Source organism: Nonomuraea sp. NPDC001831 (assembly GCF_042892035.1).
Classification (GTDB): Bacteria; Actinomycetota; Actinomycetes; order Streptosporangiales; family Streptosporangiaceae; genus Nonomuraea.
Window position 1 is genome coordinate 948,904 of the sequence record NZ_JBIATU010000001.1, and the last position, 55,235, is coordinate 1,004,138.

The following is a 55,235-nucleotide window of genomic DNA, read 5'->3' on the forward strand; positions in this document are numbered from 1 at the left end:
ATGTACATCGTGGCGGCCGAGGAGCAGGGCGTCGCGCCGGAGGAGCTGGCCGGGACCATCCAGAACGACATCCTCAAGGAGTTCATGGTCCGCAACACCTACATCTATCCGCCGGCCCCTTCGATGCGCATAATCTCGGATATTTTCGCTTATACGAGCGAGAAGATGCCGAAGTTCAACTCGATCAGCATTTCTGGCTATCACATCCAGGAAGCCGGGGCGACCTGCGACCTCGAACTCGCCTACACCCTCGCCGACGGCGTCGAGTACCTGCGCGCCGGGATCGCCGCCGGCATGGACGTCGACCGGTTCGCCCCCCGGTTGTCGTTCTTCTGGTGCATCGGCATGAACTTCTTCATGGAGGTCGCCAAGCTGCGCGCCGCCCGGCTGTTGTGGGCCAAGCTGGTGTCGCGGTTCGGGGCGGCCAACCCCAAGTCGCTGAGCCTGCGCACGCACAGCCAGACCTCCGGCTGGTCGCTCACCGCCCAGGACGTCTTCAACAACGTCGCCCGCACCTGCGTCGAGGCCATGGCCGCCACCCAGGGCCACACCCAGTCGCTGCACACCAACGCCCTCGACGAGGCGCTAGCGCTGCCCACCGACTTCTCGGCCCGCATCGCCCGCAACACCCAGCTCCTCCTGCAGCAGGAGTCGGGCACCACCCAGGTCATCGACCCCTGGGGCGGCTCCTACTACGTCGAGCGGCTCACCCACGACCTCGCCGAGCGCGCCTGGGCCCACATCGAGGAGGTCGAGGCGGCCGGCGGCATGGCCAGGGCCATCGAGGCGGGCCTGCCCAAGCTGCGCATCGAGGAGGCCGCGGCCCGTACCCAGGCCCGCATCGACTCCGGCCGCCAGCCGGTCATCGGGGTCAACAAGTACCGCGCCGCCGACGACGAGCCCATCGAGGTGCTCAAGGTCGACAACAGCGCCGTACGCGCCCAGCAGCTCGACAAGCTGGCCCGCCTCAGGGCCGAACGCGACGGCGAGGCCGTGCAGCGCGCCCTCGACGCGCTCACCAAGGCCGCCGAGAACCCCGCGCCGGGCCTCGACGCCAACCTGCTCAAGCTCTCCGTGGACGCCGCCCGCGCCAAGGCCACCGTCGGCGAGATCTCCGACGCCCTGGAGCGGGTGTTCGGCCGGCACGCCGAGCAGGTGCGTACCATCTCCGGTGTGTACCGTGACGAGTCCGGGCCGGCCGAGGCCATCGAGCGCGTCCGCGAGGCCTGCGCCGACTTCGAGCGGGACGAGGGCCGCCGCCCGCGCATCCTGGTCGCCAAGATGGGCCAGGACGGCCACGACCGGGGCCAGAAGGTGATCGCCACCGCCTTCGCCGACCTGGGCTTCGACGTCGACGTCGGCCCGCTGTTCCAGACGCCGGAAGAGGTGGCCAGGCAGGCGGTCGAGGCCGACGTGCACATCGTGGGCGTCTCGTCGCTGGCGGCCGGGCACCTCACGCTGGTGCCCGCGCTGCGGCGCGCCCTGGCCGACCTCGACGCCGCGGACATCATGATCGTGGTGGGCGGCGTCATCCCGCCGGGCGACCACGACGAGCTGCGCGCCGCCGGCGCCGCCGCCATCTTCCCGCCGGGCACGGTGATCGCCGACGCCGCCCTCGACCTGCTCCGGACGCTCACCGGCCGCCCGTAGCCGGCGGGTCACCGGTCGGTCGTTGACCCGCCGGGCGGCTTGCCCGGAAGGTCACCGGCCGCCTGTGACCCGCCGGGCGGCTCGCCCGGAAGGTCGCCGGCCGCTCGTGACCCGCCGGGCGGCTTGCCCGGGTCAGAGGGTGTCGTCGCAGACGGTGACGGCGACGGTGCGCCGGCGGGCGACCGGCGCAGTGATCTGGAGCGTGACGCTGTGGGGGCCGGCGTCCGTCAGCGCGGTCGGCGAGGTCAGGTGCCGGGGGGCGTCCTCGGCGACCGTGGCCGAGGCGCGGGCGGTGACCGTGCCGTCGACGATCCAGGTGTAGCGGAGGGTGACCGGGGCACCGGTCCTGGTCACCGCCGCCTGGAGCCGTACCGCGCCGTCCCAGCAGTCGCCGTTCCTGGTGCCGCCGGACGGGCGCAGGGGGGCCAGGGTGAGGCGGTCGGGGGACGGGGTCGTGCCGGAGGTGCTCTCGTCCTGCGGGCCGGGGACCGGAGTGCGGGTGTGCCGGGGACGTCGCGTGGGGGAGGTCGCGGTGCCGGGGGTGGGGGCGGTGGTCACGTCGGCCACGTGGGTGGCCTTGGGCGTGGGCGTCGAGGGGGTGAGCCACACGATCGCGCCCGACAACACCAGCACGGACACCCCGGACACCCCGGCGACTACCGCCGTCTTCACCCGCCGCCGCACCCGCACCTTGGGCGCTGCCCCCGGCTTGGCGGCCTGCGCTGCCATGGCCGGGGTGGGGGCCGGGGTGGGGGTCTGCGGTCCGGGCGGCCCCCCTTGGGGAAAGGGCGGCGTGCCCGCCACCAGGCGCAGCCCGGTCGTCCCGGACGCGGCCTCCGACGCCCCCGAGGGGGCCGAACGGGCCGCCGCCGCGGCGGGCGCCGGACGAGCCGGCGTTCCAGACGGTGGGCCCGGCGTTCCAGAGGGTGCGGGGTGGGGCGCGGTTGCCGACGGGGGCGGGCCGGGGGCGGGGGTGGTGAGCAGGTGGCGGAGGACGTCGGCCATGGGCGGGCGGCGGGTGGGGTCCTTGGCCAGGCAGGCGAGGACCACGCCGAGCAGCGGTTGCGGCAGGTCGCCGGTGCGGGGTTCGTCGTGCAGGATGCGGTTGATCACCGCCGGCAGCGAGTCCTCGCCGAACGGCGGCATCCCCGTCGCCGCGAACACGATCACCGACGCCCACGCGAACACGTCCGCGGGCGCGCCCGCCTGCTGTCCCGAGAGCTGCTCGGGCGCCATGTACGCGGGCGTGCCCGTGATGGCGCCGGTCGGGCTCACCCCCGTCCCGAACGCCGCCGAGACGCCGAGGTCGGTCACCCGCGGACCGTCCGGCGCGAGCAGCACGTTGGACGGCTTGAAGTCGCGGTGCGCGACGCCCGCCCGGTGCGCCTCGGCCAGCGCCGTCGCGGTCGTCACCGCCAGCCGCCGCAGCTCGTCCGCGCCGCGCAGGGCGCCGGCCTCCTGGAGGGAGGGCCCGTCCACGTACTCGGTCACGACGTACGGGCGGCCCCTGACCGAGGCGTCCAGCACCCGCGCGACGCAGGACGGCTCCACGGCACGCGCGGCGGCGAGCTCCCTGGCGAACGGCTCACCGGCGGTGACGCCCTCGGCGAGCACCTTGACGGCCACCGGACCGCCGTCGCGCCCGCGTGCGAGGTAGACGACACCGTGGCCGCCCGCGCCGAGCCGCCCGGCCAGCCGGTAGGGTCCCACCGCCGCCGGGTCGCCCTCGCGGAGGGGTTCGACGTTGGGCATGAGGGGAGTGACTCCTGTGACGGCTGTAATCAGAACTCCAGCACCTTACTGGCAAATAACCGGACTTGTCAGAAGTTAGGCTGATCAATGAGAAGAAAGAGGTGAACCGGGTGCGCTCGCTGGAGGACTACGCCCAAGGCGTACGGGCAGGCTCCCGTACGTGGATCGCCCGCGCGATCACCCTGGTCGAGTCGACCAGACCGGACCACATGGCGCTGGCCCAGCGGCTGCTCGTCGAGCTCACCCCGCTGTCCGGCCGGGCCCGCCGGGTCGGCGTCTCGGGAGTGCCCGGCGTGGGCAAGTCCACGTTCATCGACGCGCTCGGCACGTACCTCACCGGCCAGGGGCACCAGGTGGCCGTGCTGGCCGTCGACCCCTCCTCGACGAGGACGGGCGGCAGCATCCTCGGCGACAAGACCCGGATGGCACGGTTGTCGACCGATCCGGCGGCGTTCATCCGCCCGTCGCCGACCTCCGGCACGCTCGGCGGCGTCACGAAGGCGACCAGGGAGGCCATGGTCGTGGTGGAGGCCGCCGGGTTCGACGTGGTGCTGGTCGAGACCGTCGGGGTCGGGCAGTCGGAGACCGCCGTGGCCGACATGGTGGACACGTTCCTGCTGCTCACCCTGGCCCGTACCGGCGACCAGCTCCAGGGGATCAAGAAGGGCGTGCTGGAGCTGGCCGACGTGATCGCGGTCAACAAGGCCGACGGCGAGTACGAGCTCGCGGCCAGGAAGGCGGCCAGGGAACTGGCCGGAGCGCTGCGCATGCTGCGGTCGGACGCCGGGCCGCCGCCCGTCCTGACCTGCAGCGGGCTCACCGGGGACGGCCTGGAGGAGTTGTGGCGGCGCATCCTGGCCCATCAGGGCTCGCTGGACCTGGCCGCCAAGCGCCGCCGCCAGCAGGTCCAGTGGACCTGGACGCTGGTCCGCGACCGCCTGCTCGCCGAGCTGCGTCACGACCCCGAGGTGGCGGCGATCACGGCGGAGGTCGAGCGGGAGGTGCTGGCGGGGGAGCTGACCCCGGCGCTCGCCGCCGACCGCCTGCTGTCGGTGTTCAAACGGCCCTGACGTCCGGCGGCCGGGGGCTCTCCACTCCCCGGAGGAACAGACTTGCGCCCGGGGGAGAAATATCCGTATCCGCAGCGTCATCTCCGATCCGACGGCTTGAGCGGGACATGTCACGATGTCGCGCAACCGACGTGGGGAGAAGCGCAGATGGGTGCGGAACCGATGCTGCCCGGAACGGTCGCGGCGGCCCTGGAGGAGTACGGCCGCCTGCTGGCCGGGCACGGCATCACGTGGGGCGAGCCGGAGATCCACTACGTGAAGTTCTTCGCCCGGCGCAGGGTGCTGCCGCCCTCGCTGTTCGGCACGTTCTGGCGGCTGGCCTTCGAGGAGGCCGCGCGGCTGCACCCGGGGCAGCCGATCGACCGGCTGGCCGCCCACCTCGCCGAGCCCGACTACGACCGGGTGCTGCGCGACACCCTGGCCGGCGAGCTGCCGCCGCACCTGGCCGCGCTGCGCGTCGGCCCGGACGGGATCGAGCTGCGGGGAGCGCCGGTCACCGTCCTGGCCCCGGGAGAGCCGCCCTCCGGGCGCGGCGCGGAGAAGATCTTCCTGCTCGTCGACTCCTCCCGCGACACCCCCTGCCCGGTCAGCGTGGACGACGCCCGCCGCGAGCTGGCCCCCCGCGGCGCCTGGCTGGTCGAGGCCGAGGCCGGCAGCGTGATCGTGGCCGACGGGCAGCGCGTCCGGCTCGATTCCCTGCTGCGCCCGGTCCCCGCCGCCCGGCTCACCCTGGTGGCGGGGCAGCCGTGCCGGTGGAGCGTCGCCTCCCGGGACGGCCGCGGCTGGTACCCGCCCGGCGTCCCGGCCCGCCACGACTACCACGGCAGGCCCTACTTCCACGGTGACGGCCGCACCCTCGACGTCCCGGCCGGACCGCTGACGATCACCGTCACCAGGGGCATGGAGTACGCCGAGTCCGCCCTGGACGTCACCCTGGCCCCGGGCGAGGAACGCGTGGTCCGGCTCACCCCGGAACGCCTCTACGACGCCGCCGCCCGCGGCTGGTACGGCGGCGACCTGCACGTCCACCTCAACTGGGCCGGCGACACGGTGGGCCTGCCCGCCGACGCGGCCGCCGCCCAGCTCGGCGAGGACCTGCACGTGCTCAACCTGCTCGCCGGGAACGTCTCCGGGCCGCGCGTCTACGACCGGGAGGCCCTCGACCACTGGGCGGGGGAGGACCTGCCCTGGTCCGACGCCACCCACCTGGCCCGCATGGGCGTCGAGTACCGCAACGACCTGCTCGGCCACGTCTACGCCTTCGCCCCCGAACGCGCGCCGGGGCGGTTCCACACCGGGTTCGCCGGCGACGCCGACTGGCCGCCGAACGCCGAGGGGCTGCGCGAGCTGCGCGGCCTCGGCGCGGTCCTCGGCTACAGCCACCCCTTCGCCACGCCGCTGGCCGACGGCGACCCGCCCAGGGCCGTCGTCTCCCCGGCGCCGCGCAACTGCGCCGCCCGCGAGCTGGTCGCCGACGCCGCGCTCGGCCTGGTGGACAGCCTCGACGTGCTCACCCACGCCTCGATCCCGTCCACGGCGGCCGTCTACCGGCGGCTGATCGGCGCCGGCAACCGGCTCGCCGTCACGGCGGGGACCGACTCGATGATCTCCTTCACGCGGGCGGACAACCAGTCCAGCCCGCCCGGCTGGGCCCGCGTCTACGCCCGGGTGGAGGGCGAGCTGACCGCCCGCGCGTTCGCCGACGCGATACGGGCGGGCCGCACGTTCGCCACCACCGGCCCCTGGCTGGAGCTGACGGTGGACGGGCACGGCCCCGGCCACGTCATCGACGCCCGTCCCGGCGACCACGTCCGCGTCACCGCCACCGCGATCGGCCCGGAGGTGGCCGCCGTGCGCGTCCGTACGGCCGAGGGCGTGCGCGCGGGCGCGGAGCGGCTCCCGGCCGGCGAGCGGCGCCCCGGCGGCGAGGAGCGGCTGACCGTGACGGCCGACCTGCGCGTGGACGAGCCGACGTACGTGCTGGCCGAGGTCGTGTGCGATCCGCACCCGCGCACCATGACCGGCACCGGCTACGCCCTGACCAGCCCCGTCCACGTGGACCTGGCCGGCCGCCGGGTGGCCAGGCGCGAGGACGTGCGCTGGTGCCTGGAGTGGCTGGACCTGCTGGAGGAGCTGATCAGGACGCACGCCCGCCTGACCAGCCCCGGCCAGCTCGCCGACCACGTCGCCCTGCTGGACCAGGCCAGAGAGGTCTACCGCGGCCGCCTGTCCTGACGGTTCCCGACCTCCGGCGGCCCCTGGCTCCTCCCCGCGTCCCTGGCTCCTCCCCGCGCCCCTTGCCTTCCCACGTCCCTTGCCTTCCCACGGCCCCTGAACTCCCACGGCCCCTGACCCTCCGTACGATCCCAGCCCTCTTACGATTCTGGCCGCCTGTGCTAGATTTTGGCCATGCGGTCAGAAAATCAGTCGGGCGGCCAGAAGGCGCGCTCGTTCATCGAGGAGGCCAGGCGGGCGCAGATCATCGCCTCGGCCGTGGAGGTGATCGCCGAGCTCGGGTTCGGTCAGGCGTCGCTGGCGCGCATCGCCCAGCACGCGGGCATCAGCAAGGGCGTCATCTCCTACCACTTCGCCGGCAAGGAAGAGCTGATGGAGGAGGTGGTCAACAGCGTCTACGGCGAGATCGCCGCACATGTCATGGCGCGGATCGAGGGCGTCGAAGGCCCCACCGCGATGGTGCGCACGCACATCCTCGCCGTCGCCGAGCACATGCGCGAGCACCGCACCCGGCTCAAGGCCCTCGGCGAGATCTTCTACAACCTGCGCACCGCCGACGGCGAGCCGCGCTACGGCGTCAACGCCAACGACGAGCTCTACCAGGCGATGGAGCAGATCTACGCCTACGGCCAGTCCACCGGCGAGTTCCGCGACTTCGACCGCCGCGTCATGGCCATCACCCACTTCTCCGCCATCGACGACATGTTCGCCTACTGGGTGGCGAACCCCGACCACGACCTCGACGCGCACGCCGCGGAGCTGGCCGACCTGTTCGAGAGGGCATGCAGACGATGAAGACCGAGACCGGCGCCAGACTTTTAGCCGTCGACAACCTGCGCGTGCTGCTGACCGTGCTGGTCGTCGCCCATCACGTCGCCGTCACCTACGGCAACATCCCGATGTGGTACTACACCGAGCCGGCCGCCGACCCCTCCGGGGTGGCGCTGGACATCCTGGTGGTCCTCAACCAGGCGTTCTTCATGGGGTTCTTCTTCCTCATCTCCGGCTTCTTCACCCCCGGCTCCCACGACCGCAAGGGCGGGCGCGCGTTCGTCCGCGACCGGCTGGTCAGGCTCGGGGTGCCGCTGCTGGTCTTCCTCCTGCTGCTGCGGCCGCTGCTGACGATCGGCGAGCACGGCATGCCGTTCTGGAAGTGGTACATCGTCTCGTGGGACCCGGGGCCGATGTGGTTCGTCGAGGTGCTGATCGTCTTCACCCTGCTCTACGCGTGGTGGCGGCGTGCCGGTGGACAGCGGGCCGAGGCGGAGCAGGCCGGGGCGCCGAGTCTCAAGGGGGTCGTGCTGTTCACCCTCGGGCTGGCGGCGGCCACGCTCCTGTGGCGGATCCCGGTGCCCCAGGGCACGTACGTGCCGGTGCTCGGGCTGCCCACGCCCTACTTCCTGCCGCAGTACGCGGCGATGTTCGCGGCCGGCGTGGTCGCCTTCCGGCGCGGCTGGTTCGAGGCGCTGCCCAGGCGGGCCGGGCGGGCCGGGTTCGTCGTCGCGGGCGTGGCGACCGTGTTGTTGCTGCCGCTCGCGGCGCTGACCACGGGCCTGGTCGCGGTCGCGGTCAACGCGCTGTGGGAGTCCGTGTTCGCCGTCGGCATGATCGTCGGACTGGTGGTGCTGTTCAGGGAGCGGTTCGCCCGGCAGGGGCCGCGCGGCGGGTTCCTGTCCGCCAACGCCTACGCGGTCTACGTCATCCACCCGCTGGTGCTGGTCGCCGTGGCCTGGGCGGTGCGGGGGCTGCACGCGGCGGCGGTCGTCAAGTTCGCCCTCGTGCTGGCGGTGTCGCTGCCGTTGTGCTGGGGGCTGGCGTACGCGGTCAGGTCGTTGCCGGGGGCCAGGCGCGTCCTTTGACCGCGGGCTTGACTTTGGGTCTTGCCGGGCCTTCGGCCGCGTGCCACCATCGCGCTAACTCTTAGGAAACTTTCTTAAGAGATACTGTGAAGGGAAGTGATCGGGGTGCGCCGGATCCTGACGCTGTTCGCCGCCGCGCTGCTGGTGGCGGGCGTCCTGTCGGCCGTCGTGCCGGCCCCGCCGGCCGGGGCGGCCACGTGCGCGACGCCGTGGAACGCCACGACGGCCTACAACGGCGGCGCGGTGGTGTCCCGCGGCGGGCACAACTGGTCGGCCAGGTGGTGGACGCAGAACGAGACCCCCGGCACCGCCGCCGTCTGGGCCGACCAGGGCGCCTGCGGCGGCGGCGGGACCCCGACGCCCGGCTGCGGCGACCACCCGAACTGGGTGGCCGGCCGGTACTACGCCACCGGCAGCATCGTGCGGTACACCGACGGCAACTACTACGTCGCTGTCCACGACAACCCCGGCTACGACCCCGTGATCAGCACCTGGTACTGGGACCCGTACGCGTGCGACGGCGGCGGCACGCCCACCGACCCGCCGGACCCGGGAGGCTTCGTGGTGAGTCAGGCGCAGTTCGACCAGATGTTCCCCGGCCGCAACTCCTTCTACAGCTACAGCGGCCTGACCACGGCGGTTGCCGCCTTCCCCGCCTTCGCCGGGACCGGCTCGGCCACCGTCAGGAAGCAGGAGGCCGCCGCCTTCCTGGCCAACGTCAGCCACGAGACCGGCGGGCTGGTCTACATCGTCGAGCAGAACACCGCGAACTACCCGCACTACTGCGACGCGACCCAGCCCTACGGCTGCCCGGCCGGGCAGGCCGCCTACTACGGCCGCGGGCCCATCCAGCTGAGCTGGAACTTCAACTACAAGGCCGCCGGCGACGCCCTCGGCATCAACCTGCTGAACGACCCCTGGCAGGTGGAACGGAACGCGTCCGTGGCCTGGAAGACCGCGCTGTGGTACTGGATGACCCAGAACGGCCCCGGCACCATGACCCCGCACGACGCCATGGTCAACAGCCGCGGCTTCGGCGAGACCATCCGCAGCATCAACGGCAGCCTGGAGTGCAACGGCGGCAACCCGGGCCAGGTGCAGAGCCGGGTCAACGCCTACCAGCGGTTCACCCAGATCCTCGGCGTCGCCCCCGGCGGCAACCTGTCCTGCTGACCGCCTCCCGGCGCCCGGTCAGGCCGGCCGCGCTCCCATGGGGGCCCGGCCGGCCTGATCGGCCGGCGCGCGCCGCTCGGTGGTCTCCAGGTAGCCGCGCAGGGCGTGCCGGGAGCGGGTGAGCGTGTCGATCTGCTCGTCGAGGCCGCGCAGCCGGGCACGGAGCGTGTCCAGCAGCTCCGGGCAGGGCACCAGATCGGGGTCGGGGCCGGTGACGCAGGGCAGCAGGTACGCGATCTCGTCGGTCGACAGCCCGGCGTCGAGCAGCTTCCTGATCTGGGCCACCGTCAGCACGGCCCCGTCGTCGTACTCGCGGTAGCCGCTGGCGCGGCGGCTGGGCTCCAGCAGGCCCTGGGCCTCGTAGTAGCGCAGCTGGTGCGGGCGGACCCCGGTCCGCCGGCTCAGGTCACCGATCAGCACGGACGTCCCCCTTGACCTTCATACCGGTCTGAACGTTGACGATTCTCCCATAGCTGCTGAATCACCTCTTTGGGAGAGCGACTGTGATGACGAAGGAAAGCCGTACCCCCGTGACCGTCCTGGGCCTGGGGCTGATGGGGGAGGCGCTGGCCGGGGCGTTCCTGCGGGACGGCCGGCCGACGACCGTCTGGAACCGCACGGCGGCCAAGGCCGAGCGGCTGGCCGGGCAGGGCGCCGTACCGGCCGGGTCGGCGCTGGAGGCCGTGGCCGCCGCGCCGCTCGTGGTCGTCTGCCTGACCGGGTACGACGCCGTGCGCGAGGTGCTCGACCCGCTGGGCGCCGCCCTGGACGGCCGGGTGCTGGTCAACCTCACCTCCGGCACCTCCGCCGAGGCCCGCGACACCGCCGCGCGGGTGGCCCGGCACGGCGGCGCCTACCTCGACGGCGCCATCATGACCACCCCCGCCGCCATCGGCACCCCTGCGGCCGCCCTGCTCTACAGCGGCCCGCGATCGGCCTTCGACCTGCACGAACCGGCCCTGCGCAGCCTCGGCGGCGCGACGACGTACCTCGGCGCGGACCACGGCCTGTCGGCGCTCTACGACGTCGGGGTGCTGAGCCTGATGTGGAACATCCTCAACGGCTTCCTCCAGGGCGCCGCGCTGCTCGGGGCCGCCGGGGTGGAGGCCGCGGCGTTCGCCCCGGTCGCGCGGAACGGCGTCGAGACCGTGGCCGGCTGGCTGGCCGACTACGCGCGGCAGATCGACGAGGGCGCGCACCCGGCCACCGACTCGACCCTCGACACGCACGTGGCGGCCATGGACCACCTCGTGCACGAGAGCGAGTCGCACGGCGTCGACGCCACGCTGCCGCGCTTCATCAGAGAGCTGGCCGGCCGGGCCGTCGCGGCGGGCCACGGCGGCGAGGGCTACACGGCGCTGATCGAGCAGTTCCGCAAGCCCTCCGTCCGGGACTGACGACGGCGGGCCCGCGCGCCAGGCCCGCCGGCCGGCGGCGGGTCCTCGCGCCCCCGCCGTCGGCCGGCGTCGTCGGTCACCGCCGTCAGTCGGCGTAGAAGCCGTCGAGGACGTCGGCGTGGCGTTCCTCGACGGCCTTGCGCCTGATCTTCAGACTGGGCGTCAGCTCGCCGGTCTCCACGGTGAAGTCACCGGCCAGGATCGCGAACTTCTTGACCGTGGCGTAACTGGCCTGGTCGGCGTTGACCTGCCGGATCGCCTTGTCGACCTCCTCGCGCATGCGCGGGTGCCCGCACAGCGCCTCGGGGTCGGCCGGCAGCGACTCGGCCTCGGCCCACGGGCGCACGACGTCCATGTCGAGGGTGACCAGCGCCGTCACGTAGTTGCGGCGGTCGCCGTGCACGAACACGTGCGAGGCGAACGGGCAGGCGGCCTTGATCCGGCCCTCCAGGTAGGTCGGGGCGACGTACTTGCCGCCCGAGGTCTTGATCAGCTCCTTCTTACGGTCGGTGATCAGCAGCCGGCCGGCCTGGTCCAGCTCGCCGATGTCGCCGGTGTGCAGCCAGCCGTCCGCCAGCGCCTCGGCCGTCTCCTCGGGCAGGCCGTGGTAGCCGCGCATGACGCCGCGCCCGCCGATGAGGATCTCGCCGTCGTCGGCGATGCGGACCTCGGTGCCCGGCAGCGGCGGGCCGACCGTGCCGAACCGCACCGACTCGGGACGGTTGAGGAAGCTGCCCGCCGACGACTCGGTCAGGCCGTACCCCTCCAGGATCGTCAGGCCGGCGCCGTCGAAGAACTCGGCCACGTCCCGCGACAGCGGCGCGGCCCCGGAGATGAAGAAGCGGATCCGGCCGCCGAAGCGCGCCCGCAGCTTGGCGAAGACCAGCCGGTCGGCCAGCGCGTGCTCGACCCGGGTGGTGAGCGGGACGGCCGCCTCGCGCTGCCGCGCCCTGCTGACCCGCAGGCCGGTCTCCCGCGCCCACTCGAAGATGCGCAGCTTGACCCCGCCCTCGCGGCGCACGGTGGCGACGACGGTGTTGTGGATCTTCTCGAAGATGCGCGGCGCGGCGGCCATCACGGTGGGGCGCAGCGCCCCCAGGTTGTCGGCGATGCGGTCGAGGCGGCCGTCGATCGCGGTCGGCACGCCGATGTCGATCATCACGACCTCCAGCAGCTTGCCGAACGAGTGGGACAGCGGCAGCCACAGGAAGTGCAGGTCGTCGGGGGACAGCAGGCCGATCTCGCGGACCGAGCCGGCCGCGAACAGCCAGTTGTCGTGGGTGAGCTCGACGCCCTTGGGACGTCCGGTGGTGCCGGAGGTGTAGATGAGCGTGGCCAGGTCGTCCTGGGCGATGGCGTCCACCATGGCGTCGTAGCCGTCCGGCGCGTCGTCCGGCGCGTCGCCCTCGCCGTGGCTGAGCGAGTCGAGGGTGACCACCCAGCCGTCGTCGCTCGCCGAGCCGTCGACGACCACCACGCGCGTGACGTCGGGCAGCTCCTTCTGCACGGACCTGAGCTTGGCCACCTGCTCGTCGTCCTCGGCGATGACGATCGTGCTGCCGGAGTCGGTGATGACGAAGGCGCACTCGGCGGCCGTGTTCGACGGGTAGATGGTGGTGGTGGCCGCGCCCGTGGAGAGCACGGCCAGGTCGGCGAGGATCCATTCGAGCCTGGTCGAGCAGAGGATCGACACGCGCCTGCCGGGCCCCGCGCCGAGCCCGGACAGCCCCAGCGCCAGTCCGCGGACGCGCCGGCCGACCTCGCTCCACGACAGGGAGGTCCACGCCTCGCCCGACGGCACCCGGTACGCCTCGGCGTCGGGGGTGGCCGCGATCCGGTCGCGCAGCAGGGAGGGAATGCTGGACATGCCTGACCTCCTGAGGGGTGTGCCGCCGACTCTAGGACGAGTGCGCCGGATCAGTCGATGGCCGTGATCGACCTGCCGCCGGCCGGGGGCGGTCCGGCGCACGCGACCGTCCTGGACGTGCGCACCTCCCACGCGCCGCAGGCGCAGCGCAGGTAGGAGACCACGCCCTCGGAGGTGCGGTGGGAGGAGACGAGGGTCAAGGCGAAGGGGTCGTGCGGCTCTCCGGGATGCATGACTCCAACCTGATGTAATGACCTTGTGCATTTCAACACTTACGGCGGCAACGGCGCCGAACTCGCCGCGGCCCTCGTCAACGCGAGGGACTTCAGCCCGGCCGCGGTGCGGGAGACGCTCACGGCCAACGCCATGCGGCGCACGGACGTCACGCCGGCCCAGGCGGCGGAGCTGGCGGCCTGGGCGCGCCGGCTGGCCCCCGTCTTCGGGGAGCCCGACCTCGACGTGCAGGTGCGGCTGATCAACGAGCTGCTGGAGATCACCGCGTCCAGGCCGCACATCAGCACCCACGACGGCCTCGAACCCCACCTGCACTTCTTCTCCGCCGAGGCCGACATCGTCTCCAGGGCCAAGGACACCACCGCGGGCGGGCTGGCCATGGCCGTGTGCTTCTCCGACGGACGGCGGCTCGGGCGGTGCGACCGGACGGGGTGCGAGACCGTCTATGTGGACACCTCGCGTAACGGGCGGCGCCGGTTCTGCTCGCTGACCTGCGCGAACCGGGTCAACGTGGCCGCCCATCGAGCCCGGGACGTTGCCCGTCGGTCGTCTTTCGGGTAATGTGTCCGGGTCGTATCGCCGACCCCTGGGGGCAGTTGACGTGAGGATCTGAGGCCGCGGGCACCGCGCCTACCGCCCGGTCACGGGCTCTGTCGCGCGCGCACCTCGACCTCGGCGACCTCTTCGCCCCGATGGCGACCTCTTCGCCCCGGTTCTTCCCAGCTCGGGCTGTCCGGTTGTCGCGCGCGCAGCGGTGTTCCCGCCAAGTCACGAAATTTCGATTTTTGTGATGGGAGCCGCCTGATGTCTTTTTCCATTGTCGTCGATCACGTGTCCTTCGCCTGGCCCGACGGGACCATGGTGCTCGACGGTCTCGACGCCGCCTTCCCCGCCGGGCGTACCGGGCTCATCGGGGCGAACGGGTCGGGCAAGTCCACCCTGCTCAGGATCATCGCCGGGGAGCTGACCCCGGGCTCGGGCTCGGTCTCGGTCACCGGCGAGGTGGGGTACCTGCCGCAGAACGTGCCGCTGGCGGGCAGCCGCACGGTGTCCGACCTGCTGGAGATCAGCGGGAAGCGGGCCGCGCTGAACGCCGTCGAGAACGGCGACGTCGCCGAGGAGCACTTCACCGCCATCGGGGACGACTGGGACGTCGAGGAACGCGCGCGGGCCGAGCTCGACCGGCTCGGGCTCGGCCACGTCGGGCTCGACCGCACGGTCGCGACGCTGTCGGGCGGCGAGGCCGTCATGGTCGCGCTGGCCGCGCAGCTCCTCAAGCGCCCCGCCGTGCTGCTGCTCGACGAGCCCACCAACAACCTCGACCTGGACGCCCGGCGGCGGCTCCACGCCGCGGTCTCGGCGTACCCGGGTGTGCTGGTCGTGGTCAGCCACGACCGGGCGCTGCTCGGCCTCGTGGACCAGGTCGCCGAGCTCCGCGACGCCGCCGTGCGCCTGTACGGCGGCAACCTGAGCGACTACGAGCGGCAGGCCGCCGCCGAGCAGGAGGCGGCCGAGCGCACGGTCAGGACCGCCGAGGGCGAGGTGCGTCGGCAGCGGCGCGAGCTGATCGAGGCCAGGACCAAGCTCGACCGGCGCGGCCGCAACGCGCGGAAGGCGTTCGAGAACAAGAAGGTGCCCAAGATCGTCGCCGGCGGGCTGAAGATGAAGGCCCAGGTGTCGGCGGGCAAGCACCGCGCGCTGCACGAGGAGCGCCTGGCCGAGGCCAGGGACAGGCTGACCGAGGCCGAGCTGGCGGTGCGCGACGACGCCGAGATCCGCGTCGAGCTGCCCGGCACCGCCGTCCCGGCCGGCCGGACCCTGCTGACGCTGCCCCTCGACCGCCCCGACCGTCCAGAGCGGCCTGATGGCGCGGCCGGCCGGGACGGGCTCAAGGCGCTCGACCGGCTGGTCGTCCGGGGCCCGGAACGCATCGCGCTGCTCGGGCCCAACGGGTCGGGCAAGACGACCCTGCTGCGCAGGATCGTCGAGCACGGCGCGCACGTCCCGGTGGGGTACCTGCCACAGCGGCTGGACGTGCTCGACGACGCGCTGAGCGTCGTGGACAACGTCCGGGCCGTGGCGCCGGCCGCCTCGGTCAACGAGGTGCGGGCGCGGCTGGCCCGCTTCCTGTTCCGCGGCGCGCGGGCCGACCAGCCCGTGGGCACGCTGTCGGGCGGCGAGCGGTTCCGCGCGGCCCTGGCCGCGCTGCTGTCGGCCGATCCGCCGCCGCAGCTGCTCCTGCTGGACGAGCCGACGAACAACCTGGACCTGTCCAGCGTCCGCCAGCTCTCCCAGGCGCTGGCGGCCTACCGGGGCGCGCTCGTCGTGGCCAGCCACGACGTGCCGTTCCTGGAGACGCTGGGCATCACCCGGTGGCTGCGACAGGATCGCGACGAGGGACTGGCCGAATCGTAATTGACGTCTGGGGATCAACCGGGCAATAGTGGGGCAGGTGGCTTCACCCCGGTTGATCTCCTGCGTTCTCGCCCTGGCGACGGTGACGCTCGCCGCCTGCTCCTCCCCGCCACCGCTGACCGGCGGTGAGCCGAAGGTCAGCGGCGTGGCGGACGGCAAGGGCGGAGCCTTCAGCGGCGATCCCAGTGGGGATCCCGGGGGGGACCCCACGTCCGGCTCCAGCCCCGCCGTCAGCGCCCTGACACCGGAGGCGTACAAGGGCGAGCTCGACAGCAGGCACAAGGCGATGACCGGCGCGATCAGCGGGCTGGCCGGCGCGCGCGGGGTCCAGGCGCTCAACCAGCGCGTGGACAAGGCCGAGCAGGCGCTGAGCGGCGCCGCCGACGCCCTGTCCGCGATCGCCCCGCCCGCCGAGATCCGCGCCCAGCACGACGCGTACGTCACCAGCCTGCGCGACGTCGCCGCCGAGCTCGGCTCCACGGCGGGCAAGGTCGGCAGCCGCGAGCTGTGCACCTCCTCGGCCGTGCTGAGCGACCTGAACACCAAGCTCACCGCCCTGAACAAGGCGGGCGAGGCCCTGCAGAGCGCCGGCGACTACCCGGCCGACGTCGTCACGGTCAAGGCCGGCGGCAAGCAGAACAGGCGGCTGAAGAACGGCGCGTTCATCCGCCGGACCTCCCTCGGCGGCCGCAGCTCCCTGGAGGTCGACAACGGCGGCAGCCGCGACGCCGTCGTCACGGCGATCAGGGGCGGCGGCAAGACGTTCAGCGTGTACGTGCGCAAGAGGGCCAAGTTCAAGGTCAGGGGCGTGCCCGACGGCACGTACAAGATCTACTTCACCCACGGCGTGGACTGGGACGGCAAGAGCCGGTCCTTCAGCCGCCAGTGCAGCTTCGAGCGGTTCCAGAAGTCGGTGAAGTTCAAGACCACGGTCACCGCCACCCAGATCCTCTGGCACGACTGGCGGGTCACCCTGCACGCCATCTCCGGCGGCAACGCCCGCACCGCGCCCGTCAACCCCGACGACTTCCCGAGCTGACCCGCCGGAGCCGGGCCCGCACACGCGAAAGGGCCGCGCGGACGCGCGGCCCTTTTCCGGCTGCCGGGGCGATCAGGTCGAGAACAGCATGCCCACCCAGCTGCGCTGGCGGTGGTGGCCGTAGTGGTGACCGCCGTGGTGGGGAGCGCCCCAGGCCGGCCCAGGGGCGGGGGGCGGCGGCGGAGCGGCGTGGTACTGCGACTCCATGCGGGTCAGGGTCTCCAGCTCGCCATAGTCGAGGAAGATCCCACGGCAGTTGTCGCACTGCTCGATGTGGACGCCGTTGCGCTCATATGTCCGCATGTTGCCGCGGCACTTCGGGCACTGCATCTAAGTCGCTCTCCTTGGATCCGGGGTCTCAGGCTGAAACCTACCGCGTGCGGCCCCCGTCACGCTCGGACGATTCTGCTGCACGATTCGATTAACGCGTGCTCCACCTCGTCGAGTTCCCGGTTCTCGCGCTCGGCGTTGAGCACGGCCACTGCGGCCAGTTGCACGGTCAGCGCCCGGGCCGGCAGGTCGAGCCGCTGCCAGGGATCGTCGCCCTGGCCGAGCGCGGGGCCGCCGGAGGCCAGGTAGGCGCCGAGGAACCGCTCCCAGACGGCCGGCTCCAGCAGGCCCGCCGCGTACCAGGCGGCCGGTCGCGCCAGGTCCCAGGCCGGGTCGCCGACGCCCAGGTCGTCGACGTCGATGAGCAGCCACCGGTCGCGGCAGACCAGCTGGCCCAGGTGCCAGTCGCCGTGGGTGAGCAGGCCCGGCACCGGGGCCGGCTCGGGCAGCTCCTTGAACGCGTGCCGGACGAGCTGCTCGACCGGGCCGTCGCCGCTCATCCTGGACACCGCGCGGGCGGCCCGCGCCGGGCCTCCGGCGGGCGGCATCGGCGGCACCACCGTCAGGGGGACAGCGTGCAGCCGGGCCAGCAGCCGCGCGCCCTCCTCCCAGGGAGCCGACCCCGGATCGTCGTGGGGGACCGGGCGGCCGGCCGGCCAGACGCTGACCGCGCGGCCCGCCGCCGTCAGCACCTCGGCCTCCAGCGGGGCCAGCAGCACGCCGTTGACCGCGGCCGCGGCGGCGGCCCTGAGGCGGGCGCGCAGCGGCTCCACCTCGTCGCGGGCGGAGTGGGCCTTGACCACCACCTCGCCCATCCGTAACACGACCACGTCGGTGCGTGTCTGGTGTCGCACGGGTTCGCCCGTGCCGCCGTACGCTGCGGCGATGCCCGCAAGCTCCTCCTCTAGACCCACTCGTACAGAGTATTGGGCAGTGTTGGGGGTAAATGCCGTCGTGATGGCGGAAGCGAAGGAGTGGGCGGCGCTGGCGCGCGAGTGGCTGAGGGCGAGCTCGCCGCGGGCCGCCCAGGCGCTGCGCGAGCATGATCAGGAGGCCGCCCGGCGCCGCCGGGAGCGGCGTCCGGCGGCGCGCCGGGGGAGGCCCGTGGACCAGGAGGCCGCCCGGGAGCCGGCGCGGTGGGCGGTCGAGCCCGAGGCGGCGGACGGTCCGGGCCAGGAGGAGATCGAGCGGGCGCGGGCGGCGCTGGCGCGGGCGACCTCGCTGGAGCGGGCGCGGGCCCGTGCGCGGCGGGAGCGTGGACACGGGTGACCTGACGATGAAGCCACCCGGCCCCTCGATGAGGGCCGCCGTCAGGCGCTGCCGAGCCTGACCGCGCCCGCCGCCGCTACTTCCGCAGCCAGAGCATGTAGTACGGGCTGTCCCAGCGGCACTCGTACTCCTTGTATCCCTTCGTGACCAGCAGGGTGGTGCCCGCCGACACGCAGTTCTGCAGGGTGCGGTACGCCTGGTACGGGGTCCAGCTCGTGGCCGAGGCGCCGGCCGGGGCGGCGACGGAGAGGGTGCCGACGGCGAGGGCCCCGGCCATGGCCAGGGCCACGCCGAGCCGTGCGGACATCTGTCGCATGCATCGTCCTTCCTCGTGGGCGGCGCGGACGCGCCGTGTTGATCATTTCCACGGTAGCGCTTCTTGATCATAAAGATGCCCTTTTTGTCGATCTTGCACCTTTCGTGTGGTTGGAGATCGCGAACCCCGGTCGGCCAGACTGGGAGCATGAGAATCGGTTTCGCCGTACCCCAGTCAGGGCCCTGGGCCACCCCCGAGAACATGCGCCGCGTCGCCGCGCGGGCCGAGGAGCTCGGCTACCACGAGTTGTGGACGTTCCAGCGGCTGCTGTACCCCGTCGGGCATCCCATGGGGCCGACCTACCGCGGCGTCCACGACCCGCTGGTCACGCTGGCGCACCTGTCCGGCATCACCGGGACGATCCGGCTGGGCGTGGCCGTGGTCAACGCGTACGTGCAGCCCGTCGTGCTGGCCAAGCAGCTCGCCACCCTGCAGACCCTCTCCGGCGGCCGGGTCAGCGCCGGCATCGGGCTCGGCTGGGTGCCGGAGGAGTTCGAGGCCGCCGGCGTCGGCATGGAGCGGCGCGGGCGCAGGGGCGAGGAGTTCGTCGAGCTGCTGCGCAAGGCGTGGACGGACGACGTCGTCGAGCACGACGGCGAGTTCTACCGGGTGCCGGCCGCCCACATCGACCCCAAGCCGGCGCCGGCGCCGCCGCAGATCCTGCTGGGCGGCACCGCCGAGGTCGCGCTGCGCCGGGCCGGCCGGCTGGCCGACGGCTGGATCAGCTCCAGCAGGGAGGACCTGTCGGCGGTCGAGGGCCGGATCGCTCTGATCAAGGAGGCGATCGCCGCCGCCGGGCGCGACGCGGCCTCGTTCCGCTACGTCTGCCGCGGCGTCACGCAGGTGCGGCCGGCCGGCGCCGAGGACGCCCGCCGGCCGCTGACCGGCACGTACGAGCAGATCAGGCAGGACGTCGCCGCCCTGGCCGCCGCGGGCGTCACGGACGTCTTCCACGACCTCAACTTCGACAAGGAGATCGTCACCGCCGACGCGGGGGAGGCGATGCGCCGGGCCGAGGAGGCCCTGGAGGCGCTGGCGCCCTAACCGCCGTAGGGCACCGTGATGATCTCCAGGTTGTGCCCGTCGGGGCCCGACCAGTAGAGGCCGCGGCCGCCGTCGTGGGTGTTGATCGCGCCGGGCCTGGTGTGCCCCGGATCGGCCCAGAACGTCAGGCCGCGGCTCCTGATCCGCCCCCAGATCTGGTCGAACTCCTCCTCGCCGACGAGGAAGGCGTAGTGCTGCGGCGTCACCTCGCCGTCGGCCTGCATCACGTCGAGCGAGACGTCGTTGGCCAGCGTCACGACCCGGAACGGGCCGTAGACCGGCGCGGGCTCCAGGCCGAGGACGTCGACCAGGAAGGCGGCCGTGGCGTCCCGGTCGGTGGCGGCGACGATGGTGTGGTTCAGCTGCACGGGCATGCGTTCACGCTACGTGCCGCAGCGCCTCGGCGGCCACCGCGCACCGCAGCTCGCGCATCCCCGGCCGCCCGCGCACCGGATGGACGGCGTTGGTCAGCAGCACCACGGTCAGCCCGCGCGCCGGATCGACCACCAGCGACGTCCCGGTGAACCCGGAGTGGCCGTAGGCGCCGCTCAGCGGGCCCACGATGCCGGGGTCGCCGATCCGCACGCCGAGCCCGTGCCGGAACGCCGCCCCCTCCACCCCCTGGTCGCGGGTCATCTCGGCCACGCTCGACGGGCTCAGCATCGCGCCCCCGCCCAGCCGCAGGGCCTCCCCGAAGGCCAGCAGGTCGTCCGCCGGGGCGAACAGGCCCGCGTGCCCGGCCACCCCGCCCAGGGCGTGGGCCGTCTCGTCGTGCACCTCGCCGCGCACGCAGCCGGGGCCGGGGCGTTCCGGCTTGAACTCGGTCGCGGCGACGCGCTCGGCCCGTCCGCCGCCGCCGACCGGGCGGTAGCCGGTGCCGGCGAGGCCGAGCACGTCCGTGATCCGGGCGCGGACCAGGACGTCGAGCGGGGCGGACCCGGCCAGCTCGGCGATCCGGCCGGCCATCACCATGCCGACGTCGCTGTAGAGGTAGGGGCCGCCGACCGGGCCGGTGACCGGCGTGGTGAGCATCGCGGCCATGCGCTCCTCCGGCCCGGCCTGCGGGAGCTCCAGGTCGATCCGGCGGGTCGGCGTCAGGCCCGCCGTGTGGGTGAGCAGGCGGCGCAGCGTGATCCGCGGGTCGGCCCCGGGGATCCACGCCCGGACCGGCTCGTCCAGGTCCAGCAGGCCCTCCTCGGTGAGCGAGAGCACCACCGACGTGGTGCACAGCTTGCTGACCGAGGCCAGGTCGAACACCGAGTCCCGGCGCGCGGGGGGCCGCTCGGCGGCGAGCGTCCCGGGGGCCCCCGGCCCGGCGTGCGATCCGGTGGTCGGCACGGCGTCGGTGTACCTGACCAGTTCGCCCACCGCCGCGGCGGCGGTCACCGTGCCGTGCGCGGCGATCAGCGCGACCGCCGCCGGGCACACCTCGGGCACCGCGGCGGCCAGCAGGCGCTCCAGCCGGTCCGACATCCCCGTTCCCCCCTCGTCAAGCCCCCGACAGTCCCCGGGGCGTCCCGTCCGGTACGTCAGCCGCTGAGCGCGTCGCTGAGCCGCTCTCCGTGCGACTCCAGCAGCGCGCGGGCCGCGTCCGGGTCCAGGCCGTGCTGGATCATCACCACGGCCGTCTTCGCCTGCCCGCCGGCCGCCTCCAGCGCCGCGCCCGCCGTCGCGGCGTCGGCCCCGGTGATCTCGCTCACCATGCGCAGCGCGCGGGAGGCGAGCTTGCTGTTCATGGCCGACATCTCGATCATCTTGTTGCCGTAGGTCCGGCCCAGCCGGACCATGGAGATCGTCGAGATCATGTTCAGCACGAGCTTCTGCGCCGTGCCCGCCTTCAGCCTGGTCGAGCCCGCCACCACCTCGGGCCCCACCACGACCTCGATCGCGTGCTCGGCGGCGGCCGACAGCGGCGCGCCCGTGTTGCACGACAGCGCCGCGGTCAGCGCCCCCCGGCCGGCGGCCTCGGCCAGCGCGCCCAGCACGAACGGGGCCCGCCCGCTGGCCGACACGCCCACCACCGAGTCGAGCGCGCCCACCTGCAGGTCCTTCATGGCCGCCGCGCCCGCCTCGGCGTCGTCCTCCGCGCCCTCGATGGACCGGGTCAGCGCCTCCGGCCCGCCCGCGATGACGCCCTGCACCAGCGAGGGGTCGGTGCCGAACGTCGGCGGGCACTCGCTGGCGTCGAGCACGGCCAGCCGTCCCGAGGTGCCGGCGCCGACGTACAGCAGCCTGCCTCCCTCGGCCATCCGGGCGGCGATCGCGTCGATGGCCGCCGAGATCGCCGGCACGGCCGCGGCCACGGCCACGGGCACCTCGGCGTCGGCCTGGTTCATCAGTCGGGCGATCTGCTCCGTCGGCAGCCGGTCGATCTGGCTGTAGCGGGGATCGCTCTGCTCGGTGGACAGCTCGGGCAGCGGATCAATCATGACGCTAATTTCCACCCTTTACTTCTCAGTTGTAAATATCTTTCAGAGAATGGATCCATGTCACACGTACGCACCGGAGCCGAACGGCTGGCCGCGGACCCCGCGCTGGCCGGCGGCGCCCGTCTCGGCCTGATCACCAATCCCACCGGCGTCCTGCCCGACCTGACCCCCACGACCGACGCCCTGCTGGCCGCGGGCCTGCCCCTGACCGCGCTGTTCGGCCCCGAGCACGGCCTGCGCGGCACGGCCCAGGCGGGATCGAGCGAGCGCGACGCGGTGGACCCCGCGACGGGACTGCCGGTCTTCGACACCCACGAGCTGTCGGGCGACGACCTCGACCGCGTGGTCGCCGCCTCCGGCGTGGACACGCTGGTCTTCGACATCGCCGACGTGGGCGCCCGCTTCTACACCTTCGTGTGGACCATGTACGACCTGCTGGCCTCGGCCGCCCGCCTGGGCCTGTCGTTCGTGGTGCTGGACCGGCCCAACCCGCTGGGCGGGACCGTCGAGGAGGGCCCCCTGCTGGACCCGGCGTTCGCCAGCTTCGTGGGCCGCTTCCCGCTGCCCGTGCGCCACGGCAGGACCGCGGGGGAGCTGGCGGCGCTGTTCGGCTTCGACGCCGACCTGCGGGTGGTGACGATGGAGGGCTGGCGGCGGGACATGAGCTGGGCGGAGACCGGCCTGCCCTGGGTGATGCCCTCGGTCAACATGCCGACCCCCGACACCGCGCTGGTCTACCCGGGCACCGGGCTGTTCGAGGGCACCAACTTCTCCGAGGGCCGCGGCACCACCCGGCCGTTCGAGCTGGTCGGGGCGCCGTACGCGGACGAGCGTTACGCGGCCGCCCTGAACGGGCTGGAGCTGCCCGGCGTGCGGTTCAGGGACACCTGGTTCACCCCGACGTTCCACAAGCACGCGGGCGTCCCCGTCCGCGGGGTGCAGCTGCACGTGCACGACCCGCGGGCCTTCCGGCCGGTGCTGACCGGGTTGTCGATGCTGCACACGGCCCGCGTCCTCTACCCGGACGACCTGGTCTGGAAGGGCGATGACCTGTTCCTCGACCTGCTGTGGGGCTCCGACACGCTCACGCGCTGCCTGGAGGCCGGGGACGACCCGCGCGAGCTGTGCCCGCCGCCCGGCCGTCCGGAAGGACATCTGCTCTACAGCTGACATCAGGCCAGATCGCGCCGGTAGAGCCAGAAGACGCGTTCGGCTCGCGCGCCCACGGCGCGCGAGTAGAACCGCAACGGCCCCACCCATCCGATCTCGGCGCTCTCCTGACCGGCGGCCCGCTGCTCGGCCAGGCAGCGGCGCAGCAGCACCCCGCCGAGGCCGAGCCCGCGGGCGTCCGGCGCGGTGCCCATCGGGCCGAACCAGGCCGGCCGCGCCCCCCAGGCGGCGAAGGCCAGGACCTGCCCGTCGCGCTCGGCGTAGTGCAGGCCGGTCGCGTTGGCCGCCTCCCAGGCCCACCGCTCGTTCCAGTGCTCCTCGACGAACGCGGCCACGGCCGAGCGGTCGGCGCCCGCCGCCCGCACCGTGACCCCCGCCTGCTCCAGCCGCGCCAGGTCGTCCTCGACGGACAGGTCGGCCCGCAGGTCGGCGGTCATGTTCCAGGCGACGTGGTAGCGCTCGTAGCCCAGGCTCTCGGCCAGGCAGGCGGCGGCGGTGTACCGCACGTCGATGCCGGGCCAGGCGTAGCAAGGCGGGTTCCCGGCGAAGCGCGCCTGCCGCACGCCGTGCCCCCGCAGCCACTCCTCGGCCGCCCGCACCAGCGCCCGCCCGTGCCCGCGGCCCTGGACCGAGGGGTGCACGGCCAGCAGGTCCAGGTGCCCGACCTCGGGGTCCTTGGAGGAGACCGACGTCATCACCACCCCGCCGTCGGTCGCCAGGGCCGTCCAGCGGCGCTCGGCGGGCGGCTCGGCCAGGCGCCGGACCAGGTCGGGGGCCTCGGGCGCGTCCAGCGTCAGCGCGGCGGCGGCCACCCGGGCGGCCTCGGCCAGGTCCGCGCCGCGGACGGTGGGCGACATCACACCTCGCTCATCGGGCGCGCGATCACGTCGCGCCGCTCGGGGTAGAAGCACGCGTGCTGCTGCGGCACGCCCTCGGTGATCTGCAGCAACGGCCGCTCGCTCGCGCACCGCTCGCCGCGGAAGGGGCAGCGGCGGGCGAACAGGCAGCCCTCGTCGGCCTTGCTCTCGTCCAGCGACTCCAGCGGCGTCACCGGCTGCGCGCCGGGCTCCTCCAGGCCGTGCAGCACGGGGATGGCCGACAGCAGCGACTGCGTGTACGGGTGCACCGGGTCGGCGATGACCGTGTCCACCGGGCCGCGCTCGACGACCTGGCCGCGGTAGATGACGTAGAGCTCGCCGTCGTCGCCGATGTAGCGGGCGGTGGCCACGTCGTGGGTGATGAACAGCACGCTCACCCCCAGCCGCTCGCGCAGGTCCTTCAGCAGCGCGAGGATGCCCAGCCGGAGCGAGACGTCGATCATCGAGACGGCCTCGTCGGCGACCAGCATCTCCGGGTCGACGGTCAGCGCGCGGGCGATGACCACCCGCTGCCGCATGCCGCCCGAGAGCTGGTGCGGGTAGCGCCCCAGCACCGAGCCCGGGTCGAGGCCCACCATCGACAGCACCTCGGCGGCCCGCTCCTCGATCCACTCCTTCGACCGCCCGGTCTGCCCGGCCCGCAGGCTGAGCGGCGCGTACAGCGTCTGGTGGATGGTCCGGGTGGGGTTGAGCGCCGAGTACGGGTCCTGGTGGATCATCTGGATCTTGCGGAAGTACGGCTGGCGCTTCTTCTGCTTGAGCCCCGACATGGACACGTCGCCGATGACGATCTCGCCCTCGTCGTAGGTCTCCAGCCCGGCGATGATCCGGCCCAGCGTGGTCTTGCCGCAGCCGGACTCGCCGATGAAGGAGGCCGCGCCGCCCTTGGGGATGGCGAAGTCCACCCCGCGCAGCGCCCGCACCTCCCGCCCGGCCAGCACGTTGCCGCGCTGCTTGTACGTCTTGACGATGCCGGTCCCGGTGATCACGCGTGCTCCTTCACGGTCACGGCGTGGCAGGCCACGATCCTCGATCCATGCGCCACGGCCAGCGGGTCGACGGTGTCGCACACGTCCATGCGCAGCGCGCAGCGCTCCCTGAACACGCAGCCCTCCTTCGGCACCGTGGCCAGCGTCGGCGGCCGGCCGGGCAGCGCCTGGGCCTCGGCGATGTCGCCCACGAGCCGGGGGATGGCCCTGATCAGGCCCCGGGTGTAGGGGTGGCTGGGGGAGCCGAGCACCTCGCGGGTGGGGCCCTGCTCGACCAGGCGGCCGCCGTACATGACGACCAGGCGGTCGGCGACCTCGGCCACGACGCCGATGTCGTGCGTGATGACCAGCGTGGTCAGGCCGCGCTCGGCGTGCACCTCGCGGACGATCTTCAGGATGTTCGCCTGCGTGATCATGTCCAGGGCGGTCGTCGGCTCGTCGAGCACCACCAGGTGGGCGTTGAGCACCAGCGCCAGCATGATGCCGACCCGCTGGCGCATGCCGCCGGACAGCTCGTGCTGGTGCGAGTCGAGCACGCGCGCGCCGTCCAGGCCCATCCGGCCCAGCAGCTCCTTGGCCTCGCGGACCAGGCCGCGCAGGTCCTCCACGCCGTGCGAGCGGCCCAGGTCGAGGAGCTGCTTGCCGACCGTCTTGAGCGGGTTGAGCGAGTTCTGGGCGGCCTGGAAGACGTACCCGATGTGCCGGCCGCGGGCCTTGCGCAGCTCCTCGCCGGCGAAACCGGTCACGTCGCCGAGACCGTCGATCTCGACGCTGCCCGCGGCGATCCTGCCCGGCGGCTGCACCGCGTTGAGCAGCGACAGCGCCAGCGTGGACTTGCCCGAGCCGGACTCGCCGACGATGCCGGTGATGGTGCCCGGCTCCAGCGTCAGCGTGACGTCCCGGACGGCGGGCAGTTCGCCCGCGGGGGTCTTGTAGACGACCGTCAGGCCGTCGATGCGCACTCCCGGCGCTTGTTCGGCCACTTGCTACTCCTCGCGCAGCCGGGGGTTGAAGATCTCGTCCATGGCGTCCACCACGAGCACGATGCCGAGCGTGAGCAGCAGGATCGCCAGCAGCGGCGCCAGCAGGTAGCCCAGCGCGTTCGGCGTGATCATCGCGCCCGCCTGGAACACGGCGAGGTTGAGCATCACACCCCAGTTGTCCGACTCGTACGGCAGAACGCCCAGGAAGAACAGGCCCACCTGCGAGTAGACCGCGCCGGTGACCGCGATGAGCATGTTCATCGCGATGTAGGGCGCCATGCTCGGCAGCAGCTCCTTGCCGATGATGTGCGTGGTGGACAGCCCGAGCCCGCGGGCGGCCTCGATGAACCCGCGCTCGCGCAGCGACAGCGTCTGCGCGCGCACCGCCCGCGCCACGCCGCCCCAGCCGAGCAGGCCGAGCACCAGGCCCATCTGGAAGGGGTTGCCGAACTTCCACACGGTCGCCAGCACCAGCAGCAGCGGCAGGCCGGGGATGGTGAGCTTCATGTCGGTCAGCCGCATGAGCACGGTGTCCCAGCGGCCCCGCTTGAAGCCGGAGAACAGGCCGATCGCGGTGCCGGCGACGACCGTGATGATCGCGGTGACCAGGGCGGTGAGCAGGACGTAACGCGAGCCCTTGATGACCAGCGCGGTCACGTCCCGGCCCTGCGGGTCGGTGCCGAACCAGTGGTCCCAGCTCGGCGGCTGGGTGATCGCGCCCGCGTTGCCCGGCAGGTGCTCGGGCAGCAGCATCGGCCCGAGCACCGCCATGACGATGAAGCCGGCGATGATGACGACCCCGGCCATGCGGCTGGGCTTGCGCTTCATCACCCGCCAGACGCCGTTCCAGAAGTTGCGGCGCATGGCCGAGGCGGCCGGCGCGGCCTCAGGGATGAGCGTGGCGCTCACGAGCCCTCCTCTCCGCTGCGCACCCGCGGGTCGATGACCGTGTAGAACAGGTCCGCGACGATGTTGGCGATGATCGTGCCGACCGTGATCAGCAGGAACGCCCCGCCCATCAGGCCGTAGTCGCGGTCCTGGACGCCGCTGATCAGCAGCCAGCCGAGCCCCGGGTAGTTGAAGATCTTCTCGATGAACACCGCGCCGCCCAGCAGCAGGCCCAGCGACAGGGCGAGCATGGTGAACAGCGGCAGGATCGCGTTGCGCGCGATGTAGCGGAACACGATCGAGCGCTTCATGCCGCGCAGCTCGGCGGCCAGGATGAAGTCGTCGCCCAGCACGGTGACCACGCTCGACTTCATCGCCAGGATCCAGCCGCCGTAGGCCGACAGCGCGTACGTGGCCACCGGCAGCACCGCGTGCTCGACCAGCGAGCCGATGTAGCCGGCGTTGAAGCCGGGCTCGAACAGGATGTCCACCGAGCCGTCGGCCGGCAGGATCGGGAGCAGCGTCGCGAAGATCACCACGAGCAGCATCGCCAGCACGTACTGCGGGATGCCGTGCAGCAGCGAGCCGGAGATGGCCAGGGCGTCGCCCAGCTTGCCGGTGCGCTTGATGGCGGCGTACACGCCGAGCAGGATCCCGACGAGGAAGCTCAGCAGCGTGCCGGCCAGCACCGGTAGAACGGTCCACTTGGCCGCGTCGGTGAGCACGTCCACCACGGAGGTGCCGGGCCGGCTGACCGACATGCCGAGGTCGAGGTGGAGCAGGCCGGACATGTAGTCGGTGTACTGCTGCCACAGCGTGCCGTCGGGCAGGAAGCCGTACAGGACCTTGACGGCCTGCGCGGCGGCCTCGGGCGACATGCCCTGCTCGACCAGCTTCTCGTAGCGGGCGGCCATCGGGTCGCCGGGGATGTTGTTGATGATGAAGAAGCTGATCGTCGCGACTACGAGGATCATGACGAACCCGCGGGCCAGGTGGCCCGCGAGTCGTCGTGCGATGAGCGCCATGAACTACGACTTCGCCTTGATCATGCCGAGCTGGATCCAGACGCCCGAGGGCAGGACGCCGGCGCCCATGCGCAGGATCTCGTCGTCGTGCGGCCAGCCGGTGAAGCGGCTGTTGTTGACGAACTGGGTGTTGACGTAGTCCCAGAGCTGGATGACCGGGAGGTCCTGGTTGGCGGCCTTGGCGAGCTGGGCCATGATCGGCTTGGCCTGCTCCTCGGTGGCCGAGTTCAGCTTGCCGGTCAGCTCACCGGGGTTGATCTTGGCGCCGTCGACCTCGATCTCCTCGGGGCCGCCCATCCAGTTGCCGGCCTTGCCGGGCTCGGAGTGCTTGACCTTGCCCGCGACGTTGGTCCAGCCGTTGGAGGCGCCGTACAGGCGCTGGTAGATGTCGTACGGCGCGGGGCCGAGCGCCATCAGCCAGAAGCCCACGTCGTACTTGCCGGCCGCCAGCTCCTCCAGGTAGAGGGGGTAGTCGGCGGTCGTGACGACCTCGGCGTCGACGCCGGCCTTGACGAGCTGGCTCTTGATGTTCTCCTGCGCCGACAGCCAGTCGGAGAAGCCGGAGGGCGCGTGCATGGAGACCTTCCACGCCGAGCCGTCGGCCAGCGTCCACTTGCCGTCCTTCTTGGTGAGGCCGGCCTCCTTGAACTCCGCCTCGGCCTTGGCCACGTCGGGCGCGTACGGCTCCAGCTTGGGCAGCTCGTCGGGGATCCACGCCTGCGCGGCCTTCTGGTGGATGCCGCTGGTGGTGACCGCCGCCGTGCCGCCCTCGGGCGAGGCGACCTTGGTGACCTCCTCGCGGTTGATCAGGTAGGCCAGGCCGCGGCGCACGTGCACGTCGTCGTACGGCTTCTTGGACTGGTTGAAGGCCATGCTCACCGCGACCGGCGAGTAGCCCTTGATGACCTCGTTGCCGGCGGCCGCCTTGATCCGGTTCATCACGTCGGACGGCGCGGCGGTGAAGCCGGCGTGGTCGAGCTTGCCCGCGGTGAGGTAGTTCCAGATCTGCTCGTTGCCGGTGTAGTTGAGGAACTTCACCTGCGCCGGCGCCACGTTCGCGGCGTTGTAGAAGTACTTGTTCTTGACCAGCAGCGCCTCGGACGGGTTCACCCGCTCCAGCACGAACGGGCCGGCCGAGGTGTCCTTCGGCGGGGCGAAGGTGAGCACCTTCTCGCCCAGGCCGGTGATGGTCTCACGGGCCTTGTCGGCCGCGGCGCCCTCGCCCCTGGAGGCCTTGAGCTGGTCCCAGAAGTCCGCGGGGAGCACGCTGCTCCACACGTGGGAGGGCAGGACGAACGTGTCGAGCACGCCGCGGGCGAACTTGGGGCTCGGGTTCGCCATGTCCTGGGTGATCTTGAGGGTGTGGTCGTCGACCACGGTCACGTCCGCCGCCGCGCCCGCGGCGCCCGGCGTGATGGAGAACGCCGTGCTGCCCTGGGTGTAGGCGATGCCGATGGACATCTTGACGTCCTCGGCGGTGACCGGCTTGCCGTCGGACCACTTGGCGTTCGGCTGGAGCTTCAGGGTGATCGCCGAGTTGTCCGGCGCGATCTCCCAGCTCGCCGCGATGCCGGGGAGGGCCTGGTTGGGGTCGGTCAGGTGGTTCTTGACCCAGCCCAGCTTCATCGCCGTGTAGCCGGGGAAGGAGTTGCCCTTCGGGTTGTACGGGTTGGCCGGGGCCGTGGCCTCCAGGCCCGGCCTGTTGACGTCGATCGTGGTGAAGAGCCCGCCACCACCACCGCTCGAGCCGCCGGACTTGTTGTTAGTACCACCGCTGCACGCCGCTGTGGCGGTGGCGAGGCCCAGCAACGCCACTACCGCTGCCAGTCGCTTCATCTGCCGCTCCGGGGGATGTCGGACCTGTTGAGGATCTGTAGGGAATTGACCGGACCCTACGGTCGCCAGCAGGCAGCGTCAATAATCTCCAGATGTTGTGAGTGTAATGTAACTTTCCTTCATAGAGGTCCGCCGTGGCGCCAATCTCCATCGTGCGACGGAGCGGGGCTTCAGTCCACGACCAGCACGGCGGCGCCGCTGACGCGGTCGGCGGCCAGATCGGCCAGCGCCCGGCCGGCCTCCTCCAGCGGGTAGAGCGTGGTCGCCACCCGGGGCGGATGGGCCAGCGCCAGCTCCAGATAGGCCCGGCCGTCGGCCCTGGTGTTGGCGGTCACGCTGCGCAGCGTGCGCTCCTGGAACAGGTGCCGCTCGTAGTTCAGCGCGGGCACGTCGGTCAGGTGGATGCCGGCGATCGCCAGCGTCCCGCCGCGGTCGAGCGCCTCCAGCGCGGGCGGCACCAGGTCGCCGACCGGCGCGAACAGGATCGCCGCGTCCAGCGGCTCGGGCGGCCGGTCGCCCGCCGAGGCCGCGCCCAGCTCCAGCGCCAGCCGCCTGGAGGCGTCCGACCTGGTCACCGCGTGCACCGTGGCGCCCTGCGCGACGGCCGCCTGCGCAGTGAGATGGGCCGAGGAGCCGAAGCCGTAGATGCCGAGCCGGCCGCCCGGCGGCAGGTCGCAGCGGGCCAGCGCCCGGTAGCCGATGATGCCCGCGCACAGCAGCGGCGCCAGCCGCTCGGCCGGCACGTCGGCCGGCAGGGGATAGACATAGTCGGCGGGGGCCACGACGTACTCGGCGTAGCCGCCGTCGGCGTCCCAGCCGGTGTAGGCGGAGTCCGGGCAGAGGTTCTCCGTGCCGCGCAGGCAGTAGCGGCACCGGCCGCACGTCGAGCGCAGCCAGGCCACCCCCACCCGCTCGCCGGAGCCCTCGACCCGGCCCACCACCTGGTGCCCGGGGGTGGTCCGCGGCCGCCGCGGCGCGAGGTCGCCCTCGGCCAGGTGCAGGTCGGTCCGGCACACGCCGCACGCCTCCACCCGGACCAGCACCTCGCCGGGGCCCGGCTCGGGGACGTCCCGCTCCACCCGCACGAGCGGGCCGGTCGCCATCGGCCCCGGCCGGTCCACCACCCAGGCGCGCATCACGCCCTCGACAGGCGCTCGTAGGCCAGCGAGGCGTACAGCGCGGCGCCGTCGGGCAGCACGGAGTCGTCGAAGACGGCGTCCGGCGAGTGGTTGTAGGGCGCCGTGGCCGGGTCGCGGTCGGGCGGGCAGGCCCCCAGGAAGACGAACGCGCCCGGCACCTCCTCCAGCACGTACGAGAAGTCCTCCGACCCCATGACCGGCTGCGGCGCCACGAAGTAGCGGCCCGGCCCGAACAGCTCGTCGGCGGTCGCCGAGACGAACCCCGCCTCGCCCTGGTCGTTGACCGTCACCGGGTAGCCCATGCCGAACGACGTCTCGACCGAGAGCCCGTGCGCGGCCGCGATGCCCTCGACCACCTCCACCAGACGCCGCTTGACCAGCGTCCGGTGCTCCTTGCTGAACGTGCGCACGGTCGCCTCGAAACGCGCCTCGTCGGGGATCACGTTGTCGGCCGAGCCGCCGTGGAAGGTGCCCACGGTGATCACCACGGGGTCGAACACGTCGAACGTGCGGGTCACCATCGTCTGCAACGCCGTCACCATCTCGCAGCCGGCCGCGATCGGGTCCTTGGCGCGGTGGGGGCTCGACCCGTGCCCGCCGGTGCCCTTGACCGTCACGCAGAACACGTCGGCCGCGGCCATCATCGGGCCGCCCCGGGAGGCGAACAACCCCGGCGGCAGCATCGCCGACACCACGTGCATCCCGTACGCCGCCACCGGCCGGGCGCCGGCCGCGTCGAGCACGCCCTCGCCGATCATGTGCTTGGCGCCGTCGTGCCCCTCCTCGCCCGGCTGGAACATGAAGATCACGTCACCGGCGACGTCCGCGCGCCGCGCGCTGAGCAGGTGGGCCGCGCCGGCCAGCATGGCGGTGTGCAGGTCGTGGCCGCAGGCGTGCATCTGGCCGGGGTGCTGGGAGATGTAGGGCAGGTCGTTGCGCTCGCTCACCGGCAGGGCGTCCATGTCGCCGCGCAGCAGCACCGCGGGGCCGGGACGGCCGCCGCGCAGCACCGCGGTGACCGAGCTGAGCGTCTTGCCGGTGGTGATCTCCAGGGGGAGCCCGTCGAGCGCGGCCAGCACCTTCTCCTGCGTCCTCGGCAGTTGCAGGCCGAGCTCGGGGGTGGTGTGCAGGGAGCGGCGGAGCTGGACGAGCTCGTCCCGCATGTCCAGGGCGGATTCGGTGAACGACATGATGAACATTGTTCACGTGTGCGGCGAGAAGTCGACAAGGCACGCTCGATACCATGAACGGGTGACTCAGCGTAAGCGGATCGACTCCTGGTTGTCCGACATGGACGGCGTCCTCGTCCACGAGGGGCGGCCGATCCCCGGTGCGGACGAATTCATCAAGCGGCTCAAGGAGTCCGACAAGAAGTTCCGGGTCCTGACCAACAATTCCATCTACACCCAGCGCGACCTGTCGGTGCGCCTGGCCGGCGCCGGGCTCGACGTGCCCGCCGAGTCCATCTGGACCTCCGCCCTGGCCACCGCCCAGTTCCTCGAGGACCAGCGCCCCGGCGGCTCGGCGTACGTGATCGGCGAGGCCGGCCTGACCACGGCCCTGCACGAGGTCGGCTACGTCCTGACCGACCTCGACCCCGACTACGTCGTGCTCGGCGAGACCCGCACCTACAGCTTCACCCAGATCACCCGCGCGATCCGGCTCATCGAGGCCGGCGCCCGCTTCATCGCCACCAACCCCGACCCGATCGGCCCCTCCACCGAGGGCTCGCTGCCGGCCTGCGGCGCGGTGGCCGCGATGATCACCAAGGCCACCGGCGTCGAGCCGTACTTCGTGGGCAAGCCCAACCCCCGCATGATGCGCAGCGCGCTCAACGCCATCGAGGGCCACAGCGAGACCACCGCCATGATCGGCGACCGCATGGACACCGACATCGTCTCCGGCATGGAGGCGGGGCTGTTCACCATCCTGGTGCTGACCGGCGTCACCCAGCGCGACCAGATCGACCGCTTCCCCTACCGTCCCTCGCTGGTCGTCGAGTCGGTCGCCGACCTCGTCGACCTGATCTGAGCCCGGCGACCCGCCCGGGATGACAAGTCTTCTTCCGGGGCGCGAAGGATCGTGGCCCGGGAGAAGAAAACCACTCCCGGCGGCCGCCGTCCGGCGGCGCGGGCCGCGTCCGGCTGCGATCCTTGGTCGCGGAAGGTGACTTGCCGAATGCGAGGAGGCGGCCGTGTGGCGTGAGGATCCGGGGGAGCAGGGGCCGGCGGCGGAGCTGGCGACGCTGCGCGTCGAGGTGACCGAGGAGCTGCGGTTCGTCAGGACGGCGATGGCCGAGGAGTTCAACTCGCTGCGCTCGGAGATCCTCGACCTCAACATCAAACTGGACCGGCTGCTGCAACGCGCCGGCATTTAGGACAACGAGGTCGACACCGCATCACATGGCCTTCGGGTAGCCTAACCTACGGTCCCGTAACCTGAAGGAGAAGATCTTTATGGCGATGTCTCAGACGGAACTGCTGCACGAGCTCGAACCCGTCGTGGGCGTGGAGCTCGATCGCCACAACGCGACGGCCAAGGAGTGGTTCCCGCACGAGTACATCCCGTGGAGCGAAGGACGTGACTTCGACGGCATCTACGGCGGCCAGGCCTGGCAGGAGGGCGACTCCAAGATCCCCGAGGCCGCCCGCATCTCGCTGATCGTCAACCTGCTCACCGAGGACAACCTGCCCAGCTACCACCACGAGATCGCCACCACGTTCGGCCGTGACGGCGCGTGGGGCACCTGGGTCCACCGCTGGACCGCCGAGGAGGACCGCCACGGCACCGCCCTGCGCGACTACCTCACCGTCACCCGCGCGGTCGACCCGGTCGCGCTGGAGCGGGCCCGCATGCACCACATGGAGCAGGGCTTCGTCACCGAGTACAACACCATGCTCCAGCAGCTCGCCTACGTCTCCTTCCAGGAGCTGGCCACCCGCATCTCCCACCGCAACACCGGCCGGGCCTCCGGCGACGAGGGCTGCGAGCGCCTGCTCGCCCGCATCGCCGCCGACGAGAACCTGCACATGCTCTTCTACCGCAACCTGCTCAAGGCGGCCTTCGAGCTCGACCCCAACCAGACCATGCGCGCGGTGACCGACGTCGTCACCACCTTCCAGATGCCCGGCACGGGCATGGAGGGCTTCGCCCGCAAGGCCATGATCATCGCCCACGAGGGCATCTACGACCTTCGCCTGCACCTCGACGACGTGCTCATGCCGGTGCTGCGCCAGTGGGCGGTCTTCGACAAGACCGGGCTCGACGCCGAGGGCGAGCAGGCTCGCGAGGAGCTGTCGGCGTTCCTGGCCAAGACCGAGGTCACGGCCGCCCGGTTCGTCGAGCGCCGCGACGAGCGCCGCGCCCGCGCCGCCGCCAGGGGCTGACGCCGGGCCGCCGCCGTCCGCACTGCCGTCCGCACGGCCGTCCGCGCGGCCGTGGCATGATCCCTCCTCATGGAGCTCCTGGGCACGCTGTTCGTCTCGCTCGCCATCCTGGTGATGATCCTGCTGCTGGCGACGGCGGCCCAACGCCTGCTCGGGGTCAGGTTCGGCGCGTTACGCACCTTCCTGGCCGCGATGGTGGCCTGGGGCCTGGCCCAGCCGATGCTGACGCCGGTGATCGCCTCGTTCGGGCCGGTCGACCCGCAGACCACGCCCGACGCGGGCGCGCTCGGGCTGCTGCTCCTGATCGCCATGTGCATGGTGCTCATCCCCATGGTGATCCTGGTGCTGGCCGAGGCGCTGGTCCCGCCGGGCTCGGTGCCGGGGCCGCTGGAGGTGCTGCGCTCGCTGCGCGGCCGGATCCGCCGGGCCCGGCGCTACTCGCAGATCACCAGGATCGCGTTCCGGCACGGCCTCGGCCCCTACCTGCGGGGCCGCGGCGAGAGCCTGGAGGACAGGTCGGGCAAGGTGCGCCTGGCCAGGTCGCTGCGCCAGGCGCTCGACGACGGCGGCGTCACCTTCGTCAAGCTCGGTCAGGTGCTGTCCACCCGGCGCGACCTGCTGCCGGCCGAGTTCATCGACGAGCTGGGCCGCCTGCAGGACCACGTCGCCCCCGCGCCGTGGGAGCGCATCGAGCCGGTGCTCGCCGCCGAGTTGGGCGGGCCGGTCGAGGAGGTGTTCGCCGCCTTCGACCGGACGCCGCTGGCCGCCGCCTCCATCGGCCAGGCCCACACCGCCCGCCTGCACACCGGCGAGGACGTCGTGGTCAAGGTGCGCAGGCCGGGCATCGAGGGCGTGGTGGCCCAGGACCTCGACATCGTCCGCCGGCTGGCCGCCACGCTGGAGTCCAGGACCCGGTGGGGGCGTTCGCTGGGGCTGCGCGACCTGGCCGAGGGGTTCGCCGTCGCCATCCGCGAGGAGCTGGACTTCCGCGTCGAGGCCGCCAACATGGCCGCCGTGGCCGCCTCCGGCAGCGGCGGCGTCACCTACCCCGAGCCGTTCCCCGCCCTCTGCACCGAGCAGGTGCTGGTCATGCGGCGCCTGTCGGGCGGGCCGGTCACCGCGGCCGCCCCCGGGCAGGGGCCCGCGCTGGCCCGCGACCTGCTCGACTGCCTGCTCCGGCAGATCCTCGTCGAGGGCGTCTTCCACGCCGACCCCCACCCGGGCAACCTCATGCTGCTCGACGACGGCACGCTCGGCCTGCTCGACTTCGGCTCGGTCGGCCGCCTGGACGGCTCCGTCCGCTCGGCCCTGCAGCGTTTCCTGCTCGCGATGAACCGGCAGGACCCGCTCGGCGTCACCGACGCGCTGCTGGAGGTCGTCCCGCGGCCGGAGGAGATCGACGAGGCGGCGCTGGAGCGGGCGCTCGGCCAGTTCATGGCCAGGCACCTCGGGCCCGGCATGGACAGCGTGCAGATGTTCACCGACCTGTTCAAGATCGTCTCGACGTACGGGCTGTCCGTGCCGCCCGAGGTGGCCGCCGTGTTCCGGGCCCTGGCCACGCTGGAGGGCACGCTGGTGCGCCTGTCGCCCGGATTCAACCTGATCGGCGAGGCCCGCGCTTTCGCCGGGCGCTACCTGGCCGAGCGGGCCGGGCCGGAGTCCGTCAAGGAGGCCGTGGGGCAGGAGCTGGCCGCGCTGCTGCCGATGCTGCGCCGCCTGCCGCGCCGGGTCGAGCGCATCGCCAGCGCCGCCGAGCACGGCAGGTTCAGCCTGAACGTCCGGCTGCTGGCCGACGACCGCGACCGCCGCTACGTCACCGGGCTGGTCCACCAGGTGCTGCTCACCGTGCTCGGCGCCACGGCCGGGCTCATGGCCGTGCTGCTGCTCGGCATCGAGGGCGGGCCCGTCGTGGTCGGCACGACGAGCCTGTACCAGCTCCTCGGCTACAACCTGCTGGTGATCGCCTCCATCATGGTGCTCCGGGTGCTCGCGCTGATCTTCCGCCGCCCGCCTGACCAGGAGCGTCACCGGCGCTGAGGCGAAGACTGAGCTGCTTTTGACCTCGGGCTGGTCTTGGACATCCGAGGCATCGGGAAGTTTCCAGGTGACACCGGAACGCCTGGGGAGCAGTAGGTGAAAATCATCGGGATCGCCGCCAGTCTCCACGCGGGGTCTTTCATCAACAGATTGCTGGACGCAGCGGGCGGCGAACTGCCGGAAGGCGTACGGTTCGAGATCTGGACGGGGATGGGCGACGTCCCGCCGTACCAGCCGGGCAAGGTGCCGGTGGCGGCCAGGGAACTGCTCGGGCTGGTCGCCGGGGCCGACGCGGTGCTGCTGACGGCTCCCGAGCACAGCCTGCTGCCGCCGGAGCTGACGTACACGCTGGAATGGCTCTCGGCCGGCGACGTGCTGTCCGGCAAGCACGTGGCGGTGATGAGCGCCAGCGCGCGGGCGTGCGGCGCGATGTGGGCGCAGGCGGAGCTCTACAAGCAGCTCCAGGGCGCGGACGCGGTCGTGATGGGCGCCGAGCTGGTCATCTCGCCGGCCTGCCCGCACTTCGACGACGACGGCCACCTCACCGACCCCGTGCTGCGCGGCCAGGTGCGCGCGGTGATCGGGCAGCTCTGCCCGGCGGGCGTCAGGGAACCGGCGTTCTCGCTGTGATCCTGAGCCGGCTCAGTGGGGGTCGCGGCGCAGGCGCTTGACGTCGGAACGGTGCTTCTTGCCCGCGATGCGCCGCTCGACGGCGCCCCGGCTGGGCTTGGTCGGGCGGCGGCGCTTGGGCGGCGGCGCGACGGCCTCCCGGACGCGCTGGGCCAGCCGGTGACCGGCGGCCTCCCTGTTGCGCAGCTGGGACCGGTACTCCGAGGCCACGACGGTGATCGTGGCGGCGCCCAGCCGGTCGAGCGCGCGGGCCTTGAGCGCGGGCGGGATCGCCGTGCTCGCGGCCACGTCGAAGATCAGCTCCACTCGGCTGTCGGTGGTGTTGACGCCCTGGCCGCCCGGACCTGAGGAACGGGAGAAACGCCAGACGAGCTCGGCGTCGGGGATGACGATCGAGTCGTTCACGACCAGCGGGCCGGGCATGGCGGGAGCTCCTGTTCCGGGGGAATGCGTCTTGCTCAGATGAGTGTCACCGTATATGAGCGACATATGCCGTCCGCAACGGCATTTTCAATCACTGCCCTCGCTGCGAATATGGAGAGAACATTTCGCGGGAAGGGCACATTCCATGGACCCGAAGTGGGTCGCGCAGGCGGCGCTGACCGTTGGGCTCGCCGTGGTCTCCGCCGTCGTCTTCCTGCTGCTGAGGTGCCAGGGGAAGGGGCGGCCCTTCGGACCCGCCGGGCGGCGGCTCGCGGTCGCCGTCAGCCTGCTCACCGGCGGCCTGTCCGCCGGCGCCGCGCTGGCCGGGCACGCGCTGCTGAGCGACTCGCTGGCCACCGTCCTGGGCGCGGCCGCGCCGAGCGGACTGTGGCTCGGCCAGATGCGCGCCAGGCAGGACGAGCGGCGCTCGCTGGCCCGGGAGGCGGCCACGTTCTGGCTGGTGTCGCTGCTGGCCCGGCTCGATCAGGCGATGGCCGAGGACGAGCGCGTCTGGTGCGAGAAGCGGGTGGACCCGTCCTGGAACGTCTACGAGCTGAGCCTGGCCGCGGCCCGCTACCACGAGCGCATCCGCGAGCGGCTGTCGGCCGACGACCGGCGGCGCGAACGGGTGCACGCCCGCCTGGACGCCGTCGAACGCCGGCTGGACGTGGCCGCCCTGATCGAGGACGGCGCCGCCCGCTCGAAGGTGGCCACCGCGCTCACCCTCTCCCGCCACACCAGGATCCCCAGGTACGAGCGCTACCTCGGCAACCTCAACCGGCTGCACGGCGTGCTGCGGCACGACGCGGAGAACGACGTGCTGCGCCTGCTGGCCGCGGCCTACCGGGCCGGCTACCGCTCGCTGCCGGCGTACGTGCCGCCGTCACGGGCCTGCGGCGGCGAGCACGGCGAGCACATCGCCCGCGCCCGCTGACCGGGAATGACGGCCGGCGCTCAGGTCAGGGCGGTGGGGGAGCCCTCGGCGTCGCCGAGCGTGAGCTCCAGGCGGGCGCCCAGCGCGTCGACGACCGCGCCGAGCGTGCGCAGCGTCAGGTTCTCGTCGCCGGAGAGTATCTGGCTCACCCGGCCGGGCGAGACGCCCAGCGACGCGGCCAGATCGGCGCGGGTGATCTTGTGTTCCCGCATGTACCACGTGATCTCGTCGACGACCTCTTGGGCGAGACCGCCCACCTCGTCACGGGGGTTCCGGCGAAAGGCCATGTCGGTCTCGCTCTCGACGCTGTCCGTCCTCGTGACTCCACTTTAGCTCTACCTAAACCTTTAGGCAAGACTAAACTCGGGCGGCTCTTGACGGGCGGGGACCGGCGGCGTATGCCAATATCCGCGGGAAGACCGAGCGGTCAGGGGGAGGCGCTGTGACGGCCATCGTGGGCGTGCACGGGATCGGCAAGTACAACTACTACCTGGAGGCCGGCGGGTCGGCCGCCGGGGCCGCCACGGCCATGCGGCTCAAGTGGGACCGCTACCTGCACGCGGCGCTCGGCGGTGAGACGGCCGCCTACTTCAGCGAGGTCGCCTACTTCTCCCACCTGCTGCGCGACCCCAAGCCCGGGGAGAGCTCCAAGCAGGCGGCGGCGCGCGTCGAGGCCGCCACCCAGCAGGTGCTCGTCGAATGGGCCAAGGACCTCGGGCTCGGCGAGCACGTCACCGGCGCGCTCAAGTCGTTCACCGGATGGCTGCTCGGCAAGCTCGACAGCAGGTCGGCGGCGTTCGCCAAGCTGTTCGCGCCCGAGGTCGCGGTCTACCTGACCGACCAGGAGCGGCGCGAGCGGTGCCGGCAGGCCGTGGCCGACGCCATCCGCAGGAACCGGCCGCGGGTGGTGATCGCCCACTCGCTCGGCAGCGTCGTGGCCTACGAGGCCCTGTGGGCCAACCCCGACCTGCCCGTGGACCTGCTCCTGACGCTCGGCAGCCCGCTCGGCATGCGCAACGTCGTCTTCGAGCGCCTCCTGCCCGCCCCCGTCAACGGCCTCGGCGAACGCCCCAAGAACGTCGCCCGCTGGGTGAACATCGCCGACAAGGACGACATCGCCGCCATCCCGCCCGCCCTGCGCGCCAGCTTCACCGGCGTGGACGTCGAGGAACTGGTCAACCTCGACTGGATCGACTTCCACACGGCCGAGAAATACCTGGGCTGCCCGGCGCTCGACCCGCATCTGCGACCATTCCTTGCATGACGTGGATTGTGTTCGACTACGGCAACGTCCTGTCCCTGCCGCAGCCCGCGGCCGACGCCGAGGCCATGGCGCTGGCCGTCGGCGTGGAGCCCGAGGCGTTCCTGCGCCGCTACTGGGAGCACCGCCTGGAGTTCGACCGGGCCAGCCTGAGCCCCGTCGCCTACTGGTCGGCCGTGCTGGGCCGGGCCGCCACCCCGTCCGAGGTCGCCCGCCTGGTGGCCATGGACGTCGCGAGCTGGGCCTACCCCGACGAGGGCACGGTCGCCGTCCTCGGTGAGATCCTCGACGCGGGCGACGGCGTGGCGCTGCTGTCCAACGCGCCCGTCTGCATCGCCGACGGCCTCGACGAGTTGCCCTGGATCGCCGCCATCGGCCACCGCTTCTACAGCGGCAGGATGGGCCTGGTCAAACCCGACCGGGAGATCTTCGACGAGGTCGCCCGCGAGCTGGCCGCCGACCCGTCCGAGATCGTCTTCATCGACGACCGGGCCGAGAACGTCGAGGGGGCCGAGCGCGCGGGCATGACCGGCGTGCTGTTCACCAGCGCCGCCGCGCTCCGCAAGTCCCTGCGCGAGCTGCCCCGCTGACCGCCCGCCGGCTCCCCGCCGGCCTCCCGCCGGGCGACCGGCGCTGTTCACCCACGCTTGACTCCGCTGTCATGACGGGGCCACGACGGGGTCAGCGCGGGCGGACATACCTGGAGCGTGGACCGCAGAACGTTCCTGACAGCGGCGGCAGCCGGCCTCGTCGCGCCCCGCGCCGTCACCCCGCCCGCCTCCGCCACGACACTGAGATCCGACCCGTTCACCCTCGGCGTGGCCTCCGGCGACCCCTCCGCCGACGGCTTCGTCCTGTGGACCCGGCTGGCCGTCGACCCGCTCGGCGGCGACGGCCGCGGCGGCATGCCCGCCCGCGACGTCGAGGTCGACTGGCAGGTCGCCACCGACGAGCGGTTCTCCTCGGTCGTCCGGTCGGGCACCGTGACCGCCCGGCCGCGCGACGCCCACAGCGTGCACGTCGAGCTGGACGGGCTGGAGCCCGGCCGCGACTACTTCTACCGGTTCAGGAGCCAGGGCAGGCTCTCGCCCGCCGCCCGCACCCGGACGACGCCCGCCGGGGAGAGCCCGCTCACCTTCGCCGTGGCCGCCTGTGCCCACTACGAGCACGGCTACTACACCGCCTACCGCCGCCTGGCCGAGCAGGAGCCCGACCTGGTCGTCTTCCTCGGCGACTACATGTACGAGTACGGCCCCAGCGGCTACACTGCCCTGGCCGGACGGGTGCGCACGCACACGCCGGGCAAGTGCGCCACCCTCGCCGACTACCGGCTGCGGCACGCCCAGTACAAGAGCGACCACGACCTGCAGGCCGCGCACGCGGTCGCGCCCTGGCTGGTGGCCTTCGACGACCACGAGGTGGAGAACAACTGGGCCGGCCCCGTCTCCAGCACCGGCGCGCCCGGTTTCGCCCGCCGCCGCGCCGACGCCTTCCGCGCGTACTACGAGAACATGCCGCTGCGCCGCGCCAGCCTCCAGGGGGCGGTGCTGCGCATCAACCGGCGCGTCTCCTGGGGGACGCTGGCCCGCTTCCACCTGCTGGACACCCGCCAGTTCCGCGACGACCAGGCCTGCCTGGACGGGGTGCGGGCCGGCTGCGACGAACGGCTGTCCGACGGGCGCACGCTGCTCGGGTCCGCCCAGTGGCGGTGGCTGGAGGAGGGGCTGAGCGGGTCCGGCGCCCGGTGGAACCTGCTGGGCCAGCAGATCCTGATGGCCCAGCGCGACTACAAGACCGGGCCCGGCCGCGAGGTGAACCTCGACTCCTGGGACGGCTACGCCGCCGAGCGCACCCGCCTGCTCGGGTCGCTGTCGGGCACCTTGAACCCCGTCGTCCTGACCGGGGACGCGCACATGCACCACCTGGCCGACCTCAAGACCGACTTCGACGACCCGGACTCGCCGGTGGTGGCCAGGGAGCTGGTGACGTCGTCGATCGCCAGCGACGGCGACGGCTATCGGGACCGCACCTGGATCGCCGAGGCCCTGCAGGAGAACCCGCACATCTCCTACATCGACCAGCGGCGCGGCTACCTCATGGCGCGGCTGACCCGGGACGAGCTGTCGGTGGACTTCCGCACGCTCGACTACATCTCCCGGCGCGGCGCGCGGGCCCGCACCGCCCACCGGCTCACGATCCCGGCCGAACCGCCCCGCTCGGCCGCCGGCCGGGCCGCACCCCGCCATGGTTGAGGGACGGCGGGGTGCGCAGTCTTCGTCGACCGGGGACCTGCGGGAGCGCGGTCCTCGTCGGCCGGGGACCTGCGGGAGCGCGGTCCTCGTTCGCTGAAGGTTCGCTGGGAGCGGGCTGAGGGCCGGCTGGGAGGCGCGGGCGGGTGGTCAGGCGCCGGGCCAGGTCCCGTCGGGGAACTCGCCGGTGGTGGTGCCGGACATGACGACCTGGTCGCGTTCGTCCAGACCTGAGGTGATCTGGACGTACTGGTCGCCGCGGACGCCGGTGCCGACCACCTTGGCGGCGTCGTGCCCGCCCGCGCGCACGGTGACCACCTGGGCGCCGTCGGAACGGCTGCGGACGGCGGCGGCCGGGACGTAGATCGCGTCCTTGGCCTCGGCGGTCGTCACCGACACCGTGGCGGTCTGGCCGAGCATGAGCCCGGCGGGCGGCTCGTCGAAGGCCAGGGTGACGGAGTAGCGGACCAGCCGGTCCTCGACGGTGGCGGTCGGGGCGATCGCGGTGACCGTGCCGCCGTGGCGCTCGCCAGGGCGGGTGGCGAGGGTGATGGCGGCCTGCTGGCCGAGTTTCAGCCGGTTGACATCGGACTCGGTGACCATGGCCTGGACCTGGAGCTCGTTCAGGTTGCCGAGGCTGATGAAGGTGCCGGTGCCGGCCGTGTCGCCGACCCGGCCCGCCACCGACAGGACGGTGCCGGAGGTGGGGGCCACGATGCGGGTGGCGCGCACGGCGTCGGCGGCCTCCTCCAGGGCGGCTTCGGCGCGGTCCACGTTCGCGGCGGCCTGGTCCTCGGTGATCCCGCCCCTGGCGGCGCCGTCCTTGGGGGTGGTGGCGGTCCTGGTGGTGCCTCGCGAGGTCGTGCCGGGGGAGCAGGAGCCGGTGGGACGGGCGGAGGCCGTGGCGTGCGGCCTGGCGGTGGTCCTGGCGGTTGGGGACGGGGGCGCGGTGGTCGAGGGCCTGGCCGTGGCGGACGGCTCGGGGGTGGACGGGCCGCCCGGCGCGGAGGTTTCGCCGGGGTTCGACGGTGTGCCGGGAGTGGAGGTGTGGCCGCCTCCAGGAGTGCCTCCGCCGGGAGTGCCGCCGCCGGGCGGGGTCGCCGTCACGGTCACCGTGGCCGTCACTGTGGCGGTCGCGGTGACCGTCACGGTGGGCTGGGGCTCGGAGGGCTCGTGAGTGGGGGTGGGGCGCGCGGTCGGGGGCCTGCTGTGGGCCGGGGAGGCGTCCGAGGGCCGCGTGGAGGCGGGGGTGACGGCCTTGCTCGCCTTGGCGGCGGGGGCGTCGGTAGGCGTGGCGGTGGCGGGGGGAGTGGTCGCGGGCGGGCCGGCCGGGCCGACGACGCCTTCGCCCGCCGAACCTCCCCCGACGGCCGCGCCAGGGCCGCCCGCCGCACCCGGAACGGCGGCACCGGGAGTGGCGCCGGGAGTGGCGGCGGTGGTGTCCGGGGCCGGAGAGGTGGCGGGGCCCGTGCCGCCGGTGGTCGAGGTGGGCCTCGCAGTGACCGGCGGCGTGGGCTTCGAAGAGGCCGACGGGGTGCGGCAGGCGGCGGCGTTCGGCGTGTCCTGGTCGGCGGTGCTCCCCGTGGTTCCGGTGCCGGTGGGTTCGGTTGGGGTGGTGGTGGCGGTGGTGAGGGCTTCTTGGGCGGCGGAGAGGTCGGCCTTGGCGGCTGCGTACGCCTCGCGGGCGGCCCGCCCGTCGATCCTGGCCAGCACCTGGCCCTTGGTCACCTTGGTCCCGACCTTGACGTACACCTTGGTCACCGGGCCGGACGAGCCGAACGCCAGGTCACGGCGGGCCCCGTCCACGGTGTTCCCGGCGGCGCTGACCAGGGCCGTGACCGGGCCCCGCTGGGCGGCGGCGAGCCGTACCCGGACGGCGGGCGGGTCGTCGTCGCGGAGTGCCAGCGCCAGGCCCGACCCGGCGACGAGCACGGCCAGGGCGAGCCCGCCCAGCGCGAAAGTCGGTCTCATGGCGGCCCATCCTGGCCGACCAGCTTCACGGCAGCCTGCGAGCAGCCTGAGAGTTCGCTGTGTGACCCCGCCCTGGCCCGGGTTGTCAGCGAACGTTCAGCTCCGTCACGGCTGCGGCGCAGGCTGGTGTGCAAGTGTCACCGGCTGTGAAGGTGTCGACAAGGCGCAGAGCGCTGATGACCAACGGAGCGCTGGGCGTGCTCCTGCTGGGCGGGGCCACGCTCGCCTACGTCCAGCTCGGCACGGACCGCGCGGCCGGCGAGACGGCCGTGCGCACGGTGACGGCGAGCCGCGGCTCGGTGTCCGCGTCGGTGTCGGCGTCGGGCGCGGTGGCCAGCTCCAGGACCAGGTCCCTGTCGTTCGGCACGAGCGGCACGGTCGAGCGCATCTACGTCAAGGCAGGGGACAAGGTCGACAAGGGCGACATCCTGGCCAGGCTGGACGACTCCGCCGCGCAGGAGAGCCTGTCGGCGGCCAAGGCCACGTACCAGAGCGCGATCGACGAGGGCACCGGCACGGCCGCGCTCTACGCCTCCTACGTCAAGGCGCGCAACGCCTACCGCGAGGCCGAGCGCACGGTCGCGGCCACCGTCCTGCGGGCCCCGTTCAAGGGCACGGTCACGGCGGTGAACGGATCCGTCGGCGGCACCGCCTCCGGCTCGGGCGGAAACCAGAGCCAGTCCCAGTCCCAGGGCCAGACCCAGAGCAGCGGCAACGGCAACAACACGGGCGGGTTCGTCGACCTGGCCGACACCGGACGGCTCCAGCTCGTGGGCACCTTCACCGAGTCCGACGTCGGCAAGCTCGAACAGGGCCAGAAGGCCACCGTCACCTTCGACGCCCTGCCGGGGGTGACCGCCGACGGCAAGGTCACCCAGATCCAGCCGGTCGCCTCCACCAGCAACAACGTCGTCCAGTACCCGGTCACGGTCACCTTCACCAAGGTGCCCGCCAAGGTCAGGCTGGGCCAGACCGCCACCGTCGAGGTCGTCGTCGGCCGGGCGGAGAACGTCGTCACCGTCCCCTCCACGGCGGTCTCCACCAGCGGCGGCCAGACCACGGTCACCCTGCTCAGGGACGGCCGCCAGGTCAGGACCCAGGTCGAGGTCGGCGTCCGGGGCACGGCGCTCACCGAGATCAGGTCGGGGGTGTCCGAGGGCGACCAGCTCGTGCCGCCCGCGACCGGCACGCAGGGCACCAGCCAGCGCGGCGGGTTCGGCGGCGGCTTCCCGGGCGGCGGCGGCATGCCGGGCGGCGGGCGATGACGGCCCCCGCCACCGCGACGGCGGCCCCCGTCCTGCGGGTGAGGGACCTGGTCAAGGAGTACGGCGAGGGCGACGCCAAGGTCCACGCCCTGCGCGGCGTCAGCCTGGACGTCGAGCGCGGCGACTACGTCGCCATCATGGGCGCCTCCGGCTCCGGCAAGTCCACCCTGATGAACATCCTCGGCTGCCTCGACGTCCCCACCTCCGGCACGTACCAGATCGACGGCGCGGACGTGGGACGGCTGGCCGAGCACCAGCTCGCGGTCCTGCGCAACCGCAGGGTGGGGTTCGTCTTCCAGTCCTTCAACCTGATCCCGCGCATGAGCGCGCTGGCCAACGTCGAGCTGCCGCTGGTGTACGGCGGCGTCGGCCCGGCCGAGCGGCGCTCGCGCGCCCTGGCCGCGCTGGAGCAGGTGGGGCTGACCGACCGGGTGCGGCACGAGCCGAACCAGCTGTCCGGCGGCCAGCAGCAGCGCGTGGCCGTGGCCAGGGCGCTGGTCACCGCGCCCGCGCTGCTGCTGGCCGACGAGCCCACCGGCAACCTGGACACCGCCTCCACCCGCGACGTGCTGCAGATCCTCGACCGGCTCAGCGCGTCCGGGCGCACGATCGTGCTCATCACCCACGAGGACGACGTGGCCGCGCACGCCAAACGGGTGATCCGGCTGGTGGACGGCGAGATCGTGGAGGACCGCCGCCAGGCGCCGGTCGACGGACCACCCCCGAGGACGGCGGCCAGTGAACCAGCTTGAGATCCTCCGCTTCGCGCTGCGCGGCCTGCTGGCCAACAAGATGCGCAGCGCCCTGACCACGCTGGGCATCCTCATCGGCGTCGCCGCGGTCATCCTGCTGGTGGCGGTCGGCGAGGGCTCCTCGCAGAGCATCCAGAAGAACATCCAGCGCCTCGGCGCCAACACGCTGACGATCTCCTCGTCCTTCTCGGGCGGTGGCGGCGGGGGCGGCTTCGGCGGGCGCGCCCCGGGCGGTGGCGGCGGCAACACCGGGCCGCGCACGCAGGCCAGGCAGCTCAGCCTGGCCGACGCCAAGGCGCTCACCGACCGGACGCTCGCGCCGTCGGTCAGGTCCGTCTCGCCGGTGGTCGGCGCGAACTCCGCCACCGCCGCGTACGGCGCCGCCAGCCACACGATCGCGCAGTTCGTCGGCACCTACCCCAGCTACTTCGAGGCCATGAACAAGCCGGTGGCCGAGGGCACGTACTTCTTCAACGACGACGTGCTGGCCGCCAGGAAGGTCGTGGTGCTCGGCCGGACGGTGGTGGAAGAGCTGTTCGGCGCGGTGGACCCGATCGGCCGGCAGGTCAGCGTGTCCGGGGTGCCGTTCACGGTGGTCGGGGTGCTCAAGGAGAGCGGCTCCACCGGCATGCAGGACGCCGACGACGTGGCCGTGGCGCCGCTGCCCGCCGTGCAGCAGAGCCTGAGCGGGTTCGGCTCGCTGGACTCGATCGTCGTGCAGGCCACCGGGGCCGAGGCCACCACGGCGGCGCAGTCGGAGGTGACCGCCGTCCTCAACCAGCGGCACGGCATCACCGACGGCAACCCCGACTACCGGATACTCAACCAGGCCACCCTGCAGGAGACGGTGAGCGAGGCCACCGGCACGTTCACCGTGCTGCTCGGGGCGGTGGCGGCGATCTCGCTGCTGGTGGGCGGCATCGGCATCACCAACATCATGCTGGTCACCGTGACCGAGCGGACCCGGGAGATCGGCATCCGCAAGGCGATCGGCGCGCCGCGCGGCGCGATCCTGGGCCAGTTCCTGATGGAGGCCACCCTGCTCAGCCTGGTCGGCGGGCTGCTCGGGGTGCTGGTGGCCTTCGTCGGCACCCGGTTCACCGTGGCCGGCATCGAGCCGGTCCTCGTGCCGTCGTCCGTCGCGCTGGCGCTCGGCGTGTCGGTGGGGATCGGGCTGTTCTTCGGCAGTTATCCCGCCAACAGGGCGGCCAAGCTCCGGCCGATCCAGGCCCTGCGGCACGAGTAGGCGGCATGAGTAAGGAGACAGACATGGACCGGCTCGACTCCTCGCCCTTCCCCGACGACCTGGGGGAGGAGCTCGCCGTCCGGCCACGCGGGGGCGTCTCGAAGCTGACGCTCGGGCTGGCCGCCGGGGTGCTGCTGGTGGCGGGCGTGCTCATCGGGATCCAGGCGGGCAAGCTGTTCGGCACGTCCGACGCCGCGCCGTCCGCCGCGCAGCTCCGGCGTTCGGACGGCCAGTTCCCCGCCGGCGGCTACGGCCAGCGCGGCAACGGCGCCCAGAACGGCGCCCAGAACGGCGCCCAGAACGGCGCCCAGAACGGCGGGTTCGGGCAGCGCATGGGCGGCGGCACGGTCGGCACCGTCGAGAAGGTCGACGGCGACAAGATCTACGTCAGGACCATGGACGGCGCCACGGTGACGGTCACCACCAGCGACCAGACCACGGTCCAGATCTCCAGGCCCGGCAAGGTCGCCGACCTGGCGGCCGGCACCACGGTCGTGGTGCGCGGACAGCAGTCCGGGGACGGCTCGGTCACCGCGACCGCGATCACCCAGGGCGCCCAGGGCATGCCGGGAGGGGGCCCGCGATGAACCAGCCCGAGGCCAGGCTGCTGGTGGTCGACGACGAGCCCAACATCAGGGAGCTGTTCTCGGCCGGCCTGCGCATGGCCGGGTTCGAGGTGCTGACCGCCGCCGACGGGCGGGAGGCGCTGCGGGTGGCTGAGGAGAGCACGCCCGACCTGGTGATGCTCGACGTGATGCTGCCCGACATCGACGGCCTGGCGGTCGCGGGAAGGCTGCGGTCCCGCGGCCGCCGGGTCCCGGTGCTGTTCGTGACCGCCAAGGACACGCCGGAGGACCGGATCACCGGCCTCGGGCTCGGCGAGGACTACGTGACCAAGCCGTTCAGCCTGGAGGAGGTCATCGCCCGGATCCGGGCGGTGCTGCGCAGGACCCGCAGGGGCGCGCCGCCGCCCCACCGGCTGAGCGTCGCCGACCTGGAGCTGGACGAGGAGAGCCACGAGGTCTGGCGCGACGGCGTCCCGGTGCGGCTGTCGCCGACGGAGTTCCGGCTGCTGCGCTACTTCATGCTGAACGTCGGCCGGGTGCTGTCCAAGACGCAGATCCTCGACCACGTCTGGAACGGCGACTGGCGCACCGACGTGGGCCTGGTGGAGTCGTACGTGTCGTACCTGCGGCGCAAGATCGACACCGGCGACCGGAAGTACCTGCACACGCTGCGCGGGGTCGGCTACATCCTGCGCCCGCCGCGCCTATGAGGAAGCACCTCGCCCGCGCCCCGCTCTGGCTGCGCCTGGTCTCGGCCACGCTGCTGCTGGTCACGCTCGCCATCACGGTCACCGGCCTGTTCGCCGTGCGGCTGCTGCGCGGATACCTGGTCGAGCGGGTGGACCGGCAGCTGGTGGCGGCCGCCGCGCCGCGCGACCTGCCGCCGCCGCCCGAGGCGTGGCCGGCCGGGCGGCAGCCGCAGCGGTTCTTCGGGCTGTTCCACTCGGTGCTGGTGGACGCGGGCGGCGCCACCGTACGGGTGATGAGCGAGTCCACCGAGGAGCACACGCCCAGGCTGCCCCGGCTGACCGGCGCGGACGTCGCCGCGCGCGGCGGGCGGCCGTTCACCGTCGAGTCCCGTGCGGCCGGCGGGCCGGACTGGCGGGTGGTCGCCGTCCCGGGCCGCGACGGCGTCAGCCGGGTGATCGCCATCAGCCTCGGCGACGTCGAGGGCACGGTGGCCCGGCTCGCCCTCATCGTGGCCTTCGCCGGCGGCGGCACGCTGGCCGTGCTGGGCGTCGCCTGCTACTGGCTGGTACGGCGGAGCCTGCGCCCGCTGCGCGAGATCGGCCGCACCGCCAAGGACATCGCGGGCGGCGACCTGTCGCGCCGGGTGCCGATGTGGGCGAGCACCACCGAGGTCGGCAAGCTGGGCCGCTCGCTCAACGGCATGCTCGCCCAGATCGAGTCGGCGGTGCGCGAGCGGGAGGCGGCGGCGGAGTCGGCGCGCGAGTCGGCGACGGCGGCGCGGCGTTCGGAGGAGGTCATGCGCCGGTTCATGGCCGACGCCTCGCACGAGCTGCGCACGCCGCTCACCTCGATCAGGGGGTTCGCCGAGCTGTTCCGGCTGGGGAAGGAGAAGGACCTGGCCGAGGCCGAGCGGCTGCTGAGCCGGATCGAGGGGCAGGCCGCGCGCATGGGCCTGCTGGTGGAGGACATGCTGCTGCTGGCCAGGCTGGACCAGCGGCGGGAGCTGGCGCGGCGGCCGGTGGACCTGCTCAGCCTGGCCGCGACCGCCGTGATCGACGCCCAGACGCTCGCCCCCGACCGGCGGATCGAGCTGGTCCGCCTGGACGGCGGCGAGGGCGAGGTGCTGGTGACCGGCGACGAGTCGCGGCTCGGCCAGGTGGTCGGGAACCTGGTGAGCAACGCGCTGCAGCACACGCCGCCCGGGACGCCGTTCGAGGTGCGCGTCGGGGTGGACGGCGAGCGGGCCGTGATGGAGGTGGCCGACGAGGGCCCGGGGTTCCCGCCGGCGGTGGCCGAGCGGGTGTTCGAGCGGTTCTACCGGGCCGATCCGGCGCGCGGGGTGGGCGGGGCCGGGCTGGGGCTGTCGATCGCGGCGACGCTGGTGGAGGCGCACGGCGGCGTCATCATGGCCGAGGGGGAGCCGGGCCGGGGCGCCCTGTTCCGCGTGCTCCTGCCGCCCGCCGGCAGCCCGGCGGGCGCTCAGCCGAAGGTGTAGCCGTACAGGCCGGTGCCCTGGGAGACCTGGCGGAGGCGGCCCAGGCGCAGGCCCGTCTCGCGGACGCCGGGGGCGAACATGACCAGGCCCTGGTCGGGGGCGGCGACCAGGAGCCCGTCCAGGGGGCGGCCGGCGGTCAGCGCGCGGTAGCGGCCGCCGCCGCCGGGCAGCGTGGCCAGCGCGGCGCCGAAGTCGCGGCCCCTGCCCTTGACCAGCAGGTTCCCCTTCCGGGTCAGGCCGCCCGACGCGCGCCCCTGGAGCACCTGGACGGCGTGCTCGCCGGGCACGCCGATGGCCAGCTCGTTGTTGCCGTCGCCGGTGAAGTCGCCGGCGGCCAGGGCCGCGCCGAACCGGTCGTAGTAGCGCGGCTCGCCCTTCAGCGAGCGTTGCGACCACGCCTCGCTGCCGTGGGTGCGCAGGCCGGCGCGCGAGCCGTACAGGACGTCCACGGTGCCGTCGCCGTAGTCCATGGCCCGCTGGTTCTCGCTGAGGCCCTCGCCGGGGACGCCGATCGCCAGGTCGTCGCGGCCGTCGCCGTTGAAGTCGCCGGTGGCCAGGGCCGCGCCGAAGGCGTCCCACTTCTCCGCAGCGCCGGCGATCCCCGGCGAGCTCTGCGTGAGCAGCCGGGCCCGGCGGGCGCGCGGGTCCAGCACGGTCACTGACCCCTGGCCGTCCAGGCGCACGCTGTCGGCGGGCGCGCCGACGGCCAGCTCGTCGCGGCCGTCGCCGTCGAAGTCGCCGGCCGCCAGCGCCGCGCCCCACTGGTCGGTGACGTTCGCCGGCTGCCGCACCCACGACGTCTTCTGGGTGATCTGGTACGCCTTGCGGCCCTTCAGCCCGTAGACGGTGACCGCGCCGCCGGAGGCGTGGCTCGGCGAGCCCACGGCCAGCTCGTCGCGGCCGTCGCCGTCGAAGTCGCCCGCCGCCAGCGCGGCGCCGAACCGGTCGCTGCCCCGCCGGACCGGGGCCAGTTCCTCGCCGGCGACCAGCCCGGCGGGGGAGCCGTCGAAGATCTGCACGACCCCGTTGCCGTCCGCGCCGGGGACCCGCTTGCCGGCGAACTCCTCCGACACCCCGACCGCCAGGTCGGCGCAGCGGTCGCCGTCGAAGTCGCCGACGGCCAGCGCCGAGCCGAAGGCGTCCCCGGGTTCGGCGCCGGGCTGGGTGAGCCTGACGGTCCGGCCGGAGCCGTACATGACGGTCACCGAACCGGCCCTGGAGTCGTCGTAGGGAGCGGCGACGGCGATGTCGGCGCGGCCGTCGCCGTCGAAGTCGAGAGGGTGCCCGCCGCATCCGGGTGCGGCGGCGGGTGCGGCACCGGACACGAGGGGAGCGACCAGGCAGACGGCGAGCAACGCGTTCATACCGACAGTCATCTCCGTCCAGGTCGAACCCGGACTTAACGCCACGAGAACGGGCCAGGAGGGCACGATGCACATCCGCTTCGGAAGGGACTTTCGGCCCGTCCGCCGGGGCGTGGGAGCGTGCCAGGATAGACGGGTGGACATCGACCTCGCTGATCTGGACTTCTGGCGCAAACCGCTCAAAGAGCGGAATGAGGCCTTCGCCCGGCTCCGGCAACTGGAGCACCCGGTGTTCTTCCCGGAGAAGAAGGTGCCCTTCCTCCGCTCCGGCAAGGGCTTCTACGCCCTCGTCCGGCACGCGGACGTCGTCGAGGCCAGCCGCAACGCCAAGATCTTCTCCAGCGAGCCCGCCGTCACCAACCCCGAGCCGCCGGGCTGGGTCAAGCAGGTGTTCGGCGAGTCCATGGTGAACATGGACGACCCCCGCCACGCCCGCCTGCGCCGCATCGTGACGCGCTCGTTCAGCCCGAAGATGCTGGCCGGGCTCCAGAACGACATCGAGGCCGCCTGCGCCCGCATCGTCGACGACGTCGTCAAGGAGGGCCCGCGCGACTTCGTCACGCAGGTGGCCGCCAAGCTTCCCATCCACGTCATCTGCGACATGCTCGACATCCCGCAGGAGCTGCGCGCCAAGGTCCACCAGCACGTCGACATCTCCACCGCCTACACCGGCGTGCGGCCCAGCCTGGCCCGCAGCGTCCAGATGGCCGGCCAGAACATGCTGGCCCTGCTGGCCCTGCAGCGCATGGTCATCAAGCTCGGCCACGAGCGCGTCGCCGAGCCCAAGGGCGACCTGGTCTCGCTCCTGGTCAACGCCAACCCCGACGGCGAGAAGCTGACCGACAAGGAACTGGGCTCGTTCTTCTCGCTGCTGCTGGTGGCCGGCAACGAGACCGCCCGCAACACCATGGCCCACGGCATCCGGCTGCTCACCGAGAACCCGGCCCAGCGCGAGCTGCTGACCTCCGACTTCGACGCCCACATCAACGGCGCGATCGAGGAGATGGTCCGCTACGTCTCGCCCATCATGCAGTTCCGCCGCACGGTCACCGAGGACTACACGCTGCGCGGGCTGGAGCTGAAGCAGGGCGACAAGGTCGTGCTGTTCTACGGCTCGGCCAACCGCGACGAGTCGGTCTTCCCCGACCCCGACACCTTCGACATCACCCGCGACACCAAGCCCCACGTCGGGTTCGGCGGGCCGGGCCCGCACTTCTGCCTCGGCGCCAACCTGGCCAGGCAGGAGATGCGCACGATGTTCCGGGAGTTGCTGACCCGGCTGCCCGGCGTGCGCTCGGTCGGCGAGCCCGAGCTGCTGCTGTCGAACTTCGACAACAGCGTGCGCAGTCAGGCGTTCACGTACTAGCCGTCTCCGGCTCCCCGGCCAGCACGTTCGTCCTGATGGTGAGGAACGTGACGGCCGCGGCGACGGCCATCATGGCGGCGCTGATCAGCATGGCCGCCCGGAACCCGGCGTCGAACACCGGCGGGTTCTCGAACGCGTCGCCCACCAGGCCCACCAGCGGCGGCACGGCGGCCACCGCCAGCAGGCTCCCGGTGCGGGCCACGGCGTTGTTGACGCCGCTGGCCGTGCCGGCGTAGCGCTCGTCGGCGGTGGCCAGCACCGTCGCGGTCAGCGGCGCGACGGCCGCCGACAGGCCGAGCCCGAAGACGGTCACCGCGGGCAGCACCAGCAGCGGGTAGGAGGCGTGCGGGCCGATCATGCTCATCAGCACGAACCCGGCCCCCGCCAGCAGGATCCCGATCGTCATCGGCCAGCGCGGCCCGAGCCGCCGGGCCGTCTCCCCGGCCCGCGACGACAGCAGCATCATCAGGATCGTGGTCGGCAACATCGACAGCCCGGCCGCGATCGGCGAGAACCCGGACACCACCTGGAGCTGGATCACCAGCAGGAAGAACACCACGCCCATGGCGGCGTACATGATGAGCGTGACGACGTTGACCGCCGTGAAGACGTGGTTCCTGAAGATGGCGACCGGCACCAGCGCCTGCGGCGACCTGCGCCGCTCGGTCACCACGAACGCCGCCCCGAGCAGCGCCCCCACGATCAGCGGCACCGGGGCGCCCTTCTCGATCAGCCCGTACGTGATCCCGGCCAGCGCCAGCGCGGCCAGCAGCGAGCCCAGCACGTCGAACCGCCCGGCTGCCTGCTCGTCGCGGCTCTCCGGCACGTGCCGCAGCGTCACCAGCACCACGATCAGCGCGAACGGCAGGTTGATCAGGAACGCCCACCGCCAGCCCGCCGTCTGCACCAGCCAGCCGCCCAGCAGCGGCCCGATCGCGCTGGCCACGCCGCCCAGCCCGGACCAGACGCCGACGGCCCGCGGCCGGTCCTGCCTGACGAACGACGCCTGGATGATGGCCAGCGACCCCGGGGTGAGCAGCGCGCCGCCGACGCCCTGCAACGCGCGCGCCGCCACCAGGAACTCGATGTTCGGCGACAGGCCGCACAGCGCCGAGGCCACGGCGAACCACACCGTGCCGATCAGGAAGATCTTGCGCCGCCCGTAGCGGTCGCCGAGCGAGCCGCCCAGCAGGATCAGGCCCGCCAGGGTGAGGGTGTAGGCGTTGACGGTCCACTGCAGGCCGTCCATGGCCGCGTGCAGCTCCTTGCCGAGGAACGGCAGCGCGACGTTGACCACGGTGCTGTCGAGCAGGGCCAGCCCGGAGCCGAGCACGGTCGCGCCGAGGATCCACCGCCCGCGCGCCGACTTCACCTGGATGTGACCGTTCTGTCCCATCCGACAATCTTGTCACCGTCCCGGACCGGCTCCGGCGGCCACCCCGGCGTTCGGCCCCTACGGGCGGGCGCCGAGAGCCCGGAGCACGAAACCGGACACGGCCTGCTCGGCCGTCTCGACCGTGACCTCGCCGCTGATCAGCGGCACCCGCTCGGCCCCGATGACGGCCAGCACCATCCGCGCCGTCGCGCCCACCTCGGGCACCTGGAAGTCGCCCGCCCGCACGCCGTCGTCGAGGATCTCCACCAGCACCCGCTGCATGGGCGCGACGTGCTCGGCGAGCTGCTGGTAGGCGTCGGGCCCGAGCGCCGCGCCGAGGTCGGCCGCGCCCGGGTGGGGGTGGGCGAGCAGCCCCGCGAGCTGCAGCCGGACGAAGGCCCGCAACCGGTCGGCGGGCGAGGCGTGCTCGGGCAGCTCCCGCTCGTAACTCTCGATGAAGTAGCTGGTGACGCGCTCGGTGAAGGCCAGCAGCAGCGCGGCCTTGTCGGGGAAGTAGTTGTACAGGACCGTGCGGGTGATGCCGGCCTCGTGGGCCACGTCCGTCAGGGAGATGGCGTCGATGCCCTGGGCCCTGGACAGGCGCGAGACGGCCTGCAGGATGCGGTCGCGCGTCTGGGCGCGATGCTCGCCGATCGTGGCGGCCGAGATGCGGGGCATAGGCCCATGGTAGGCCGGATCGCCGCCGGCGCACCCGGGACCGTCCCCCGGGACCCCGCGCCGCCGCGGGCCGGGCTCAGGGTTTGCGCCGGTCCGGGGCCGGCTGCCCGATGACCGCGCGCCGGGCGACGTCCCACAGGCGTTCCAGGGCGGCGAGGACGGGCGGCGACTCCGGCCCGAGCAGCCTGACCCAGGCGCCCGCCCCGTTCGGCAGCGTGCTGGCCCCGCCGGGCAGCCCGCTGCCCGCCGCCACCTCGTGCAGCGCCCCGGCCAGCTCGTCCGCGGGCACGGCGGAGGTGATCACGTACAGGGTGGACAGGACGCCGTGCTCGCCGAACATCGCCGGGCCGGTGACCGGGGCCCGCTCCGGCACGAGCCTGAGCGGGTCGGCGAACAGCAGCCGGCCGCCGGCGTCGCGGACGTCCAGGTCGGTGCAGTACGCGGTGTAGGCGTGCCGCTCGCCCCGGGCCAGCCGCCCGGCCAGCACGGTCTCCCCGAGGATCACCGTGGCCCCGGGCCCGGCGCTCACCAGGGTGCGCTGGTAGAACCGGGACCCGGCG

The 55,235-nt window shown here is 72.9% G+C and carries 54 protein-coding genes (2 of these 54 only partly in view); 29 read left to right on the forward strand and 25 right to left on the reverse strand.

The annotated features are described in order from the left end of the window. A protein-coding gene (gene scpA / locus ACFYYW_RS04100; RefSeq protein WP_364389661.1) for a methylmalonyl-CoA mutase crosses the window boundary here: on the forward strand, positions 1-1,650 show its 3' portion. Its footprint begins 495 nt before the window's first position; 1,650 of the gene's 2,145 nt are visible here — the last part of the coding sequence; its start codon lies beyond the left edge, outside the window; its stop codon occupies positions 1,648-1,650. Positions 1,651-1,782: 132 nt separating this feature from the next. On the opposite strand, the gene ACFYYW_RS04105 is transcribed toward scpA, so the two are convergent. Then, the gene (locus ACFYYW_RS04105) at positions 1,783-3,402 is read right to left on the reverse strand and encodes a protein kinase (RefSeq protein WP_387644838.1); all 1,620 of its coding nucleotides are present in this window, start codon (positions 3,400-3,402) and stop codon (positions 1,783-1,785) included. A gap of 101 nt (positions 3,403-3,503) precedes the next feature. Between ACFYYW_RS04105 and meaB the strand changes: the two genes are divergently transcribed. The 5 genes from meaB (at position 3,504) to ACFYYW_RS04130 (ending at position 9,739) form a co-directional block, all read left to right on the forward strand. Then, entirely contained in the window at positions 3,504-4,472 is a 969-nt protein-coding gene (meaB, locus tag ACFYYW_RS04110; RefSeq protein WP_352326784.1) for a methylmalonyl Co-A mutase-associated GTPase MeaB, read from the forward strand. Between the two features lie 147 nt (positions 4,473-4,619). Then, positions 4,620-6,707, forward strand: coding sequence for a CehA/McbA family metallohydrolase (locus tag ACFYYW_RS04115; protein ID WP_387644841.1), 2,088 nt, complete (start codon positions 4,620-4,622; stop codon positions 6,705-6,707). 174 nt (positions 6,708-6,881) lie between these two features. After that, positions 6,882-7,502, forward strand: coding sequence for a TetR/AcrR family transcriptional regulator (locus ACFYYW_RS04120; protein WP_387644844.1), 621 nt, complete (start codon positions 6,882-6,884; stop codon positions 7,500-7,502). After that, positions 7,490-8,566 (forward strand): acyltransferase, encoded by a 1,077-nt coding sequence (locus ACFYYW_RS04125; protein ID WP_387644847.1) that lies wholly within the window; start codon positions 7,490-7,492, stop codon positions 8,564-8,566. Before ACFYYW_RS04120 ends, ACFYYW_RS04125 begins: the two co-directional genes overlap by 13 nt. Before the next feature lie 96 nt (positions 8,567-8,662). Further along, on the forward strand, positions 8,663-9,739 hold the full coding sequence (locus tag ACFYYW_RS04130; RefSeq protein ID WP_387644850.1) for a glycoside hydrolase family 19 protein: 1,077 nt from the start codon (positions 8,663-8,665) through the stop codon (positions 9,737-9,739). 18 nt (positions 9,740-9,757) lie between these two features. On the opposite strand, the gene ACFYYW_RS04135 is transcribed toward ACFYYW_RS04130, so the two are convergent. Continuing rightward, positions 9,758-10,159 (reverse strand): MerR family transcriptional regulator, encoded by a 402-nt coding sequence (locus ACFYYW_RS04135; protein ID WP_387644853.1) that lies wholly within the window; start codon positions 10,157-10,159, stop codon positions 9,758-9,760. An 86-nt stretch (positions 10,160-10,245) separates the two neighbouring features. Between ACFYYW_RS04135 and ACFYYW_RS04140 the strand changes: the two genes are divergently transcribed. Next, positions 10,246-11,136 carry an NAD(P)-dependent oxidoreductase gene (locus tag ACFYYW_RS04140; protein ID WP_387644856.1) on the forward strand — a complete coding sequence of 297 codons (891 nt, stop codon included), beginning with the start codon at positions 10,246-10,248 and terminating at the stop codon, positions 11,134-11,136. Between the two features lie 85 nt (positions 11,137-11,221). Here ACFYYW_RS04140 and ACFYYW_RS04145 read toward each other — a convergent pair whose 3' ends face one another. Together ACFYYW_RS04145 and ACFYYW_RS04150 are read right to left on the reverse strand one after the other, a co-directional pair. After that, positions 11,222-13,003, reverse strand: a complete 1,782-nt coding sequence (locus tag ACFYYW_RS04145) for an AMP-dependent synthetase/ligase (RefSeq protein ID WP_387644859.1) — start codon at positions 13,001-13,003, stop codon at positions 11,222-11,224. Positions 13,004-13,053: 50 nt separating this feature from the next. Continuing rightward, positions 13,054-13,236 (reverse strand): hypothetical protein, encoded by a 183-nt coding sequence (locus ACFYYW_RS04150; protein ID WP_352326792.1) that lies wholly within the window; start codon positions 13,234-13,236, stop codon positions 13,054-13,056. Positions 13,237-13,261: 25 nt separating this feature from the next. Here ACFYYW_RS04150 and ACFYYW_RS04155 point away from each other — a divergent pair, with 25 nt between their 5' ends. From ACFYYW_RS04155 to ACFYYW_RS04165, 3 genes are all read left to right on the forward strand, one after another. Beyond that, entirely contained in the window at positions 13,262-13,798 is a 537-nt protein-coding gene (locus ACFYYW_RS04155; RefSeq protein ID WP_352326793.1) for a CGNR zinc finger domain-containing protein, read from the forward strand. 243 nt (positions 13,799-14,041) lie between these two features. Continuing rightward, positions 14,042-15,652 (forward strand): ABC-F family ATP-binding cassette domain-containing protein, encoded by a 1,611-nt coding sequence (locus ACFYYW_RS04160; RefSeq protein WP_387644863.1) that lies wholly within the window; start codon positions 14,042-14,044, stop codon positions 15,650-15,652. A 37-nt stretch (positions 15,653-15,689) separates the two neighbouring features. After that, on the forward strand, positions 15,690-16,691 hold the full coding sequence (locus ACFYYW_RS04165; protein ID WP_387644865.1) for a hypothetical protein: 1,002 nt from the start codon (positions 15,690-15,692) through the stop codon (positions 16,689-16,691). Between the two features lie 72 nt (positions 16,692-16,763). Here the strand turns inward: ACFYYW_RS04165 and ACFYYW_RS04170 are convergent, their stop codons facing one another. Both ACFYYW_RS04170 and ACFYYW_RS04175 read right to left on the reverse strand, forming a co-directional pair. Beyond that, a complete protein-coding gene (locus tag ACFYYW_RS04170; RefSeq protein ID WP_352331027.1) occupies positions 16,764-17,021 on the reverse strand; it encodes a zf-TFIIB domain-containing protein in 258 nt (85 codons plus the stop codon). Between the two features lie 59 nt (positions 17,022-17,080). After that, the gene (locus tag ACFYYW_RS04175; protein WP_387644868.1) at positions 17,081-17,875 is read right to left on the reverse strand and encodes a phosphotransferase family protein; all 795 of its coding nucleotides are present in this window, start codon (positions 17,873-17,875) and stop codon (positions 17,081-17,083) included. A 103-nt stretch (positions 17,876-17,978) separates the two neighbouring features. Here ACFYYW_RS04175 and ACFYYW_RS04180 point away from each other — a divergent pair, with 103 nt between their 5' ends. After that, positions 17,979-18,290, forward strand: a complete 312-nt coding sequence (locus ACFYYW_RS04180) for a hypothetical protein (RefSeq protein ID WP_387644871.1) — start codon at positions 17,979-17,981, stop codon at positions 18,288-18,290. Between the two features lie 76 nt (positions 18,291-18,366). Here ACFYYW_RS04180 and ACFYYW_RS04185 read toward each other — a convergent pair whose 3' ends face one another. Then, complete coding sequence (locus ACFYYW_RS04185; RefSeq protein ID WP_387644874.1) at positions 18,367-18,606, reverse strand: hypothetical protein; 240 nt, start codon at positions 18,604-18,606, stop codon at positions 18,367-18,369. A gap of 147 nt (positions 18,607-18,753) precedes the next feature. Between ACFYYW_RS04185 and ACFYYW_RS04190 the strand changes: the two genes are divergently transcribed. Beyond that, positions 18,754-19,650, forward strand: coding sequence for a TIGR03619 family F420-dependent LLM class oxidoreductase (locus ACFYYW_RS04190; RefSeq protein WP_387644876.1), 897 nt, complete (start codon positions 18,754-18,756; stop codon positions 19,648-19,650). Here the strand turns inward: ACFYYW_RS04190 and ACFYYW_RS04195 are convergent. The 3 genes from ACFYYW_RS04195 to murQ are packed head-to-tail and all read right to left on the reverse strand — an operon-like array spanning position 19,647 to position 22,079. Continuing rightward, on the reverse strand, positions 19,647-20,024 hold the full coding sequence (locus ACFYYW_RS04195; RefSeq protein ID WP_387644878.1) for a VOC family protein: 378 nt from the start codon (positions 20,022-20,024) through the stop codon (positions 19,647-19,649). The two genes, ACFYYW_RS04190 and ACFYYW_RS04195, sit on opposite strands and share 4 nt — an antisense overlap. Before the next feature lie 4 nt (positions 20,025-20,028). Continuing rightward, entirely contained in the window at positions 20,029-21,123 is a 1,095-nt protein-coding gene (locus ACFYYW_RS04200; protein WP_387644881.1) for a serine hydrolase domain-containing protein, read from the reverse strand. Positions 21,124-21,179: 56 nt separating this feature from the next. Beyond that, a complete protein-coding gene (gene murQ / locus ACFYYW_RS04205) occupies positions 21,180-22,079 on the reverse strand; it encodes an N-acetylmuramic acid 6-phosphate etherase (RefSeq protein ID WP_352328218.1) in 900 nt (299 codons plus the stop codon). Between the two features lie 57 nt (positions 22,080-22,136). On the opposite strand from murQ, the gene ACFYYW_RS04210 reads away from it, so the two are divergent. Beyond that, a complete protein-coding gene (locus ACFYYW_RS04210) occupies positions 22,137-23,249 on the forward strand; it encodes an exo-beta-N-acetylmuramidase NamZ domain-containing protein (RefSeq protein WP_387644885.1) in 1,113 nt (370 codons plus the stop codon). 2 nt (positions 23,250-23,251) lie between these two features. Here the strand turns inward: ACFYYW_RS04210 and ACFYYW_RS04215 are convergent, their stop codons facing one another. From ACFYYW_RS04215 to ACFYYW_RS04250, 8 genes are all read right to left on the reverse strand, one after another. Beyond that, on the reverse strand, positions 23,252-24,106 hold the full coding sequence (locus tag ACFYYW_RS04215) for a GNAT family N-acetyltransferase (protein WP_387644887.1): 855 nt from the start codon (positions 24,104-24,106) through the stop codon (positions 23,252-23,254). After that, on the reverse strand, positions 24,106-25,116 hold the full coding sequence (locus ACFYYW_RS04220; protein ID WP_387644889.1) for an ABC transporter ATP-binding protein: 1,011 nt from the start codon (positions 25,114-25,116) through the stop codon (positions 24,106-24,108). Before ACFYYW_RS04220 ends, ACFYYW_RS04215 begins: the two co-directional genes overlap by 1 nt. Next, a complete protein-coding gene (locus tag ACFYYW_RS04225) occupies positions 25,113-26,099 on the reverse strand; it encodes an ABC transporter ATP-binding protein (protein ID WP_364413312.1) in 987 nt (328 codons plus the stop codon). The genes ACFYYW_RS04220 and ACFYYW_RS04225 overlap by 4 nt, the downstream gene beginning before the upstream one ends. A gap of 3 nt (positions 26,100-26,102) precedes the next feature. Continuing rightward, positions 26,103-27,008 (reverse strand): ABC transporter permease, encoded by a 906-nt coding sequence (locus tag ACFYYW_RS04230; RefSeq protein WP_387644892.1) that lies wholly within the window; start codon positions 27,006-27,008, stop codon positions 26,103-26,105. Then, the gene (locus ACFYYW_RS04235; RefSeq protein WP_352328224.1) at positions 27,005-28,012 is read right to left on the reverse strand and encodes an ABC transporter permease; all 1,008 of its coding nucleotides are present in this window, start codon (positions 28,010-28,012) and stop codon (positions 27,005-27,007) included. Before ACFYYW_RS04235 ends, ACFYYW_RS04230 begins: the two co-directional genes overlap by 4 nt. A gap of 3 nt (positions 28,013-28,015) precedes the next feature. Then, the gene (locus ACFYYW_RS04240) at positions 28,016-29,848 is read right to left on the reverse strand and encodes an ABC transporter substrate-binding protein (RefSeq protein ID WP_387644895.1); all 1,833 of its coding nucleotides are present in this window, start codon (positions 29,846-29,848) and stop codon (positions 28,016-28,018) included. A 170-nt stretch (positions 29,849-30,018) separates the two neighbouring features. Then, positions 30,019-30,984, reverse strand: coding sequence for a zinc-dependent alcohol dehydrogenase family protein (locus ACFYYW_RS04245; RefSeq protein WP_387644898.1), 966 nt, complete (start codon positions 30,982-30,984; stop codon positions 30,019-30,021). Further along, positions 30,984-32,177 carry a M20 family metallopeptidase gene (locus ACFYYW_RS04250; RefSeq protein ID WP_387644900.1) on the reverse strand — a complete coding sequence of 398 codons (1,194 nt, stop codon included), beginning with the start codon at positions 32,175-32,177 and terminating at the stop codon, positions 30,984-30,986. The genes ACFYYW_RS04245 and ACFYYW_RS04250 overlap by 1 nt, the downstream gene beginning before the upstream one ends. A 100-nt stretch (positions 32,178-32,277) precedes the next feature. Here ACFYYW_RS04250 and ACFYYW_RS04255 point away from each other — a divergent pair, with 100 nt between their 5' ends. From ACFYYW_RS04255 to ACFYYW_RS04275, 5 genes are all read left to right on the forward strand, one after another. Next, positions 32,278-33,018 carry an HAD-IIA family hydrolase gene (locus ACFYYW_RS04255; RefSeq protein WP_387645496.1) on the forward strand — a complete coding sequence of 247 codons (741 nt, stop codon included), beginning with the start codon at positions 32,278-32,280 and terminating at the stop codon, positions 33,016-33,018. A gap of 163 nt (positions 33,019-33,181) precedes the next feature. Then, on the forward strand, positions 33,182-33,364 hold the full coding sequence (locus ACFYYW_RS04260) for a hypothetical protein (protein ID WP_352327443.1): 183 nt from the start codon (positions 33,182-33,184) through the stop codon (positions 33,362-33,364). A 79-nt stretch (positions 33,365-33,443) separates the two neighbouring features. Beyond that, positions 33,444-34,373, forward strand: a complete 930-nt coding sequence (locus ACFYYW_RS04265; protein WP_387644903.1) for an acyl-ACP desaturase — start codon at positions 33,444-33,446, stop codon at positions 34,371-34,373. A 69-nt stretch (positions 34,374-34,442) separates the two neighbouring features. Next, positions 34,443-36,410 carry an ABC1 kinase family protein gene (locus tag ACFYYW_RS04270; RefSeq protein WP_387644905.1) on the forward strand — a complete coding sequence of 656 codons (1,968 nt, stop codon included), beginning with the start codon at positions 34,443-34,445 and terminating at the stop codon, positions 36,408-36,410. Between the two features lie 96 nt (positions 36,411-36,506). Further along, positions 36,507-37,040 carry an NAD(P)H-dependent oxidoreductase gene (locus ACFYYW_RS04275; protein WP_352327446.1) on the forward strand — a complete coding sequence of 178 codons (534 nt, stop codon included), beginning with the start codon at positions 36,507-36,509 and terminating at the stop codon, positions 37,038-37,040. Between the two features lie 12 nt (positions 37,041-37,052). Here ACFYYW_RS04275 and arfB read toward each other — a convergent pair whose 3' ends face one another. Continuing rightward, positions 37,053-37,463 carry an alternative ribosome rescue aminoacyl-tRNA hydrolase ArfB gene (gene arfB / locus ACFYYW_RS04280; protein ID WP_352327447.1) on the reverse strand — a complete coding sequence of 137 codons (411 nt, stop codon included), beginning with the start codon at positions 37,461-37,463 and terminating at the stop codon, positions 37,053-37,055. Positions 37,464-37,608: 145 nt separating this feature from the next. Here arfB and ACFYYW_RS04285 point away from each other — a divergent pair, with 145 nt between their 5' ends. Beyond that, a complete protein-coding gene (locus ACFYYW_RS04285; protein ID WP_387644908.1) occupies positions 37,609-38,397 on the forward strand; it encodes a hypothetical protein in 789 nt (262 codons plus the stop codon). Positions 38,398-38,417: 20 nt separating this feature from the next. On the opposite strand, the gene ACFYYW_RS04290 is transcribed toward ACFYYW_RS04285, so the two are convergent. Further along, positions 38,418-38,684, reverse strand: coding sequence for a helix-turn-helix transcriptional regulator (locus ACFYYW_RS04290; protein ID WP_352327449.1), 267 nt, complete (start codon positions 38,682-38,684; stop codon positions 38,418-38,420). Positions 38,685-38,839: 155 nt separating this feature from the next. Between ACFYYW_RS04290 and ACFYYW_RS04295 the strand changes: the two genes are divergently transcribed. The 3 genes from ACFYYW_RS04295 to ACFYYW_RS04305 all read left to right on the forward strand — a co-directional run bounded on the left by ACFYYW_RS04295 (position 38,840) and on the right by ACFYYW_RS04305 (position 41,910). After that, positions 38,840-39,661 carry a hypothetical protein gene (locus ACFYYW_RS04295; RefSeq protein WP_387644910.1) on the forward strand — a complete coding sequence of 274 codons (822 nt, stop codon included), beginning with the start codon at positions 38,840-38,842 and terminating at the stop codon, positions 39,659-39,661. Next, positions 39,658-40,248 carry an HAD family hydrolase gene (locus tag ACFYYW_RS04300; RefSeq protein WP_387644913.1) on the forward strand — a complete coding sequence of 197 codons (591 nt, stop codon included), beginning with the start codon at positions 39,658-39,660 and terminating at the stop codon, positions 40,246-40,248. Before ACFYYW_RS04295 ends, ACFYYW_RS04300 begins: the two co-directional genes overlap by 4 nt. A 117-nt stretch (positions 40,249-40,365) precedes the next feature. Further along, positions 40,366-41,910, forward strand: coding sequence for an alkaline phosphatase D family protein (locus tag ACFYYW_RS04305; RefSeq protein ID WP_387644916.1), 1,545 nt, complete (start codon positions 40,366-40,368; stop codon positions 41,908-41,910). 147 nt (positions 41,911-42,057) lie between these two features. Here the strand turns inward: ACFYYW_RS04305 and ACFYYW_RS04310 are convergent, their stop codons facing one another. After that, a complete protein-coding gene (locus ACFYYW_RS04310) occupies positions 42,058-43,878 on the reverse strand; it encodes an efflux RND transporter periplasmic adaptor subunit (RefSeq protein WP_387644919.1) in 1,821 nt (606 codons plus the stop codon). Between the two features lie 176 nt (positions 43,879-44,054). On the opposite strand from ACFYYW_RS04310, the gene ACFYYW_RS04315 reads away from it, so the two are divergent. From ACFYYW_RS04315 to ACFYYW_RS04340, 6 genes are read left to right on the forward strand one after another with little or no spacing between them, the layout of a single operon-like run. Beyond that, on the forward strand, positions 44,055-45,143 hold the full coding sequence (locus tag ACFYYW_RS04315) for an efflux RND transporter periplasmic adaptor subunit (RefSeq protein ID WP_387644921.1): 1,089 nt from the start codon (positions 44,055-44,057) through the stop codon (positions 45,141-45,143). Continuing rightward, positions 45,140-45,895, forward strand: a complete 756-nt coding sequence (locus ACFYYW_RS04320) for an ABC transporter ATP-binding protein (RefSeq protein WP_387644923.1) — start codon at positions 45,140-45,142, stop codon at positions 45,893-45,895. The genes ACFYYW_RS04315 and ACFYYW_RS04320 overlap by 4 nt, the downstream gene beginning before the upstream one ends. Continuing rightward, positions 45,882-47,141: an ABC transporter permease gene (locus ACFYYW_RS04325; RefSeq protein WP_387644926.1), complete on the forward strand. Its 1,260-nt coding sequence runs from the start codon at positions 45,882-45,884 to the stop codon at positions 47,139-47,141. Before ACFYYW_RS04320 ends, ACFYYW_RS04325 begins: the two co-directional genes overlap by 14 nt. A 5-nt stretch (positions 47,142-47,146) precedes the next feature. Continuing rightward, on the forward strand, positions 47,147-47,728 hold the full coding sequence (locus ACFYYW_RS04330) for a hypothetical protein (protein ID WP_387644928.1): 582 nt from the start codon (positions 47,147-47,149) through the stop codon (positions 47,726-47,728). Further along, complete coding sequence (locus tag ACFYYW_RS04335) at positions 47,725-48,417, forward strand: response regulator transcription factor (RefSeq protein ID WP_352330355.1); 693 nt, start codon at positions 47,725-47,727, stop codon at positions 48,415-48,417. Before ACFYYW_RS04330 ends, ACFYYW_RS04335 begins: the two co-directional genes overlap by 4 nt. Further along, positions 48,414-49,892 carry a sensor histidine kinase gene (locus ACFYYW_RS04340; protein ID WP_387644931.1) on the forward strand — a complete coding sequence of 493 codons (1,479 nt, stop codon included), beginning with the start codon at positions 48,414-48,416 and terminating at the stop codon, positions 49,890-49,892. The genes ACFYYW_RS04335 and ACFYYW_RS04340 overlap by 4 nt, the downstream gene beginning before the upstream one ends. On the opposite strand, the gene ACFYYW_RS04345 is transcribed toward ACFYYW_RS04340, so the two are convergent. Next, positions 49,877-51,256, reverse strand: coding sequence for an FG-GAP and VCBS repeat-containing protein (locus tag ACFYYW_RS04345; RefSeq protein WP_387644933.1), 1,380 nt, complete (start codon positions 51,254-51,256; stop codon positions 49,877-49,879). The two genes, ACFYYW_RS04340 and ACFYYW_RS04345, sit on opposite strands and share 16 nt — an antisense overlap. A gap of 136 nt (positions 51,257-51,392) precedes the next feature. Here ACFYYW_RS04345 and ACFYYW_RS04350 point away from each other — a divergent pair, with 136 nt between their 5' ends. Beyond that, entirely contained in the window at positions 51,393-52,622 is a 1,230-nt protein-coding gene (locus ACFYYW_RS04350) for a cytochrome P450 (RefSeq protein ID WP_387644936.1), read from the forward strand. On the opposite strand, the gene ACFYYW_RS04355 is transcribed toward ACFYYW_RS04350, so the two are convergent. From ACFYYW_RS04355 to ACFYYW_RS04365, 3 genes are all read right to left on the reverse strand, one after another. Then, positions 52,612-54,018, reverse strand: coding sequence for an MFS transporter (locus ACFYYW_RS04355; protein ID WP_387644939.1), 1,407 nt, complete (start codon positions 54,016-54,018; stop codon positions 52,612-52,614). The two genes, ACFYYW_RS04350 and ACFYYW_RS04355, sit on opposite strands and share 11 nt — an antisense overlap. Positions 54,019-54,075: 57 nt before the next feature. Next, positions 54,076-54,675, reverse strand: a complete 600-nt coding sequence (locus ACFYYW_RS04360; RefSeq protein ID WP_352330623.1) for a TetR/AcrR family transcriptional regulator — start codon at positions 54,673-54,675, stop codon at positions 54,076-54,078. Between the two features lie 76 nt (positions 54,676-54,751). After that, positions 54,752-55,235, reverse strand: the 3' portion of a protein-coding gene (locus ACFYYW_RS04365) for an urease accessory protein UreD (RefSeq protein ID WP_387644941.1). 458 nt of this gene lie beyond the right edge of the window; the window shows 484 of its 942 coding nt (coding positions 459-942); the start codon falls outside the window, past its right edge; it ends in the stop codon at positions 54,752-54,754.

Bases quoted from the DNA above. Each gene is read 5' to 3' on its own strand.
- ACFYYW_RS04105 (WP_387644838.1), bottom strand. From the start codon at position 3,402: ATGCCCAACGTCGAACCCCTCCGCGAGGGCGACCCGGCGGCGGTGGGA.
- ACFYYW_RS04115 (WP_387644841.1), top strand. From the start codon at position 4,620: ATGGGTGCGGAACCGATGCTGCCCGGAACGGTCGCGGCGGCCCTGGAG.
- ACFYYW_RS04120 (WP_387644844.1), top strand. From the start codon at position 6,882: ATGCGGTCAGAAAATCAGTCGGGCGGCCAGAAGGCGCGCTCGTTCATC.
- ACFYYW_RS04125 (WP_387644847.1), top strand. From the start codon at position 7,490: ATGCAGACGATGAAGACCGAGACCGGCGCCAGACTTTTAGCCGTCGAC.
- ACFYYW_RS04140 (WP_387644856.1), top strand. From the start codon at position 10,246: ATGACGAAGGAAAGCCGTACCCCCGTGACCGTCCTGGGCCTGGGGCTG.
- ACFYYW_RS04145 (WP_387644859.1), bottom strand. From the start codon at position 13,003: ATGTCCAGCATTCCCTCCCTGCTGCGCGACCGGATCGCGGCCACCCCC.
- ACFYYW_RS04150 (WP_352326792.1), bottom strand. From the start codon at position 13,236: ATGCATCCCGGAGAGCCGCACGACCCCTTCGCCTTGACCCTCGTCTCC.
- ACFYYW_RS04160 (WP_387644863.1), top strand. From the start codon at position 14,042: ATGTCTTTTTCCATTGTCGTCGATCACGTGTCCTTCGCCTGGCCCGAC.
- ACFYYW_RS04170 (WP_352331027.1), bottom strand. From the start codon at position 17,021: ATGCAGTGCCCGAAGTGCCGCGGCAACATGCGGACATATGAGCGCAAC.
- ACFYYW_RS04180 (WP_387644871.1), top strand. From the start codon at position 17,979: ATGGCGGAAGCGAAGGAGTGGGCGGCGCTGGCGCGCGAGTGGCTGAGG.
- ACFYYW_RS04185 (WP_387644874.1), bottom strand. From the start codon at position 18,606: ATGCGACAGATGTCCGCACGGCTCGGCGTGGCCCTGGCCATGGCCGGG.
- ACFYYW_RS04190 (WP_387644876.1), top strand. From the start codon at position 18,754: ATGAGAATCGGTTTCGCCGTACCCCAGTCAGGGCCCTGGGCCACCCCC.
- ACFYYW_RS04195 (WP_387644878.1), bottom strand. From the start codon at position 20,024: ATGCCCGTGCAGCTGAACCACACCATCGTCGCCGCCACCGACCGGGAC.
- ACFYYW_RS04200 (WP_387644881.1), bottom strand. From the start codon at position 21,123: ATGTCGGACCGGCTGGAGCGCCTGCTGGCCGCCGCGGTGCCCGAGGTG.
- murQ (WP_352328218.1), bottom strand. From the start codon at position 22,079: ATGATTGATCCGCTGCCCGAGCTGTCCACCGAGCAGAGCGATCCCCGC.
- ACFYYW_RS04210 (WP_387644885.1), top strand. From the start codon at position 22,137: ATGTCACACGTACGCACCGGAGCCGAACGGCTGGCCGCGGACCCCGCG.
- ACFYYW_RS04215 (WP_387644887.1), bottom strand. From the start codon at position 24,106: ATGTCGCCCACCGTCCGCGGCGCGGACCTGGCCGAGGCCGCCCGGGTG.
- ACFYYW_RS04235 (WP_352328224.1), bottom strand. From the start codon at position 28,012: ATGGCGCTCATCGCACGACGACTCGCGGGCCACCTGGCCCGCGGGTTC.
- ACFYYW_RS04240 (WP_387644895.1), bottom strand. From the start codon at position 29,848: ATGAAGCGACTGGCAGCGGTAGTGGCGTTGCTGGGCCTCGCCACCGCC.
- ACFYYW_RS04245 (WP_387644898.1), bottom strand. From the start codon at position 30,984: ATGCGCGCCTGGGTGGTGGACCGGCCGGGGCCGATGGCGACCGGCCCG.
- ACFYYW_RS04250 (WP_387644900.1), bottom strand. From the start codon at position 32,177: ATGTCGTTCACCGAATCCGCCCTGGACATGCGGGACGAGCTCGTCCAG.
- ACFYYW_RS04255 (WP_387645496.1), top strand. From the start codon at position 32,278: ATGGACGGCGTCCTCGTCCACGAGGGGCGGCCGATCCCCGGTGCGGAC.
- ACFYYW_RS04265 (WP_387644903.1), top strand. From the start codon at position 33,444: ATGGCGATGTCTCAGACGGAACTGCTGCACGAGCTCGAACCCGTCGTG.
- ACFYYW_RS04270 (WP_387644905.1), top strand. From the start codon at position 34,443: ATGGAGCTCCTGGGCACGCTGTTCGTCTCGCTCGCCATCCTGGTGATG.
- arfB (WP_352327447.1), bottom strand. From the start codon at position 37,463: ATGCCCGGCCCGCTGGTCGTGAACGACTCGATCGTCATCCCCGACGCC.
- ACFYYW_RS04285 (WP_387644908.1), top strand. From the start codon at position 37,609: ATGGACCCGAAGTGGGTCGCGCAGGCGGCGCTGACCGTTGGGCTCGCC.
- ACFYYW_RS04290 (WP_352327449.1), bottom strand. From the start codon at position 38,684: ATGGCCTTTCGCCGGAACCCCCGTGACGAGGTGGGCGGTCTCGCCCAA.
- ACFYYW_RS04300 (WP_387644913.1), top strand. From the start codon at position 39,658: ATGACGTGGATTGTGTTCGACTACGGCAACGTCCTGTCCCTGCCGCAG.
- ACFYYW_RS04310 (WP_387644919.1), bottom strand. From the start codon at position 43,878: ATGAGACCGACTTTCGCGCTGGGCGGGCTCGCCCTGGCCGTGCTCGTC.
- ACFYYW_RS04315 (WP_387644921.1), top strand. From the start codon at position 44,055: ATGACCAACGGAGCGCTGGGCGTGCTCCTGCTGGGCGGGGCCACGCTC.
- ACFYYW_RS04320 (WP_387644923.1), top strand. From the start codon at position 45,140: ATGACGGCCCCCGCCACCGCGACGGCGGCCCCCGTCCTGCGGGTGAGG.
- ACFYYW_RS04330 (WP_387644928.1), top strand. From the start codon at position 47,147: ATGAGTAAGGAGACAGACATGGACCGGCTCGACTCCTCGCCCTTCCCC.
- ACFYYW_RS04335 (WP_352330355.1), top strand. From the start codon at position 47,725: ATGAACCAGCCCGAGGCCAGGCTGCTGGTGGTCGACGACGAGCCCAAC.
- ACFYYW_RS04340 (WP_387644931.1), top strand. From the start codon at position 48,414: ATGAGGAAGCACCTCGCCCGCGCCCCGCTCTGGCTGCGCCTGGTCTCG.
- ACFYYW_RS04345 (WP_387644933.1), bottom strand. From the start codon at position 51,256: ATGAACGCGTTGCTCGCCGTCTGCCTGGTCGCTCCCCTCGTGTCCGGT.
- ACFYYW_RS04355 (WP_387644939.1), bottom strand. From the start codon at position 54,018: ATGGGACAGAACGGTCACATCCAGGTGAAGTCGGCGCGCGGGCGGTGG.
- ACFYYW_RS04360 (WP_352330623.1), bottom strand. From the start codon at position 54,675: ATGCCCCGCATCTCGGCCGCCACGATCGGCGAGCATCGCGCCCAGACG.